Source organism: Undibacterium sp. Ji83W, from assembly GCF_049340385.1.
GTDB lineage: Bacteria > Pseudomonadota > Gammaproteobacteria > Burkholderiales > Burkholderiaceae_D > Undibacterium.
This window is the reverse complement of sequence record NZ_JBMPOZ010000009.1, coordinates 173,014-230,684: the sequence shown is the minus strand read 5'-3', so window position 1 is coordinate 230,684 and position 57,671 is coordinate 173,014. Positions and strand designations below refer to the sequence as shown.

Here is a 57,671-nt window from a genome sequence, read left to right as displayed (position 1 = left end):
AACCAGTGGCACGCTGGTTACAAGCTGGTCAGATTGCATGATCAACTGCAAGGAAAATACATCGCCAATTTTTACACTTCGCGGTCCTTGCCATTCCATTTGTGGCATGCCTACATTGGCAATGCCGCCTGTGCCTGCTATGCCGCCAATACCTCCGCTAATTCCACCATTAATGCCGCCAGCACCATTTGCGTTGTTATTTCCGTTACCAAGACTATTAGCCGGATTGGTGTCGGTTTTTACAGCATTCTTTGCTGCCTCATATGGGGCACCGCCAGGTGCTGCATTTGATCCAGGCATGGTGTCCGACATTTCCGGCCTGATCCTGAAGCTGCTATCGGTACCTGACTGGAATTCAGCATTGCGCAATTCTGGTTGCTGGATGTTGCGTATCAGATGCGGTGTAATCGAGAGTACGATTTCTGTTTTTTGATTATCATCAAGCTGGCTACCAAACAGACGGCCAACAACTGGCATTTCACCCAGGCCTGGCACTTTGGTGCCAGAATTACGCTCTTCATCATTGATCAAACCTGCCAGTATTTGCGTCTCACCATTTTTCAGGCGCAAGACTGTGCTGGCTGTCCTGGTGCCGATTTGGTAAGCGACCGAGCCAGATTGCGTCTTCAACTGATTAGTCAGACTGCTGACTTCGAGCGCAATCTTGATGCCAACATCATTATCAAGATAGATGGTTGGTTCAACTTCAAGCTTCAGGCCCACCTCAATGTAGTTGATATTTTCAGAGACAAAGCCAGTGGATGTGGCAGTGGTGGTGATATTGGGTACACGCTCACCTATCAGTATTTTGGCTTTTTCGCGATTCTTGGCACGTATGCGCGGATTGGCCAAAAGATTGGCATCACCCACTTCACGCCTGGCCTTGACGGACACTGGCCCAAGCGTGGCGCTGATGGTGGATGGATTGAGGTTGGTTTTCAAATCACGCAGGGTCAATGCGCCACCAGCCGCTGATGATATAGGGGAAAGGCTGAGTGAATTTGGCCACTGTATGCCTAGCTCCAACAAACGCGTGCGCTTGATTTCAAGTATTTCAACTTCAAGCATCACTTCTGGCTCAGGCAAGTCTTGCAGGGCGATGATTTTTTCTGCCAATTTGATGGCATCGGGGCTATCCCTGAGGATGAGCATATTGAGTTTTTCATCGACTACGATGTCGCGTGTCTTGACCAGTGTTTTGAGCGAATTCGATACGTTTTTGGCATCTGCATTGGTCAGGTAAAAACTTTTAACGACCATCTCCTGATATTCTTTTTGTTTGGCCGCAGTATTGGGATAGATCAGGATAGTGTTTCCATCCAGGACTTGTTTCTCCAGTTGATTAGTCAGCAGTGTGAAATGGATGGCCGATTCTATCGTGCTGTTCTTCAAGAACAACGAAGTACGCTGATCAGTTTTAACATCGCGGTCAAATAAAAAATTAATGCCTGATGTACGGGAAATCACTTCAAAAACCTGCTTGACCGGCGCATCACGGAATTCAATATTGATGGTTTTTCTGTAAGCCGCATTTAATCGGGTTTCTTGCGGCGCCTGCACGACGGACTCGGCCACCATTCTCGCCAATTTATTGGCTGCCACACTACCGGGGTTTTCTGCCAACACTTTTTTAGTCAAGGCCTGAGTACGGCTGTATTCTTTTTTATCGAACGAGGCCTGCGCCTCAGTAATCAATGCTGCATGCTGATCGAGTTGCTCCAGCTTGAATAGCCCTGCCCTGGCCTGTTCATTGGCCGGATCGATATTTAATATTCTTTGAAAATGCAATCTGGCAGCAACCAGCTTTTCCAGCTTGACGGACTGGTCTGCCTGCTCCTGCAAGCTATAGATGATTTGTTCACGCGTTTTCAGATAGGCTTTGCGATATTCAAGCTGGCCTGGTGCCTCTGCCATGGCGAATTTGAATTTCTCCAAACCATCTTCAAGTTTGTCCTGCGCGATGAGGTCTTTGCCATCACGGTAAGCCATCTGTGCAGCACAACCAAATAGCGATATGCAAACTATTATCAGGGACAGTAGCCGACGACCCAGCAAGTGTTGAAATGAATTCATAAATACTCAATTAGTTAATCTGCATTACCGATTTGCAAAGTCTGCACTTGGTTCAAAGGCAGGTAGGTGATACTCATCATGGTGGGTTTGATGGCATCAACACGATAGATATTTTCAATAATAGTTTTTTCCTGGACTATAAAAGTCCGGTCACCACTGGACAGGTAAACCTCCATTTGCCCATCGTCTGTCTTTTTACCGAGATAGCGAAATGGTAAAGGCGGTGCAGTTGGCGGCGGTGGCGGTGGCGGCTTGGCTGCAGGCGGTGGTGGTGGCGTCCAGCTTTGGGAGCCAAAGAAGCTTTCATTGCCTTTGTAATCTGCCGCGATTAATTGTTTTCTGTCGATGACAGTAGCAATCGTCTGCACTTGATTTGCAGCTTGTATCTTCGTTTTGGTATCTGGCAACTTGGCAGGCGTTGCAATTGCCTGTGATGTCACCTGCACCTTCTTTGCATTAGGTGCTGCAGCTTCAACAATATCACCGTCAGGTGTTTTATCTGCATAAAAGGCTATCCATACAGCCACGAGCAAACCGCCACCCAGTAAAATTTTGCGCATGCTCATTCAAAACCTCTGCCAGGCAATGTTGCAGTTGCACCAACATATAAGGTGAACACCATTTTCGACTCGATCACGGGACCATTGATGGTTTCACGCTTGAAGGAAGTTTCATCCAGAGATGCAAATGGGATGGTCAGCAAAACCTGTTCTGCAAATTTACGGATTTGCAGATAACTGCCCTTCACAGGCAATTGCACTTTGTAAGTGAAAAATTTGCCTGCACTGTTTTCTGCCAATTGATACTCGCCAGCTTTCAGGCTAACGCCTGCTTCATTGGCCAGATACAGTATGGTTTTCACTTGTTGTTCTACATGCTTCTTTTCACCTAGCAATTCATAAAATGCATTCAGGCGCTGCAAATTATCATCCAGTACCGGCGTCTGTTTAAGCACATTCAATTGCTGGCGTTTTATCTGCAGATCAGCTTGCTGCTCTTCCATCCTGTAAATCTGCTTTTGCATATAGGGTACGCCGTACCACCAGGCAGCACTGACCGCAAGCAAAAGGCACAACAACAGCAATTTAACCCAACCCAGTGCATGTACTGAAAACACTATGGCGAGACGAATTTTCCTTGGCAAGTTCGAAGCATGTTTTGCTTGGGATGTTGTCATTGCCTGACTCCATCGCGCCATTGCACTTCAAATTGAAACCTGTATGGCTTATTCTGATCTTGCTCATTGATTTCGTGTTTTTCAAGAATCACGGCTGTAAACAATTTTTGCTGTTTCAAGGCTTCGATATACGCAATCATGTCGTCGCTATTTTTTGTCTCTGCCATCGCTTTCAAGCTGGCTTTTTGACTATTCGGTGTCACCTGCAATAAGGCGACTTTGTCTGAACTGGCTTTTTCCAGCGCATCAAGCAAGTCTGTCCATGGCAGATTGAGTTTGGCAATTGCCTGATTGACCGCAATCACTTGCTCTTGCGGTAGCTTGGGCGGTGGCGTCTTCAGTTGTTTCTTTTCGATTTTCGCTATGTCAGCCTGCAAACTCTGCATTTTTTCTGCAGCATGCATGCGACTTTGAAGCAGTTGATTGCCGCGCCAGACCAAACCACCGAGTAAAACCAGTACCAGCACAGCCAGCAACAAGACCGGGAATGAAGTGTAATGCAAACGCCTCGCTATTGAATCTGGCGCGAATTCTATCCGTATCATTTTCATGAAGCGGCTCCCACCCTGCTCTTAAGCAATGCATTGGCATCAGTATTGCTGTCTGCAAGATCTTTTTTTGCGAGCTGATACTGGCTGGTCTGGCGCAACAGACTGTATTGCCAGGTAGTGGGAATACGACCTGCAAGCAACAATTGCGTCGGTGGATTCAACTGGTGCAGCATTGCTTCTCTTTGCAATTGGGTACGCAGCCATACGTCGTCACTGGCCTCAGGCAACAATATGGTTTTGACCAAGCGCAAAGATCCCTCCTGGAATGTACCCAGCGTCATCGCCTTTTCGCCAACAGATACAAACCAGGCGTCAGTTAAAAATCTTTGCTTGCATTGGTTCCACATCCATACAAAGCGAGGCTGCAAGCTCAATATGCGCTGACCAGATTTTTTACTTGCACCGCTGATTTTTGCCAAAAGCGTCTTGGGAATAGCGCAGATCAATGAAGGTTTATTGCTTTGCCAGTCAGCACTGATGAGCCAGTCATCGCTGCTCACATTAAACAAAGTTTCCAGCCGCATTTGGGCAGCAGCATGAAAATCCTTTAATGACTGCGCGTGGGATGGTGGTGCCAACACAAAAAATTTGACCAGTACATCGTCAAGGACGATTTCCAGCAAACCTTTCCTGTCTGGATAATTGGTAAATACCGACTGCCATTGCAGACCAAAATCAGTGGCATCGAGCTCTATATCCAGTGGAAATGAGGGTACTACTTCAAACTCAGGCGAGCGACGGAATTTTGCAACTTGCTGGCTGATACAAATCTGCCTGGCATTGATATCGACCAATAAGGAAGAACAAAAGAATTTAAGCATGCAACGTAATCCTTTTAATTTCTTCCAGCGTTGTGTCGCCACGCTTGACCATTGCCAGCGCTGCTTCGCGCAAGGTCGTTGTACCATTACGCCTTGCAGCATCTTTGATTTGTCTGATAGGACGTTTTTCGATAATCATTTCACGAATTTCATCCGTCAAAGTGAGTATCTCGGCGATGGCGCGCCTGCCTTTATAACCGGTTCCACGACAATCGCCACAGCCCTGCCCTTGCCGGAAATGGAAATCGTGAACGTCTTCCGCAGTCAGATTGACCCGCTTCAACATATGTTCATCAACGCTGATTTCTGTCGAACAATGCGGGCAATTGATACGTACCAGACGCTGTGCCCAGATGCCATTCAATGCAGAGACAAAGGCATAAGGATCAATACCCATATGCGCAAAGCGGCCAAATACATCGAACACATTATTGGCATGCACGGTGGTGAGCACCAAATGGCCTGTCAGTGCCGACTGCACGGCTATTTCTGCTGTTTCCTGATCGCGGATTTCGCCCACCATAATCTTGTCAGGGTCATGGCGCAAGATGGAACGCAAGCCCTTGGCAAAGGTAAGCCCTTTTTTTTCATTGACAGGAATTTGCAATATACCGGGCAATTGATATTCGACCGGATCTTCAATGGTGATGATTTTTTCGCGCCCGCTATTGATTTCTGAAAGCGCCGCATAGAGCGTGGTTGTTTTGCCGGAACCAGTCGGACCTGTCACCAGTAGCATGCCATACGGCTCTTCTGTCAACATGCGCAGGGTAACCAGCGACGCCTCATCAAAACCCAGTGCTTCCAGACTGAGTGCACCATAAGCTTCTACCATTGCGCGCTTATCGAGGATACGGATAACCGCATCTTCACCATGTATGCTGGGCATAATGGAAAGCCGCAAATCGATTTCCCTGTCATTGACCTCGATGCAGAAACTGCCATCTTGCGGCACCCGACGCTCTGAAATATCAAGTTCAGCCAATACCTTGAGTCGGGAAATCACTTGCTCAGCATCGGCAATGCCGGTTGTGGATGTGATGTGATCGAGCACACCATCAATGCGATACTTGACACTCAAACCCTGTGCCGTGCTTTCCAGATGGATATCTGAAGCACCGACCTTTAAAGCATCATACAAGGTGGTATTGACCAGCTTGACTGCAGGGCTGGCTGCTTCCGACACAGATTCAAAGGACAGCCTGGTCGCGGCTTTACTCTCGCGCTTACCTGCGGTGTCAAGCGAGGCGGTATTCGCCAGGCTATCAGTAGTACGGGTAGTATCCTCATGGCGCGACAAATATGCCTGTATGTCTGTATTCAATGCCAGCCGGAACTGTATGGGAGATTTGGCGATGGAACCAAGCCAGATCTGAACATCGGGATCGAAAGGATCAGATATGACTGCAAACAAACCGTTTTGCGCATCACGCAGTATCAGGCTTTGCTTTTGCATGGCACGGTTCAATGGCAGCAAATCAAAAGCCGGCACGTGCGCCTGCAATTCTACCGTCTCCATCACAGGCATATCGCAATAGTGGCCCAGTGTCTGCAGCAGCTTCCTGGCCTCAACCTGTGTCAGATTCAGCAGGGCAAGCCACATGCTGACATGATGTTGATTGGCATAGTCCCTGGCCTGCTGGAGCAATTCTGGCGTAACCAGTACGCTAGTCATATTATCGAAAGCACTATTCATGAAAGACCATCCGCCAAATCGAATATAGGCATATACAAAAGCACCACAATAGTGCCGACAATCAGGCCAATGACAGCCATCAGAATTGGCTCAAAACTACGAATGAAACGATCTATCCAGCGCGTGATTTCGCCTTCATAAAAATTGGCCGATTGCGTCAGCATCTTCCCTAATTCACCTGTGCGTTCGCCCACTCTTAACAGCCGCTGTGAAATTGGTGTAGTCAACTCATAGCGTTCAAAGGCTTCAGATAACATGACACCAGATTCAATCGAAGCAGTTGCCTGCTGTAAGGCCATCTGCATATTGGCACCGACCATGCTGGCAGCAGTATTCAAGGCAGCAACGATGGGGATACCACCATCGAGCAACATACCCAGGGTCATATACAGCCTGGATAAAGAATAAATACGAATAGATTCACTAAACACCGGGAATTTGGCGACCAGACCCAGGGCACCGTTTCTCTGCCAGATGCCTTTGATAGCGATGCCTAAGGACAAAATACCAGCCAGGCAAACCAGGGTAAATACAGAACCGTGTTCTGTGACAAAAGCCCCCCAGTTCAACAACAGTTGGGACGACCATGGCAGCGCGCGCCCAGTTCCGCGATAGACTTCTGCAAAACGTGGTACGACATACACCAGCAAAAAGAAAGTAACAGCGCCGCCAACCAAAAACAGGATGGCAGGATAAATGAGGGAACTGATAATTTTATTGCGGACAACATCAATACGCTGCTGATACTCTACAAATCGTGCCAATGATGGGGACAGGCTGCTGGTGCTTTCTGATGCTTGCACAATACCGACAAATAAACTTGGAAAATATTCTTCTTGCTCAGCCAATACCTTGGAAAAGCGCTTTCCCTCCTGCAAGCCAGTCAGAACGGTAGACAATACGGCACGAATTTCCTGGCTTTGCTCTTTTTCCAATAAAGCTTCCAGAGCTTCCACTATAGTCAGGCCAGCATTGAGTAAAGCCAGCAACTCCTGGGTGAACAGGAGCAGAGAAAATTTACCAGGCCTTACCCCGGAACGACCAGATCTTAATATTGAAAGGGTGCCGGTTTGCTGCAATGACGAAACCACCCAGCCACGGTTCTTTATCGCCAGACGTGCGTCGGCTTCAGTGCGCGCATCAATGATTTCTTCAACGATTTGCTGATCAGGTGTCAGTGCCCTTATTTTGAAGCGCATAGTTTGATTTAAAAAGTTTGCGCCAAAAGCACCTAGTTACTAATATCGGCATCATCACCTGTGCCGCCCGCCTGACCATCTTTGCCGTAAGAGACAATTTCAAAATCCTTGTCTTTTGCTGGTGACAGATAGCGATAAGGACGCCCCCAGGGGTCAAGTGGAATGGATTTCTTTAAATAAGGCCCATTCCATTTTGTATTTGCCGATGGATTTTCCAGCAAGCCAGTCAAACCCTCTTCGCTCGTTGGAAACCGCCCCACATCGATACGATAAGTATCCAGTGCTTTTTCAAACGCAGTAATTTGAGCCTTTGCAACCGCCGCCTCAGACTTGCCAATTTGTGCGAAATATTTTGGCCCCACATACGAAGCCAGCAAACCTATGATGACCACCACAACCAGCAATTCCAACAGAGTGAAACCGGCGTTTCTTTGCAGCGCATTCCTGCCCGATTTTGCTTTTGCTTGCGATTTTGCTTGATCTATTGCGTTCACTTGATACCTGATCGTCTAGCCTGAGAGATGTGCTTCTGCAAAAACTTTCACTGAACTCACAGGGAGACCAGCATCAGAGCAACAATTCGGGAATGTAAAAGAATGTGCCTAAATTTTAGACAGTCGCGGAGCTTAGCATAAATTTAATCAAAAAGGAAGGCCGGGGCGTTGTGTCCTAATGAGCAAAAGAATGGCCACTAGATGCAAAAAAGCCCTTGATTATCCATCAAGAGCTTTTCATGTTCTGGCGGAGAAGGAGGGATTCGAACCCCCGATAGTATTGCTACTACGCCTGATTTCGAGTCAGGTACATTCAACCACTCTGCCACTTCTCCGGCTTGGTTGTTCGTTATAAACGAAGCCTGTGATTATAGCAAAGAACTTGCTCAAATCAAAATTAGCGAAGCAACGTCGCCGTGCAAGTTAAAAACCTGACTACATATCGCGACATGAAGATGTCATAAAGCAAGACTATATTCTGATGCAATGCGGCAAGCTGTCGCCTGTAACTGTGGCTGCATTTGGCATATCAACATTGGGATTAGCTTCAATGGAAAGTTGTATAGCGGGAGATACTGTGGATTATCTGTCTCAGCAAAATCTGGTATCTGAGCAAAACATCAGTCAGTTCGGTGTGCAATCTGCTGCGCTGATGCTGGCGCATTTGCAACGCATCATTGAGCAGCGCCTCCTTACCGCACGTTTCCAGCCCATCGTACAGATGCAGAATGGCGACATCCTTGGCTATGAGGGTTTGATACGTGGCCCGTCGGACAGTCCGTTGCACTCCCCTGGCAATTTGTTTAAAGCTGCATGGGACAATAATCTGACGGTGACGGTAGAGCACCTGTGCCGTCGTATCGTGCTGGAACAATTCGCAGCGCAGAAATTGCCTGGCAAGTTGTTTTTGAATGTCAGCCCTGAGTGCCTGTTGCAAAGAGATGTGCGTTATGGTGAGACGCTGGATTATATCCATGAACTGGGCATAAACCCTGAGCGCGTCATCATAGAGCTGACTGAATACCAGCCCACGCATGACTATGCTTTGCTGTGTGAGGCAGTCATCCATTATCGCGAGATGGGTTTTGAGATTGCGATTGATGATCTGGGAGAAGGTTTTTCCAGCCTGCGTTTGTGGTCAGAATTAAAGCCTGATTATGTCAAGATCGACATGCATTTTATCCAGGGTATAGATCATGATCCGGTCAAGGCGCAGTTTGTGCGCTCCATACAAAGCATCGCTGAGAAATCTGGTACACGCGTCGTCGCTGAAGGCATAGAAACCCAGGCTGAGCTATTGGCTGTGCGTGATCTGGGTGTGGCCTGCGGCCAGGGTTATCATATCGCCCGCCCCCACCCTACCCCTGCACGTGCAGTGTCGGCTGAAGTGGCGCGGATTTTAACGCCGAATCAATATCAGGCAGCACGGCGTACATCAGGCAGCTTTGAGCAGGCGGCTACAGTAGAAAAGATTTTAAAGACACCGCCGACCATTTCTTCTCGCATGCTGAATAACCAGGTCGATGACATCTTCTTGCAACATCCGAAATTACAAATCATCCCTGTAGTGGATGACGGCATACCTGTAGGCCTGATCAACCGCTACCACATGATAGACCGCTTCGCCCGCCCTTATCAGCGTGAACTGTATGGTAAAAAGCCTTGCACGGTTTTCATGGAGGCGCATCCTGTTATTGTCGACAAAAATACCAGCATGCAGGATGTCAGCCACATTATCGTGGAAGCCAATCCCGAGCAGTTAATCAACGGCATTATCATTACTGATCAAGGGCGCTATATAGGTCTGGGTAGCGGGCCGGATTTGATGCGCGAGATCACGCAAATGCAAATCACTGCGGCGCGTTATGCCAATCCACTGACGCAATTGCCGGGCAATGTCCCTATCAATGAGCATATCGATGTATTGCTGCAGAAAGAGCAGTCTTTCTGTGCCTGCTATTGCGACCTTGATCATTTCAAACCCTTTAATGATGTCTATGGTTACCGCCGTGGCGACGACATCATACAAATGACCAGCGATGTATTAAAGCAGCATTGTGATCCGCAACTGGATTTTATTGGTCACATTGGTGGCGATGATTTCATCATCCTGTTCCGCAGCGAGGATTGGGAAGTACGCTGCCAGGACATACTGGCAAGTTTTTCTGCTGCCATTGATGATTTTTACAGCATTGAAGACCGAGAAAGAGGTGGTTATTTGAGTGAAGACAGACAGGGCAAGAAAGTCTTTTACCCACTGGTCAGCCTCTCCCTGGGTGTGGTCAGGTCAAGAGCAAACCGCTATTACTCACATCACCAGATTTCCATCGCCGCATCAGATGCCAAGAAGCAGGCCAAGAAAATTCATGGCAATAGCCTGTTTGTAGATCGTCGTTCTGAAATGGATTTGCTGGCAGGCTAAACGCAATCTGTAAACAAAAAACGCGCTTCACTTTATGTCATGAAGCGCGTTTTTCATTAAACCAGGGCCAATTAAGCCGCTGGTGTCAGTTTTTCCAGGCCACCCATGTATGGGCGCAAAGCTGTCGGGATAACGACAGAACCATCCGCCTGCTGATAATTTTCCAGCACAGCCACCAGGGTACGACCAACTGCCAGCGCAGAGCCATTCAGAGTGTGTACCAATTCTGGTTTACCCTGGGCATTGCGGAAGCGGGCTTGCATGCGGCGCGCCTGGAAGTCGAACATATTCGAAATCGAAGAAATCTCACGGTAAGTGTTTTGTGCTGGCAGCCATACTTCCAGATCGAAAGTCTTGCAGGCACCAAAGCCCATATCGCCAGTACACAGACTCATGACGCGGTAAGGCAGTTCCAGCTTGGTCAGAACGGCTTCAGCATGGCCGACCATTTCATCCAGGGCTTCCATGGATTTTTCTGGATGAACGATTTGCACCATTTCGACTTTGTCGAATTGATGCTGACGTATCATGCCGCGGGTATCACGGCCTGCGCTACCTGCTTCAGAACGGAAGCATGGTGTGTGTGCGGTCATTTTGATAGGCAATGCATCGGCAGCCAGAATCTCGTCGCGCACGGTATTGGTGAGTGTGACTTCGGAAGTAGGGATCAGGTAAAACGTCTCGCCTGTACCTTCTTGCCCACCTTTTTTCACTGCGAACAAGTCTTCTTCAAACTTGGGCAATTGACCCGTGCCGCGCATAGAATCAGCATTGACCATGTAAGGCGTATACATTTCAGTATAGCCATGGTCCACCGTTTGCATGTCAAGCATGAACTGGGCAAGTGCGCGGTGCAGACGTGCCACGCCACCTTTCATGACGGAGAAACGGGAGCCTGTGAGTTTCACTGCAGTTTCAAAATCCAGGCCCAGGGCTGAGCCGATATCGACATGGTCTTTGACGTCAAAATCAAACGCGCGTGGCGCACCGACCTTGCGCACTTCCACGTTGCCGGTTTCATCTTCACCGACAGCAACAGATTCATGTGGCAGATTGGGAATGGTTTGCAGGAATGCACTCATGCGAACTTGCACATCACTCAAATGCGTTTCTGATGCTTTCAACTCTTCTGGAATGCTTGCAACTTCTGCCATCAAGGCGGATGCATCCTCACCTTTGCTTTTCAGATTGCCGATCTGTTTGGACAAGGTATTGCGCTTGCCTTGCAGCTCTTCAGTACGGGACTGGATTTGCTTGCGCTCGGCTTCGAGTGCATTAAAGGTTTCTACATCCAGCTGGAACTTACGGGTAGCCAGGCGCGCTGCCGCACTGGCAATATCTTTGCGCAAAAGTTGAATATCTATCATGATTTTAAGTGCAGTGAACTAAGCTAATCGACTATTGTATCAAGGGATGGGCATTTCCCCTATTTTCAAACAAGGGGAAATGCTGTTTTTACATCAAAATCTACGTATCAATACTTCACAAGACTACGGTAAACCAGCTTGGTATTACCTTCTGCAGGTACGCTGATTTTCCATACTGCCGTATTGCTGGCGCTCTTGGTATAAGGATGGCTACTGCTCAAGACTTGCCAGTCACCAGGCATGGGTTCTTGCACGGTGACGATGACGGCTTCTTTTTTGGCATTTTTCAATACCAGCTCGTAGGCACTTTCAGAAACGTAATTGTATTTGCCGCTCGCTGCGAGTTTTTTGAAGTCAGTTTGCTTCTTGTCGGCAGTCACATCAAAGGCTTCGCCCAGTTTCAGGCGTACTTTTTCATTCTTTGGTGTGTGATCAACACTGTCTTCACCTATGAACTGGGCATTGCCTGCACCATCTTTTTTGTAAACCCGTACGACACCTTTGGGTAAAGGCATGCCCAGTTGAGAGGCCTCTTTATTGTCGAATTCAACAAAAACGCCTATCTTCATTTTTTGACCAAGATCACCGTAACTGCTTTGGTAGTAATAATCACTGCCTGCCAGCAGCAATTCTTTACGTGCAGGCACACCAGATGCAGACAGCAAAGCTACTTGCTTGGTCTGGTTTTCTGCAATAGTGGTTGGCCTGTCCAGCGTGTAGAGGTGATACTCAAACAGAGATTCTTCCGCCATGGCTTTTTTAGCCATCATGGGCTGAGGGGCATCCAGTCTTCTTACTGAACTACCGGTTATTTCTACTCTTTGCAACACTTGATGCACATCACCTGCGACCAGTTGCAGCTTGGCATTGCGGTAAGTTGTGCCACTGGTATTACCTAAAGTAACCCAGCCTGAAATATCCAGCTTGTCATCAGCCGCATTCAACTCGACAACATAGTCTGCCTTCCAGGACAAACCACCGGTCAGGTAACTGAGTTCTACATCCTGTTGCTGTGCACCGTTGTTATCAAGTGCCATGACCAGGGTAGGACGGTCACGCAGGTTTGCTGGCACATCAGGATAAATGATGCGACCAGGCAGGCCGGTTTCTATGCGGTCGCCTATCTTCAACACCACGCCATTATTTGCAGACAAGACTTGCGCAGACTCTGTCGTCTCCGCACCCGTCGCAGGATTGGTGCGGATGATATTGACATTGCGGCCTACATATTTTTCCAGCAGTTTTTGCGGTGTTAGCAAATCGAAATTAAAATTTTGCTCTACGACGGACAAGCTGCCTGGAGAAGACAAGCTGCGCAGCAATGCAGTTTCTGCACGCATCTTGGCGCTGACATCGCGGAAAGCCAGTGCGCTTGCGCCACGCTTCAAGGGTAGTTTGCGCTGGTCCTTGATCAGAGCCAGGTTTTCATTGTAGATCGTGACAGCAACTTCTTTTTGGTCAGCCAGGGTACTACGCTGCTCCTCTGTCTGGGCATAGGCACTTCCAACCAGGGACAATAACAACAGGCTTGCGGTCAAAGGTTTATGCATGATCATCCTTGATGAAAATGGTGGGTTTACTGTGGCATTACTGAGTTTGCTTACTTGGCTTACTCATCCAGACTGCGCAAATACGCGAGTTTTTCTGCTATCTTTATTTCCAGCCCGCGTGGTACGGGTGACGCGGTATCAAGATCTTTTGCAACAACTGCAACCGAGTAGCAATCTTGTGGAAGTTGTAGGTTTCCTTCTGTGGCGAATTCAAATCAAAATAAGTAACAGGCTTGAAATCCATACCCATACAAGGGTGACATTTTTGCTATTGATTCAACTTCAACAAGGCTTTTAGATCATCTCCTGAAGTGCCATCTGCATCCCACTCAACACCCCCTGCTCTCAAGAGTTTCAGGAGGTCATTGATAGATTGAATTTTGCACAGGAGCTCCTTCAACATTTCAATAATGAGCATCAAGTTCGGCCAGAAATTATCATAATGAATCGCAACCTCCATAGGATAGCCCTTTTCACAATTATTCAACTCACATGGCTTCTTCTCTTGCACTATGCGCAAAATGAAGTCACTACGAGATTCGCCCCCCCCACTCAATGCCATGTGCTGTTGAAAATCTGATGCGCTTTCAAAAGCCAGGTATTTGAGAAATGATTCAGAGTGGTTGTTCCCTCCTTTACCAACAATACTCACATACATCTCATGAATGAGTTTCTGCAAGAACTCACCATAAGCAGACAAGACAGTATCTTTCTTGAATGAATTAATCTCCACCGATGCTTTTGAATGAATATAAATCAATAATGCATCCATATACATTTCAGCATCAATCTTGAAGGCATCAACCATCTGGTGAGTTCCATGCATTTGATAGGGATTCAACTTCCAAGTTAAATCTCCATCACTCTGGGATTTTTGCAACTTCTGCTGAAGCTTATTGATTAAGTCACTTGCCTTGGTAGTCAGCACAGAAGAGCAGTACATCCTGTACTGTTTATCTTCATAGGTTTTCGCTTCTTGCCAATAGTTGAACATAGAGTTGTATTCATCTCTAGTTTCTTTCTCATTGTAAGATTTATGCAGATCATGAAGCTGCTCAATCAATGGCGAATAGTCAACTAGAACCTTGACCTCACCTTTTTCTTTGAAAAGCTCAATAAACTCCATAGGATCAATCCCCCGAGAAATCGAGCTTATCTGACCATTGGCCTTTCTGGTGCCTATGAAGAAGGTTTGTCCCGTCATTTTACTGAGTCCAATTCTTTGACTATTTGAATCATTGATTTTCATATCACCTAACTTAACATCTTGCATAGCGAGCTATACAGTCACCACACATCCATTCACCGTCATCAGCGACGAAGATGATGACCCGAAAGCTCTCTTCCAGAGGGGACAGGTCTACCTTGTGTTTACTCTCCAGATTAATCAACAACAGCTTCTGTTTCATGTCTCAAAGCTCATAGCAAGTGGTCATCAAACGCTGCTTCAAACTCAGGCATTCGTTCGGTGCTGTTGTAGAAAGGTAGCCCCCATACCGCATATTTTTTGTTGGAGAAAAGCTGCTCAACTTGGAAGGTATCTCTGATGCTCACTAAGAACTTCTCTTTCCACTCGTCGGCCTTCAGCAGATGACCGCCTTTAGGCTCAATGAAGACTTGATAATGCATCGTATCCGTCTTCTCTTTGCCTATCAGGTAAAGAATAAAATCGGGCTCAAGAGGTCTTCCGTCCTCAAAAGCATAGAGCTTGAAGTGCTTTTCATTCCGAATCAGGTAAGCCTCAGAGTAAACCTTCGCAAGTTCCGCATACCGCTTATCAATATACTGAATCAGCAGCTTTTCTTCCGAAGTCCCAAAGCAATCGTCAAAGGCAAACCAAGCCCTGGTACTGAGATCCAAGTGATAAGCAGTCTCTGCCGGGTCATTCATTGACCGGCCAAACTCCTTGTCCCCACCATCATCCACCATGAAGTTCAGAGTCTTATCACTGAACACATCTCGGACCATACGAGGCGAAAACTTCTTACTTCCCTTGTACTCAATCTTGTCCGAAGCAATCACCTCAGAAATAACCGCCAGTACCTGAATTGTCGCATCAAGTTTTTCATCAGGGCTCAGACTCTTGATCTGTTCAGGCAACCCAGAAACTTCCACCTTAACCAAACCAAGATATTTATTTGAAGCAATGAACTCCTGGACTGAATTCAGCTTTGGCAAATACATCTTTAGATTAGAGAATTCATAAAACTCTATCCTCTGAATAGCCTTGCGAACGATAGCTGCACCAAAATCCCTCAATGAATAATCTACGCTTAATTTGTCAGCACCTTTATCCCTGTCGGGAGCATCAAAGGCGACAAAACTCTTGGTGTAGCCAGTGCGAAGAGAAACCTTGTGGGTTTGATTGATGCTGCTACTATCCAGCCCCTCAATGTCTTCTCGACTGTATTTATCTCGTTCATTCAAGAAGATATGTCCTGCCTTATACAAGGAGGTATCCTTGAATGATTTTTTGAGATGAACTTTCCTCTCTCTCGTCTCCTTCGGCTTCAGACCAATTTCTTGCAGGGCTGTATTTAACTCTTGAATGTATTTTGGATTGTACGCACTGTGATAGAACAACTCTTCGCAGATACGAAGTTCGTTTTCCAAATCTGAATCATACTTCCGACCAAACAACGGTTGATCGCCGGTTAGCTGGAAGGGACAGTAACGAGCACCACGCCCAATCAATTGGGCTTCGCTCATGGTAGTCTTACCGATCTTTCCCCCTTTGCCATCTCGCGTGTCATACAGGCGAACAATGTCAAAGAGGTTGAGAACGTCCCAACCTTCATTCAATTTATCCACAGCAAAGACAGCCCTATACTCGTTAGTTTCCAACGAGTTGACTGCCATCTGCTTGACCTCGCTTTCTTCCTTGCTATTCACTGAAATAAGCTTTTCCTCTGAAAAGTCTTCTTTCAGTTCTGCAATCAAATTCTCAAGACTGATCTTGTTGGCAGCAAGATAGTCAAAGATTTTGAGGACCACCGGCTCACTGCTACGGCTCTTGATTGCCTCAAGGGATTCAGCTTTCAGCTTCTTCACCGCCTCCTTGAACTCTTCCAGGAAGGATTGGCTATCCTTAATGGTCTTCGATTTGAAGAGGATCACAGGCTTAATGTGCTGCCTGTTCTTCTCAAAAATCTTGCGACGATACTGATTCAGCAAGATAGCTTGGAGGGCTCTGTCAATGGGTGACAGGTCCGCCTGAAGAACCTTGACTTCCTTGGAGTAGCCGTCCTTGCGGAACTCCTTCAACGGGTAGTCAAAGATGAGCTTGGGTTGATACTTGGCATTCAGATTTTCATCGCTGAAATCCACTGTAGCCGTGAATTCAAGCAGCACATTGGAAGGATTGGCACGGAAAATCCGTTCGACTGTTCCTTCCCACGAGACTATCTCAAATAGTTCTTCCTGATCTACTTCCTTGCCCTTTTTCGTATCAGAATTTATATGGTGAGCCTCATCTGAAATCAGAACAATCTTCTGATCCTCAAAGTCATCATAGGTAAGACTGTTCTCCCTTGGAGTATTCAAAGCCATGTGCAAGCCCTGAATGGTAGAAAATACGATATTTATATCGTCACCATTCGCACCTTGGAAATTATCCACTTCCTTGATGGCCACTCGCGTGTCTCCAAAACTGATGGTGTCGGAGAACAAGTATTTCTTTGAAGTGGCATTAAGGAAATTATCCCTCGTCTTCTCAATGATGTTGCTATTATTGACGAAGAACAGGAAGTTACGATAACCCTTCTCATACAGATATGCAATAAGCCCAGCCATCATCAGAGTTTTACCGCTACCCGTTGCCATATGGAACAGTAGTTGATGATTTTGACGAGGCTTTCCATCAAAAGCTTCTTGCCAGTAGTTCAAAAAAAACTTGAAGGCTCGCTCTTGATAAGAGCGCGTTGGAAATTGAGGGTTCAGGTTGCCAGTAATGGACTCTGGCAACTTCGTTCCTTCAATTGTTCGTTTCCCAAGTTCTTCTATGAGGACTTGGGAGAGGGTTTTTATCTCAGCCATATTGTCCTCAATCGAAGAATTTTTTGTTCAATGCCTTTTCCGTTTCTGGGATGGCATATGCCTGATCATCAATCTCGGATATGGGAACATAGAGCATATTCTTGTCCATAATTTCTACAAGAAATCTCTTCTGATCAGCCAGGCTCAGGTTAGCAAAATCAGCCTTGGATTCATCAACATCCTTGGAATTGACACGATAGGACAAGAATGCATTCTCCTGCATGTCTACCCAGATCTTCGCAAGCTCTTCAGTTGTTGCTGCCGCTTCAATGGCTTCAACAAAGGCTTGGTTGGCTCGTGCAAGCTCACAATAGATGAACCCACTGCCGCCCTTCCACTCAACCTGCTTGGACACACCGCCTTGTTCACCTTGAATTACTTTTAAAAGACGAGCAATTGACACATCTTGGATATAGTCCATCTGCTCTACACCGATGAAACGACGTTTCATCTTCATGGCTACCGCACATGTAGTTGCCGCCCCCATGAAGAAATCCATAACCAAGTCTCCCTCTTGAGAGCCAATCTCAAGGACTCGTTTAAGCAGTCTCTCTGGCTTTGGTGTTTTGAACAAGTCCGCAGTTTCCGATTCGGGAAACAACTTCTTCAGTTCGTACTTCGCTTGGCGGTTATGGCCTGTTGTTTCATAGTCATCCCATATGCTGGACGGAGCAATCCCCTTCTGATTAACTAGATAGGTCTTCTTGAGAATACGTGTGTCATCAGGGAAGATGATTTCCCCAGTGCGGATGAATTCCTGGACCTTCTCTTTAGACCAACGCCAACCGTTGTTAGGAGGTGCGATCTTACTGCCGTTAGGAGCAATGATGTCGTATTTAAGATTCTCTCGTGGATTCGGAGACGATACATTACCTGAGAACCACGGACCTTTCGGATCGTTATCGGCATTAGAATAATGGCCGTTGTCTTCGTCTGTTCTTTCAAGCCTATAACTCAGCCAACCCGGCTTCTTTGAATAAACGAGAATCGTATTGTGATCAACTGAGAATTGCTTCGCATCATTGTTTGAAGAGTCAGCAGATCGCCATGCAATTGCAGAAACGAAACAGTCTCTGCCGAAAATTTGGTCACAGAGAACCTTTAGATAGTGACCTTCAATCTCATCAATAGTGATCCAAATAGTTCCACTTGGATGCAGCATTTTCCTTGCCACTTCTAAACGGCTCTTCATAAATGTTAGCCATGTGGAGTGACTAAAGCTATCGTTATACCTAAAGCTGTCGTTGTTTGTGTTGTACGGCGGATCAATGTAGATGAGGTTTACTTTTTCAGCGTATCGACTCTTGATACTGTGAAGCGCCAGCAGGTTGTTGCCCTTGAGGATTAAATTATCTTCATCCTTGATTTCCTTTGACAAACTCTCGCCGCCCTTGCCATAGACCTTGAACCTGGTGAATGCTTTGGGCGAAAGCAATCTATCAATCTGGTCAGGAGCCAGAACTTCATTCCAAAAGACTTCGTTACGCTTTGCATCTTCGTTGTCTTGTGAGCCTTCCAGCACACAGTCTTTGTAAGGCCAGGCAAGCACAACCTCTTTGGCTTCGCTCAAATATTCTTCATCAGCAACAAGACCAATCTTGTTCTTATATGCCGTAAAGCTATCAGGTAAAAACTTCTTGTTGCTAACAAATTTCTGAAATTTGATTTTGTCAAAAATCAGCACGCCTTCAATCTCACAAAAAAAGTGCTTCTTCAATGATTCACTTTTTAGAAGGTGTTTTAGCAATAATGAATCAAGGTTGAGGGCAAGCTCGACCACTTTGTTTTTCATGAGCCTGCCTTCGGATACCAAACGATCATCCGTTGAAAGCAAATCTGTCAATTCTTGAAGTAGATTTTGCATTTACATTTTCTTTCTAGTTTTTAGTTTTTCCTGCTTCCTCATCCCACTTCCGCAGGAGAGCAAGCTTTTCAGCAATCTTGATCTCTAAGCCTCTTGGCACTGGCTGATACCAACCAGGTTCTTCAATGCCGTCAGGTAGGTATGTCTCGCCAGCAGCGTAGGCATTGGGTTCGTCATGAGCATAACGGTACTCATGCCCATAGCCCAATTCCTTCATGAGCTTTGTTGGTGCATTTCGCAGATGTACAGGAACCTCCCGGCTATTGTCCTGCTTCACGAAGGCTTTGGCTTGGTTGTAGGCGTTGTAACCAGCATTGCTCTTCGCTGCCATTGCTAGATAGATCACCGCTTGCCCCAAGGCCAACTCACCTTCAGGGCTTCCAAGCCGCTCATAGGTCAAGGCCGCATCGTTGGCTATCTGCATGGCCCTTGGATCGGCCAAGCCAATGTCTTCCCAAGCCATGCGAACGATTCTTCTTGATAGATACCGAGCATCAGCACCACCGTCCAACATGCGTGTTAGCCAATAAAGTGCCGCATCAGGATGGGAACCACGAACAGACTTATGCAAGGCTGAAATCTGGTCATAGAAGTTGTCCCCGCCTTTATCAAAACGCCTTGCATTGAGAGTCAGAGCATTCTGTATAAAGTCTGCATCTATCTTTTGAACTCCAGCAGCTCCAGCAGCCGTCTTGCATTGTTCAAGCAGGTTCAGGAACCTTCTGGCGTCTCCATCTGCATATCCAACTATGTTGTCTATAGCCTTGTGTTCAAACTCAAGATTGCCAAGGGCATTTTCTTCTTTAGCTCTATTGAGCAGAAGTTTCAATTCGTCATCTGTAAGCAACTTCAGGACATAGACCTGAGCACGAGACAGCAGAGCAGAGTTAACTTCAAAAGAAGGATTCTCAGTAGTCGCACCAATAAAGGTAAAAAGCCCCGACTCAACATGAGGCAAAAGAGCATCTTGTTGGGACTTATTAAATCTGTGAATCTCGTCAACAAACAAGATGGTGTTCTTGCCTTGAGCAAGATATTGCCTTGCCTGTTCCATTGCTTCTCTGATGTCTTTAACACCAGACAACACGGCAGACAAGGCGATGAACTCACACTTGAAGGCCGAGGCCGTGAGCCGTGCCAATGTCGTTTTACCAACGCCGGGCGGCCCCCAGAAGATCATGGAATGGGGTTTACCCGACTGGAAAGCCAGTCTCAAAGGTTTTCCTTGACCCAGCAAGTGCAGCTGCCCAATGACCTCGTCCAAGGTCTTGGGGCGAAGTGCTTCTGCGAGCGGGGTGTTCTGAAAACTGGGGTCTTGTGCAAACAGATCAGGCATGGTTTGCCCCCAACGAACAATGGGGAAGCCCAAAAAACTGCACAACGACTCTCGTAATTATTTGATTTATATATGACTTGACAGCTTTATTGAAACGATGGACTTCATCAACAAACAATATGGTGCGGCGATGTGAAGTTGCCTGCAATATCTGGGCACGCTCTACCGCTTCGCGTATGTCCTTGATACCTGACAAGACTGCCGACAAGGCGATGAATTCACATAGAAAAGCATCTGCCATCAGGCGCGCCAGCGTAGTCTTGCCTACGCCAGGCGGGCCCCACAAGATCATCGAATGCGGTTCACCTGACTGGAAAGCCACGCGCAAAGGCTTGCCCTCACCCAGGATATGCTGTTGGCCGATGACATCATCCAGCGTAGCCGGACGCATGCGCTCTGCCAGTGGGGCAGGTTTTTTGCGCGAATTATTGTGCAACATATTCATTAGATACTACTGTCGAAATACATCGGCACCAGCAGGCACGACAAACTTGAATTGCTCAGGCTTCAAGACAGGATTTTTTTCCAGATTCTTCAGGGTCAGGGTAGAAAACTGGCCAAAATTGTCGTGCAATTCCAAAGCGACAGGCACGCCATCTTTCATGCCTATACCTATGGTTTCAAACTGTGAATCCTTGGCTTTGGGCGTAGCTTCCAGCCACTCCAGGCCCTGCTTGGTACCGACCTCTTTGAAATTGAAATTCTTGTCCAGGTCGGCCGAGCCAGCACTGCCAAATAAAATGGCTGCAGGACTGGAGCCCAGGGAATTGCCGAGAGGACGGATCGTGACCTGATTCAGGTCTTTGTCATAGATGTAGAGTTTGTCACCATCTGCCTGCAAGACTTGCTCATACGGTTTGACATATGACCAGATAAACTTGCCTGGGCGGGCAAACACGAAATTGCCTGTTGCTGTCTTGCTGATCTTGGGATTGCCATCGACTATTTTGACTTGCTGTTGGGTAAATTCACCTTTGGCACTTTTATTGTTCGTCACGAAGGATTTGAACTGATCAACCGCAGTAGCAGATGCCCATGCGGGTATCATGGCAAGTGCAAAGGCACCTGCCACCAGTTTTGCCATCATGTTAGATTGTTTCTTCACTGATTTATCCTATTCTGTCGCTGCTATTCTGTTGCTTTATTCAGCTGTATTCCCGGCAGGAACCAGTATCTCGCGGTTACCGTTGGACTGCATGGTAGATACGACACCACTTTGCTCCATTTGTTCCAGCAAACGGGCTGCACGGTTATAGCCTATGCGTAAATGCCTTTGTACCAGCGAGATAGAGGCACGACGATTCTTGAGAACGATGGCAACTGCCTGGTCATACAAAGCATCAGCCTCACCACCACCTGTGCCAGCACTCTCTCCACTTGCCTCGCCCCCTTCTTCCAGCGTACCGCCTTCAAGTATGCCTTCTATGTAATTTGGTTCGCCCTGCGATTTTAAATATTCAACTACGCGATGTACTTCTTCATCCGAGACAAAAGCACCATGCACACGGACAGGCAAGCCTGTGCCTGGCGGCATATAAAGCATGTCACCCATGCCCAGCAAGGCTTCTGCCCCCATCTGGTCAAGAATGGTACGTGAATCTATCTTGCTGCTGACCTGGAAGGCGATACGGGTAGGAATATTCGCCTTGATCAGGCCAGTGATCACGTCTACTGACGGCCTTTGTGTCGCCAGGATCAGATGCAAGCCTGCAGCGCGGGCTTTTTGCGCAATACGGGCAATCAGTTCTTCTACTTTTTTACCGACCACCATCATCAAATCAGCCAGCTCATCAATAATAATGACGATGGTTGGCAGTTTTTCAAGGGGTTCCGGCGCATCTGGCGTCAAACTGAAAGGGTTGGGGATATGAACTTCCTTGCGCGCTGCCTCGGCAATCTTGGCGTTATAGCCAGCCAGATTACGCACACCGAGCTTGGACATGAGCTTATAACGGCGCTCCATCTCTGCCACCGCCCAGTTCAGGGCATGGCCTGCCTGACGCATATCCGTCACCACTGGTGCCAGCAAATGCGGTATGCCTTCATACACAGACATTTCCAGCATTTTTGGGTCAATCAGTATCATGCGCACATCGTTAGGATCTGACTTGTACAGCAGCGACAGGATTGTGGCATTGATACCTACAGACTTACCAGAACCTGTAGTACCCGCCACCAGCAAATGCGGCATCTTGGCCAGATCAGCACAGATAGGCAGGCCGCCAATATCCTTGCCCAATGCAACAGTCAGGCTCGATGAGCTATCGTTATAGACCTTGGAACCCAAAATTTCGGTCAGGCGCACAATCTGACGCTTGGGATTCGGTAATTCCAGTCCCATAAAATTCTTGCCGGGTATGGTCTCGACCACGCGTATGGATGTCAGCGACAAGGAACGCGCCAGATCACGCGCCAGATTGACGATCTGGCTACCTTTGACGCCAGTAGCCGGTTCTATTTCATAGCGGGTTACCACAGGGCCTGGGTAAGCTGCCACCACCTTGGCATCGACGCCAAAGTCTGAGAGTTTCTTTTCTATCAGACGGCTGGTGAATTCCAGGGTTTGTACGCTGACAGTTTCTTGCACCGGCGGCGGTTCGTCCAACAAAGACAAGGGTGGCAAATTGGTATCTGGCAGTTCATTGAACAGGGAAACCTGCTTTTCTTTTTCTACCCGTTCTGAGCGCTGGACCGCAACTACTTGCGGCTCTATGCGTATTGGTGTGGCCTCAACAATCTTGGCTCTTTCCTGTACCACGACTTCTTCACGCTTGACGGCGGCAGTCTGGCCAGCGCGCCGGTCTTCTGCATCTGCATGTTTACTTTGCACGAAGACAAAGGCCCATTCTATGCCAGTGCCTATGCGTTCTGCGATCGTCAGCCAGGATACGTGGAAATAGAGGCTAATACCTAAAGCAATCATCAGCAACAAGGCCAGCGTCGCGCCAGTAAAGCCCAACGCCGCAAAACCGGCATTGCCGATCAATTCACCCAGCACCCCACCCGGCCCCAGCGGCAAGGCCACTTTAAGGCTGTGCATGCGCAAATATTCCAGACCCATGCTGCCAGCCAATAGCAAGCCAAATCCAACATTACGCACCAGGATTTCAGGGAAGCCGACTTCAGGCTCTGGCTCGGGATTGAGCTTCACCCTTTGCGACAAATTACTATAGGAAATCCACACCTGGCGGCAGGCAAATACACACCACCACCATGCTGAAATGCCAAATACATAAAACAGCACGTCAGATAGCCACGCACCAAATTTGCCAGCGATATTGTGTATGCGTGGAATATCCACCGACCGCGACCAGCCAGGGTCTTGCGTGGAATAACTTGCCATGATCAGTATCAGGCAAATGCAAAATGCGGCAAGGGCTATCCATTTCGCTTCCATCAAAAGAACCAGAAAGCGGTTTGGTGGCGCTGCAGGTGCTGCAGTTTTCTTGCTTCGAGTATAAGCTTCGTTACCAGTAGTCATAAAACAGAGAGCAACCTCATTCGGACAGCTATCAAAAGCTGACAAGATAGCATGAAGCCGTGTATGCGCCAAACAAGTGCACTGTAACAGTTGAAACAGATATGCCCGTCTGGCGCACCACGGCAGGAAGACGACCACTATGAGGATAGTCTATAATTCAGGCTTACCTCAGGATAGCGATGCAAAATCAGCAAAAAACTTGAAATTTGCATTAAAAACGCCATCTATTATCTGCAATTCAGCTAATCATCAACTTTTTTATCAGGTCTGCTATGTCCACACCCAAACATGCCCGCGTATTAATTCTTGGCTCTGGCCCCGCAGGTTATTCCGCCGCTGTGTATGCTGCCCGCGCCAATCTGAAACCTGTACTGATCACTGGTGTAGAACAAGGCGGCCAGTTGATGACCACGACTGACGTGGAAAACTGGCCAGCTGACCCTATGGGCGTACAAGGGCCAGAACTGATGCAGCGTTTTTTACAGCACGCAGAACGCTTTAATACAGAAATCATTTTTGATTACATCCACACCGCCAAGCTCGATGAAAAACCAATACGCCTGATTGGCGATCAGGCGCAGTACACTTGCGACTCCCTGATCATTGCTACTGGCGCATCCGCCCAATACCTGGGCCTGCCATCTGAGCAAGCCTTCATGGGCAAGGGCGTGTCTGCCTGTGCAACTTGCGATGGTTTCTTTTACCGTGGCAGGGAAGTCGCAGTGGTCGGTGGTGGCAATACGGCGGTGGAGGAAGCCCTGTATCTGTCAAACATCGCCAGCAAGGTTACTGTCATCCACCGTCGCGACAAGTTCCGCGCAGAAGCAATCTTGATTGACCGCCTGATGGCCAAGGTGGCTGAAGGCAAGATCGAAGTCAAATGGAACCATACGCTCGATGAAGTGATCGGTGATGAATCTGGCGTGACTGGTATCAATGTCAAAGATGCAGATGGAACAGTTAGCCCTATCACTGTGCACGGCGTTTTCATTGCGATTGGCCACAAGCCAAATACCAGCATTTTTGATGGCCAGCTGGACATGAAGAATGGCTATATCAAAACCCGTACCGGTACTGAAGGCATGGCAACGGCCACCAATGTACCTGGCGTGTTTGCGGCTGGTGACGTACAGGACCACATCTATCGCCAGGCCATTACCAGTGCTGGCACAGGTTGCATGGCAGCGCTGGATGCGCAGCGTTTCCTGGAAGAATAAGCCAAACGTCAAGGAAGTAAAGCATGTCGTCTTTTAAAAACCTTGCTGACCTGAAGTCACTCAGTCAGCAATTAAAGCAACAAGAAGAAAGCCGGCAACGCGCTGAAACCGAACGTCTGGAACGTGAAAAGAAAGCCAGAGAAGAGGCCAATATTTTTCGCTCCAGCGTAGGCAAGGTAGAGGTTTTAAAAACTGCGGTGAAACATCAGCCCCTGCCTGAGCGCCTTCAACCCCTGCCCTTTCAACACATTGCTGATGAGCAGGCAGCGCTCCAGGAATCTTTATCAGATGAGTTCGATGCTGACTCACTGCTGGAAACCGATGAAAACCTGAGTTACACCAGATCAGGTGTAGGCCAGGATGTGGTCAGGAAGCTGCGTAAAGGCCACTGGGTCATACAGGCACAACTTGACCTGCATGGCCTGCGCCGCGATGAAGCCAGGGATAGTCTGGGAGAATTCCTGCGCAAATGCATGCGCAATGGCACACGTTGCGTGCGCATCATTCATGGCAAAGGACTGGGATCAATCAACAAGGAACCGGTACTGAAGCAAAAAGTCAGGAACTGGCTGATACAGAAAGATGAAGTATTGGCATTCAGCCAGGCGACTGCGGCTGATGGCGGCTCTGGTGCCTTGATCGTACTGTTGAAATCTTGAAAGCAGCTTGCTGTCAACTAAGGTGACCTGAGCCCTGAAGGACTCAGGCCAGGGCTCAGGCACAACAAACTTAATTGCGGAACTTCTTATCCTTGGAAATAACGGTCATATCAACATATTTTGAACCATTATGATTGGAAGGAGAAAAGTTCACATCAAATCCACCAGCGTCATAACTGCTGCGGTTGATTGTTTCCAGCGCTGACACCAGCTTTTCTCTGGTCAACCCAGATCCGGCACGTTTCAGTCCTTCAACAAATACTTTGGCCGCCAGATATCCTTCCAGGCTGGAAAAGTTCAGATTCTTATTTCCAGCCTTCTCCATACTTTTCGTATACTCGGCAACTGCCGGGATGGACGGTGACCATGGAAATGGCACGACCTGAGAGATGACGACACCCACACCATCTTTATCCAGGGTATCTGCCAGCGCCTGGCTGCCGACAAAAGACACATTGTAGAACATGCCTGTGTATGAAGCCTTGCGCATCTCTTTGACCAGAGCACTACTGGCTGCATAGGTGCTGATCTGTATGATGGCATCTGGCCGTTTGGGCAATAATTTCCCTACCGCTGTTGCCACATCAAGACTGTTTCTTTCTACTGTCGCTGTCTCCGCAATACGCAAATTTCTTTTCTTCATCGCCAGCTCTACCCCAGCCAGACCCGCCTTGCCATAAGCATCATTCTGGTAAAAAACAGCGATATTTTTTGTACCCAGGTTAGCGAGACGATCGACCAGATATTCAGTCTCGTCGTTATAACTTGCCCGGATATTGAAGACCTGACGGTTGAGAGGCTCTCTCAGCGATTGAGCACCAGTGTATGGTGCGAAGAAAGGAACTTTCGCCTGTGTGAATATCGGTAAAGCTGCATTGCTGGTCGCCGTACCAACATAACCAAACAAGGCAAACACGGCTTCATTTTCTATCAAGGCCTTGGTATTGGCAGCTGCAAGGTCTGCTTCGTACTTATCGTCCTTTTGTATGATTTCAATCTTGCGACCATACACACCACCGGTAGCATTGACCTGATCAAAATAAACCTTGGCACCTGAATACAACTGCAGGCCAAGTTGTGCTGCAGGGCCAGAAAATGCAGCCGACTGCCCCAGTAAAATTTTTCTATCTGTGACACCGGTTTCGGCTTGGGCATTTGCCATCGCCATCAACACCAGTGCCACCCCTATTTTTGCTTTTGCTTTTGAAACACCAACAAATTCAATTACTGCCAACTGCTTTAACATCATCATATTTAAACCGCATCAGGTCCCGTCTCGCCAGTACGAATACGTATCACCTGCTCAACATTTTGTACAAAAATCTTCCCATCACCAATCTTGCCGGTATGGGCTGCCTTAATAATCGCGTCGACTACATTGTCGGCAATTTTGTCGTCCACGACGACTTCTACCTTTATCTTGGGCAAAAAATCGACCACGTATTCAGCGCCACGATACAACTCAGTGTGACCCTTTTGACGGCCAAAACCTTTTACCTCAACCACAGTCAAGCCGGTGACGCCAACGTCAGCCAGAGCTTCACGGACTTCGTCGAGTTTGAATGGTTTGATGATAGCGGTAATCTGTTTCATTTCCCTCTCCTTGAATAATTACAGTTATTACGGTTAATATAATTAATACGAACCAAACTAGTCTCTGAACTTCGAAGTAATAGGATAACGCCAGTCACGCCCAAAAGCGCGATGAGTAATCCTGATACCTATGGGCGCTTGACGCCGCTTGTACTCATTAATTTTGATCAGGCGCGTGATGCGCTCCACGTCTTCGGCCTTATAACCAGCTGCGACAATATCGGCACGCGCCTGATTTTCTTCCATATACATGGCCATGATGCCGTCCAGAATGTCATAGGGCGGCAAAGAATCCTGGTCTTTTTGATCAGGTCGCAATTCAGCTGATGGCGCCCTCGTCAGTATCCGCTCGGGTATTACGGCTGACAGGGTATTGCGATAGGCACACAGGCGGTACACCAGGGTTTTGGCAATGTCCTTGATGACGGCAAAACCACCTGCCATGTCACCATACAAAGTACAGTAACCAACCGCCATCTCACTCTTGTTACCCGTCGTCAAAACGATGGAACCATATTTGTTCGACAAGGCCATCAACAGTGTGCCACGTATCCTGGCCTGTATATTTTCTTCGGTGGTATCTTCCTTCAAGCCAGCAAATTCCTGGCTCAGGGTAGAACGGAATGCGCTGAAGCAATCGCTGATGGCGATTTCATCGTAGCGCACACCTATGCGTGCCACCATATCACGCGAATCCAGCCATGAAATATCGGCAGTATAGGGTGAGGGCATCATGATCGCCCTGACCTTGTCTGCACCGAGGGCATCCACTGCAATTGCCAGCACCAGGGCAGAATCAACACCACCTGACAAGCCCAGCAAAACACTGGGGAAACCGTTCTTGCCTACGTAATCACGCACGCCCATGACCAGCGCCTGATACACCTCTGCCTCCAGCGGCAAAGCTGATTCCACGCGGCCACTCAAAGGCTGCGCGCCGTCAAATTCCACCAATTGCAAATCAGCTTCGCAATGTTTTAACTGTGCACAGATCTGGCCTTGCGTATCCATGACAAAGGAATTACCGTCAAAAATCAATTCGTCCTGACCACCCACAAGATTGGCATACACCAGGGACAAGCCCTGGGAAATCACATTGGCGCGCATGACGTCATAGCGCTGATGCTGCTTACCCATATGATAGGGAGAGCCATTTGGCACCAGCAGCACTTCTGCCCCCGCTTGTCGGGCCTGTGCAGGCGCATCTGGCAGCCAGGTATCTTCACAGATGTTGATGCCGAAATTCACGCCCTTGATAGCGAATACACAAGCCTGATTACCCGATGAAAAATAGCGTTTTTCATCAAACACCATATCATTTGGCAAATCACGCTTAAAATAACTGGCTAATATTGCACCATCTTGCAACACGGAAACTGCATTATACCGTTTACCCTCTACCTCACCAGGGTGACCGACCAAAACCGCAAGGCCGGGAAATAGCGTAAGCTGTTTCTTTAAGGTATCAAGCGCGGTAGCGGTTTCCAGATAAAACGCCTGGCGCAGCAATAAGTCTTCTGGCGGATAACCCACCAGGGATAATTCCGGCGTGACAAGTATGTCTGCGCCCTGCTCTGCGGCGCGGCGGGCATATTCTGTGATCTGTGCAGCATTCCCGGCAAGATCACCGACAACACTATTCATCTGGGCAATGGCAACTTTTACGGTCATATTTGCAAATCTGTATTAAATCGAAAATGAAATCTGAATCTCCAGCCCCACATTATCGCATGCGTATCGTTACTTCACTGAGTGAGATAGCGCAATCATCATGGGATAGCCTGGTTGCAGACCAGGTACTTGCGAATCCATTTTTGTCTTATGCATTTTTGAGCGCAATGGAAGAGTCAGGTTCTGCCGCAGAAAAAACTGGCTGGCAAAGCTGTTTTATTACTATCTGGGATGGTGAACAACTCGAAGCCGCACTGCCACTGTATGAGAAAACACATTCTTACGGTGAATATGTGTTTGACTGGGCATGGGCCAGGGCTTTTGAGCGACATGGTCATGATTATTATCCCAAGCTATTGTCCGCCATTCCTTTTACTCCCATTACAGGCAGCCGCCTGCTGGCACGCAATACTGCAGCACAACGCGCCTTGATCGCTGCCCTGCAAGAGTTACAGCAGGCAGGTGAGTATTCTTCCAGCCATTTGCTGTTCTTGCCAGAAGATCAGGCACTACTGTTGAGTGAAGAAGGCTACCTTTTACGCAAAGGTGTGCAGTTTCACTGGGAAAATCAGGATTACCAGTGCTTTGATGATTTCCTGGACACTCTTGACAAGAAAAAACGCAAGAATATTCGTGCCGAGCGCAGGAAAGTGCAGGATGCCGGCATACAGTTCCAGCATGTGCGTGGCAAAGACATACAAGAAGACGATTGGCGTTTTTTCAAAAGCTGTTATGACCAGACTTATGAAGAACATCATTCAACGCCATACTTGAATCTGGATTTTTTCTTGCGCATAGGTCGCGCCATGCCAGAAAACATCCATCTTATTATTGCATTGCGAGACGACAATAAGATCGCCGCATCCCTGCTCATTCATGATGAGCAACGCGTGTATGGCCGCTACTGGGGTTGCCTGGAAACGCATCCCTGCCTGCATTTTGAAACAGCGTATTACCAATCCATCGATTTCTGCATACAGGAAAAGATTGCGATTTTCGAAGGTGGAGCACAAGGCGAGCACAAAATGGCACGCGGCTTTCTGCCAACCACAACTTGGTCGGCACATTACTTGAGTCATCCAGAATTTTTTGACGCAGTATCAAATTTCCTTGTACGTGAAACACAAGATATTGAACTATATTTAAATGACTTGCTCGAACATACACCTTACAAAACGCTGAAACACAATGAAGTAAGCCCTACTTGAAATTTTGCTTCGTTCAAGGCATCCTGTCGCCATGCAAAATAACTTTCTCTCGACACCAAATGCACCACCCGCTGCATTGCCAAGCAAACGCGTAGGGCGCTTTTATCTGAGCGAGCGTCTTGGCATGGGCTCCAATGGTGCCGTGTATCTGGGGCACGACCCTGTCATAGACCGCGATGTCGCCATTAAAATATTTAGTGCTGGCAACAATGCTGCCGACAAGAAACAGCGCGAACAGCAATTTATCAATGAAGCACGTGCCGCTGGCAGGTTATCCCATCCAAATATTGTGACCATATTTGATGCCTCCAGTGAAGGCGGCACGACATTTATCGCGATGGAATTCCTTCAGGGTAAGGATTTGCGGCATATATTGGCAGATGGCAAGCAATTCGACATCATTGAGACAGCTAACATCATACAAAAGATAGCTGATGCTCTCGCCTACGCCCATACCAATGGTGTGATACACCGTGACATCAAGCCTGCCAACATTTTTGTTTTACCCAACCAGCAGCCCAAGGTGGTGGATTTTGGTATCGCCCGCGCACCTAATCGCGTACTCGATGAAACCAGGGAGCAGGCGCATACCCTGTTCAACAATAATATTCTTGGCACGCCCAACTACATGTCGCCAGAGCAGGCCAATGGCAAACCAGTCAATGCCTTGACAGATGTGTATTCGCTTGGCACCGTCATGTATGAAATGCTGACTGGTCAAAAGCCATTTCAGTCGCAAGATGTAGACAAATTATTGCAACAGATTGTAAATAAAGTAGCGAAATATCCTTCAGAAATCAGCCCCAGCATACCGGATTCCCTTTCTAAAATTGTCATGAAGGCCATGCAGAAAGATCCGGCAGCACGTTATGAAAGCGCTGCTGAAATGTCGTCCGCACTGGAAAAATTCCTTGAACGCGACAGGAAACTCAAACGCAAACGTCAAAAGCAAGGCAGCGATACGAGTGACTACAAAAATGATGATAACTCGCACAAAGTATCATGGCTGAGCTGGGCAGCCTTGATCGCTGCTCTTGTTGGTGTAGCTGCATACCTGATGCACAGGATATAGGTACTGGAAACAGTTTGACTCCCTTAATCAGCCAGCAAAAACAAAAAAAGGTGCGATTTAAAATCGCACCTTTTTTGTTTTAAAAACCGTTCAGCTTTTATGCTTCAGCTTTTTTGAAATTCTCTACACCAGCCAAAATTTCCGCTTTGGCATCTTCAGGGCCGCCCCAGCCTTCAACTTTAACCCATTTGCCTTTTTCCAGATCTTTATAGTGTTCAAAGAAATGCTGGATCTGGCGCAGGCGCAATTCGTTCAGATCTTCAGGTTTTTGCCAGTGTGTATAGATAGGCAAAATCTTGTCTACTGGAACGGCCAATACTTTCGCATCGTTACCAGCTTCATCTGTCATTTTCAATATGCCGATAGGACGGCAACGCACCACCACGCCAGGGATCAGCGGGAAAGGCGTGATAACCAGAACGTCAACCGGGTCACCATCACCAGCCAGCGTTTGCGGCACATAACCATAGTTGCAAGGATAATGCATGGCAGTACCCATGAAACGGTCAACAAAAAGGGCGCCTGTGTCTTTGTCGACTTCATACTTGATCGGATCACCATTCATAGGGATTTCGATAATAACGTTGAAGTCATTTGGCAGATCACGACCTGCTGGTACTTTATTCAAGCTCATCTTGCACTTTCTGTATAAGTATCAATAGAAGAAATGGGTTGCACGGGATTATATAGTTTTTCAAGGCAAAATTGTGCGCCGCAACAGGGCATCATTACAATTAGCTTGCAGTCGCTCTATACAATCCGCTCCCTCATAACATGGTTGCCATGGCACATTGGCGATAATGGCTGGCAGCTTCTTCTGCCTGTCCAAGGGCCTCATGCAACTGCGCCAGCTTCAGGTTAGCTTCGCGCACAGTGCGCGGATCAACTGCATCTGACAGGGCTTGCTCCATATGTCTTTGTGCCTTGCCCCATAATTTCTGGCGCAGGCATAGTGTACCAAGCGTCAACGCCAGTTCAGGGTCAGTAGGATGCTGTTCTGACCATTTTTCACAATGTTCAATTTGTGACAACAAGGCAGCCGAACCCTCTGAAGCGGCCGCATCACGATAGGCGCGCATGAGACGCTCATCCCACTCTTCTGACAGTGCTTTTTCGACTATGCCGCGAGCATCATCAAATAAGCCGTGCGAATTGAAAGCCGTCGCCGCAGTAAACGCGATAAAGGCAGATTTGCGGTCAGCCTGAGGAATTTCATACCAGACCCGGCGTATGGATTCGGCATCATGCCCCTGATTAGTCAGCAAATCTTCATAAGCCAGTTCACGCAAACGCTGCGACAGTGCGGGATGCAGGGCACGGTGCTTGTCCAGCGTGCGCACCAGCTTCAATACTTCCTGCCATTTCTGCGCCTGCTGATTGGCCTTCAAAGCCCAGCGCAAGACCTGAATATGACGGGTACCATTGGCATTCAATTCACGCACAGCCTCCAGGGCCTTACCAGCCTGATGCTGATCGACCAGCAATTCTGTCATGCTGACCAGTCGCGCCACCTTATACACATTGTCTTGCTCAAGACCGGCAAACCAGGAGTCACGACGCTCATACTGACTCATATGATGCGCAGCGCGCGCGCCTATAAGAGAGGCAACACCGGCATTGTCCGGCAAATCGGTCGCACGCATGGCGGCTTTTTCAGCATGACCGAAGCGGCCTTCAAACAAGGCTTTCAAGGCTTCACGCAATGCCTTGTTGCTGTCTTTTTCGCGCTTGTTCTGGCGATACATGGCAACTTTGCGTGGCATTTTCCTGGTGGTGACGATGGCACGTATCACCAGGTAAATCAGCACAAAAACGACGAGCAACAGGAACAGGAAGAAGTTCAGGGACAAGTCTATCCGATACGGCGGAAAGAACAGAACCACATTTCCAGGGTTATAACGTGCGCCCACGGCAAGGCCAACTGCAAGCGCAAACAAAATCAAAAGCCGGATAAAGATACGCATACTCTTATGGCTTCACTTTATAGTTACGCACTGCATTCAGGCTCTCACCCAGCGTCGGCATTTCTATCGACAGATTACTGCCCTGCACCTGGCGCAACAAGGCTTGCACAGTCTGCGTTTGTTTGGCGCGGGTATCAAAATACTTGCCGATGGCATCTTGCGCGGCGATCATATCGCTTCTGAAGATACTTTCATTCCTCGACAACAATGCCAGTCTGGCATTCAACAGGCGCAGCTTGAGGTTTTCGCGGGCGAAATAAGATTGTGAGGGTGTCAGCAACAGCACATCCGGTGTTTCTACATTACGGACGCGTATCAACTGTTTGACTTCATTCCACATCTCACTCGAAAAACTCTGCCAGCCATCCTGCAGGCGCATGCTCCAGGTGATTTCTTCTACATCGTCTACAGTCTTCTTTTCTGTTTTTGCAGTGACTGAAGATTTTGGCAAGACGCGCAGCGGTGCCTTTGGTGGCGTCGCAGATACCACAGATTTTTCATCGGACCATAATGGGATATGGTCAATCTGGGCAATCACGCTATCCAGGCGCAGTGCCACACCTGGCAAATCCAGAGCTGGCAAAGACTTCAATCTCTCTATGTCCTTGGCAATCGCGCGGCGTATGGAAATAAATTGTGGCTTGTCTGATTTTGCCAGGCGACCATCGGCATTTTGCAGGGCAATCAAGGCACCTTGCACATTACCGGCAAGCTGTAATTGCTGGCTGGCGGTTGCCAGTACCTGTTCAATCTCGGCCAGTGCCCAGTCATCGCGATTCTTGGACAAGTCCTGGTACAACTGCTCCAGAGCCAGTTGTTGACTTTGCGCTTCAGATTGTTTGCCTTCCAGCAGAATAACCTTGGACTGGATTTCCTTGGCAGTCTCTTGCACATTGCGCGCCAACACCTTGGTTTCGCTGCTATTGGTATCCGCAGTCTGCAGCCTCTTGGCGACCTCTTCACGCAAACCACTGATCTGGTTTTGTGAAGACCACCAGTTAGCTGCAAGTAAAACTGCCAGCACACCGGAGACCAGATAGGCGGGATTAGCCCAGCCGGGTTCCTTTGCAGCTTCTGCAGGTATAGTTGGGGCTGGCTGTCGTGCCTGGGCATCGACAGGATTTGCCGTCACGACGGCATCGGGATTTGATTGCTGTTCACTCATAGACGAGATTGTAACGCGACAAGCAGTTGTTCGTCGCCAGAAGCTGTTAAGGTTATGTGCAGAAACCCCAGAGATTGTGCGGTTTCTTCGATACGGCTGTGTGGCACCAGCAAATGTTGTCGTTGCATTTTTGCCACGCCACTATTTAATTTCAGCGCCTCTACATAGTCACACAAATTGCGCAGTGCTTCTGAACTGGTGATGACCCAGTCATTCTCACTTTCCAGCAATTGTGTTAAATGCTTTTCATTTTCATCATTCAGTACAGGTTTGACTCTGCGGTAAGCTGCCACCTGCACCACTTCTACGCCATGCGCGCGCAAGGCTTCGGCCAATAATTCCCTGCCAGATTCGCCGCGCACGATCAATACTTTCTGGCTACGCAAGGCATCCAGATCCAATTCGGCAAGCAGGGTTTCAGAATCCGTCTTCAGCACATTACGCGGCCGTAAAATGGTCGCAGTCTGGTCATTCACGCCATATTCAGCCAGTTTTGCCCGACTACCTTCACCCATGACTGCAAAAGTCAGGTTTTCTGGCAAGCTCGTCAGATGCTGGAAAAAAGCATCTATCGCATTCGGACTGACGAAGGCAATCAGGGCATAGTCCTGCAATTGCCCTAATTGCTTGATCAGGGCGGTATTGTCTTCCAGTGCTGCTATTTCCAGCAAAGGGAAATGCGCTACATCGCGCCCCATGGCCTTTACTTGTCTGGCAAAATCCTGCGCCTGGGCGACAGGTCGGGTGAGTATGACCCTATTTGTGCCACTATTCGTGTCTCTATTAGCGAGCTTATTTTTTTGCATGCCGGTGTTATGTCACTCAGTGATCTCTGCTTTACACACCGCCAGAATGGCTTCTGCGTCCTGCGCTGACAAGGCCTGCGCCAATTTTAATCCCAGCTCTTGTGGCTTATCAGCATCACCGACCGCTTCTGCCCTGGCGATGCGCGTACCATCCGGTGTGGCAACCATAGCCCTGATCTGCATTTGTCCCTGGCTGACTGTGGCATATGCTGCCAGCGGGATTTGGCAACTGCCACCAAAGGCCTTGGATACTGTACGCTCAGCCGTCACTGCCTGCGCAGTCTCGGTATGATTCAAAGCCGCCAGCATAGCTCGCAGCTCCGGGCGGTTATCCGGTATTTCTATTGCCATCGCACCTTGTCCTGCGGCTGGCAGGCTTTCCTCTGGGTCCAGGCAGGCTCGTATGCGTTCAGGCACGCCCAGACGCTTAAGGCCAGCTGCGGCCAGGATGATGGCTGCATATTCGCCATTATCGAGTTTGCGCAAACGGGTATCCAGATTACCGCGCAAAGGCCGTATCACCAGATGCGGGTAACGAGCAGAAATCAGGGCCTGACGGCGCAAACTGCTGGTACCTACCACGGCACCGGCAGGCAAACTATCCAGGCCAGCATAGTCATTGGAAACAAAGGCATCACGCGGGTCTTCACGCTCCAGTATTGCTGCCAGGGCAAAGCCCTCAGGCAAATCCATGGGCACGTCCTTGAGAGAATGTACAGCCAGATCAGCACGGCCTTCTGCCATGGCGACTTCGAGCTCCTTGACGAACAGGCCCTTGCCGCCGACTTTGGAGAGTGCGCGGTCCAGTATCTGGTCACCACGGGTAGTCATACCCAGAATCTCTATCTGCCAGTCAGGATACAACGCTGCCAGGCGGTCACGCACATGTTCTGCCTGCCACATTGCCAAACGGCTTTCGCGTGAGGCAATAATCAATTTTTTAGAACTTGAAGATGTCAAAATAAGGGCTACTTTCAACTGTAAAAGCTGGATACAAAAACCAGGCACGATTTTATCATTGCAGGAAATGACTTTATAAGTAATTCACATGACAAGATGATAGTTTTGAGTGAATTAAATTAAATGCAGGGGCAGAATGGGGATAGAAGCACTGCAAATCTGGTCAAACTTGACATAGTCAGCCTGAAAACGGCATCATAGCCTTAGAACACGCCTTGATATACGTCATGCCGCTCATGATTCAGCGGCTTTTTTACGTATACTAGCTATTTTTCACCGCATCACCCAATTGGATTTAGCATGCTCCCTGGTACCGAAGATAAAAAACACCTGATACTGACAGGCGACCGCCCTACCGGCCCTCTCCACCTTGGCCATTTTGTGGGTAGCCTGCGCAACCGCGTCAAATTCCAGAACCAGTATGAGCAATACATCATGCTGGCAGATGCCCAGGCTTTGACCGATAATATGGAAAATCCAGCCAAGGTCCATGACAATGTCATGGAAGTGGCGCTTGATTACCTGGCCGTTGGCATAGACCCAGCCAAATCAACCATCTTGATACAGTCGCAAATTCCTGAATTGACGGAATTGACTTTCTACTACCTCAATCTGGTCACGGTAGCGCGCCTGGAACGCAACCCGACGATCAAACAAGAGATCACCCTGCGCAACTTTGAGCGCGACATCCCTGCCGGCTTTCTGACTTACCCTGTCAGCCAGGCAGCAGATATCAGCGCCTTCAAGGCCAGCCTGGTACCGGTCGGCGAAGACCAGATACCGATGATAGAACAGACCAATGAAATCGTCCGTCGCTTCAACCGTCTGGCAAATAAAGAGATATTGGTGGAATGCCAGGCGCTGGTACCTGAAATTGGCCGCCTGCCTGGTGTTGATGGTAAGGCCAAAATGAGCAAGTCACTGGGCAATGTTATCAACCTGAATTTTTCACCCGCCGAAATCAAGGCAGCAGTGCGTAATGTCTACACAGACCCATTGCATCTGCGGGTGGCTGACCCTGGCCACCTGGAAGGCAATGTTGCCTTTATGTACCTCGATGCCTTCGATGAAGATAAAGCTGGCCTGCAAGAAATGAAAGACCATTATGTCCGAGGTGGCCTCGGTGACAGCATCGTCAAAGCCCGTCTGGAAGGTATCTTGCAGGACATGCTGAAACCGATACGTGAACGCCGTGAAGAATTTGCCAAAGACCGTGGTCAAGTTTTGCAAATACTCAAGGAAGGCACACGTAAGGCTCGTGAAATCGCTGCACAAACGACTGATGAAGTCAGGGCAGCAATCGGCTTGAAACACTTCTGATCTACGGGGGGGATTCCCCCGTCTCCCCCAGTTATTTTTACGGCGAAGACTCTATGAGCGCAACTGATTTCCATCTGACACTCAGTTCCGCTCGTGCCCTGCATCTGGCAGCACAGGGCTTGTTGAATCCTCCGCCACGCAAAACTGGCAAACAGGATGTACTGGCCTGCATACGCAATATGTCGGCACTGCAAATTGACACCATCAGCGTGGTGGCGCGCAGTCCTTACCTGGTGCTGTGGAGCCGTCTTGGCAATTATCCGCATGCATGGCTGCATGAATTGCTGGAAGAAGGTCATCTGTTTGAATACTGGTCACATGAAGCCTGCTTCCTGCCTATAGAAGACTATGGCCTGTACCGTCATCAAATGGTGTCACCACAGGGACTGGGCTGGAAATATAATCACAAGTGGCTCAAGGAAAATGCTGCGCAGGTAGAAACCGTTCGTCAGCATATCCATGCAAATGGCGCCAGCCGTTCGGCAGACTTTGAACGCACTGATGGCAAAAGCGGTGGCTGGTGGGAATGGAAGCCGGAAAAACGCTCACTGGAAGTGCTGTTCACGACCGGTGAAGTGATGGTTGCCAAGCGCCATAATTTCCAGCGCATTTATGACTTGCGTGAACGCGTACATCCCAAATGGAATGACAAAAAACATCTGAAACCTATCCTGCATTGCGAGCGCACACAAATCTTGCAATCTGTCCGTGCGCTGGGTATTTGCAAGGCAAACTGGATCGGTGATTATTTCCGCATGGGCAAACCCGATATCAGTAACCAGACAGCGCAACTGGTCAAAGAAGGCTTATTGATACCCGTCACGGTTGATCAACACGACACCCTGTTTTATGTGCATCCAGATCGCCGCGACTTACTGGAACAGGCAGGCGAGAACAAGCTGAAAGCTACCGCAACCCGTATCCTTTCACCTTTTGACCCGGTGGTGTGGGACAGGAAACGTGCGATAGACCTGTTTGATTTCGACTATAAACTTGAATGCTATACGCCAGCGCCAAAACGGCGTTATGGCTATTTCACCCTGCCTATCTTGCGCAAAGGTGCTCTGATTGGGCGTATGGACGCCAAAGCCCATCGCAAGGAAGGCATACTGGAAATCAAGGCTCTGCATCTGGAACCGGGTGTGCGCGTTTCTCAAGCCCTGGCGACGGACCTGGCAAAAACCTTGCGTGAATTCGCCGCGTGGCATGAATGCAATGATCTGCAACTGACATGGAGTAGTTCAGCAGAACTGACACCATTACTAGAGGCCCTGATTTAAATGTCTCCACGATACGCATTATTAATCAGCCTGCTGCTTGCCTGTCGCGTGGCAATGGCCGGTGACGCTCCCGAGAAGATCAGCTTTCCCAGCCTGGACCTGCAAAACGACCAGGCGGTCCAGCTTGACGCCTTCTGGTTCCGTGCCAGTGGCAATGCTGCCAACGCTCCGACCGTCATTGCCCTGCATGGTTGCGGCGGTTTGTACAGCACCCGCAAGGGACATGAACAGGAACTGAATGCCAGGCATCATAATATGGCCAGACTATTGCAGGAAAATGGCTATAACGTGCTGATGCCTGACAGTTTTCGCCCGCGCGGCACAAATAGCATCTGCAGCAGCGCCTACAAAAACCGTGATATCAGCACCAACAACCGCCGCCTGGATGTGCAGGCTGCCTTGCAATGGCTGGGCAGGCAAACTACCGTTGATGCAAAAAATATTGCTCTTTTGGGCTGGTCGAATGGTGGTTCTACCACGCTGAATGCCTTGAATACTGCCCATAAAGCAGCAGGCAAGGACGATCTTTACCCCAAGGCAGCCGTGGCTTTTTATCCCGGCTGCCAGGGCTATCTGAAAGCGCGCCCTGCTTATCGTCTGGCTTCACCCCTGTTGATACTGATCGGTGCAGAAGATGACTGGACACCTGCTGCTCCTTGCGTAAGTTTTGAAAAAATGCTCGCACCATCGCCTGTCAAGGTCAGTGTCTTTGCCGATAGTTATCATGATTTTGATGCCCCAGACCTGCCGGTGCGCAAACGCATGGATGTGCCGAATGGCGTGCATCCGGGACAAGGTGTGACGACAGGCAGCAACCCTGCCGCCAAAGAACTTGCCTACAAGGAAATGCTGCTGTTTCTTAAACAGCACTTGAGTGCGCAATGAGTGTGCAATGAATGCACAATAAGTACACGATGATCGCTGAATAATTCATCAAATCCCTTGTTTGAAGTCAAAGCTGGTGCAACAATCAAGATGCATACTAGAACAGTTTCAAGTTCAACGATGAAAGGCACAGGATATGTACTCCAGGATATTGTTACCCACTGACGGTTCCGAACTGTCACATGCATGTGTCACAGCCGGACTCGAATTTGCGCTGCAATTGAAGGCCGAAGTCGTCGCTGTATTCGTTGCCGGCAATTATCAGTATCCGCTGTATGTCGACATCCTGCCACCCAATGGCCCGACTGAAGATGAATACAGGGCAGCCATGCAGGTCATGGCTGAAAACTATCTGCAACCCGTCAGGGAAGCCGCAGCGGCTGCCGGACTCGCCTATCAGGAAGTCATACAGTTCAATGACTCCACCGCCAAGGAAATCGTCCACACCGCGCAGGAATATGCTTGCGACCTGATCTTCATGGGCTCACATGGCAGGAGCGGACTGGGCCAGTTCCTGCTGGGCAGTGTCACCACCAAAGTATTGTCACTGTGTCTGATACCAGTACTGGTGCACAGGATCAAGCATCACTGAACCATACATAAGTCGGTCATAAGCCCGACATAGTCCACATCGCGCATCAGGCTACAGTACAATAGTGAAAATCCTTGCTCTGACACAAGTATGTGCCAGATGCACCAATGAACATCTATTGCAGCCCCACCGCCCCTATGACCCGCATCTTGATCGCCGACGACCATACCATCATGCGTGAAGGACTGAAACGCATACTTGAAGGTATAGAAGATATACAGGTAGTTGGCGAGGCGATAGATGGTTTCGATACTCTCGAAAAAGTACGTAATACTGAATTTGATGTCTTGCTGATGGACTTGTCCATGCCTGGCCGCAGTGGTGTCGACCTGATACGCCAGATCAAGGATGAGTTCCCCAAACTGCCAATACTGATACTCACCATGCATGAAGAAGAACAGTATGCCGTGCGTGCCATACGCGCCGGTGCACGTGGCTATCTGACCAAGGAAAGCGCTGGCACACAACTGGTCACTGCCCTGCGCAAGGTCGCCTCTGGTCGTCCTTATATCAGCATAGAAGTGGCAGAACAACTGGCCATGAGCGCCATGCCTGCAGATGATAGTCAACCGCACACCAGCTTGTCTGACCGCGAATTTGAAGTATTCACCCATCTGGTCAAAGGGAAGTCCATCACTGAAATCGGTGAACTCTTGCATTTGAGCGTGAAGACAGTCAGCACGCACAAGACCCGTATCATGCAAAAGATGAATATGAGTACCCTCTCTGATCTGGTGCAATACGCCGTTGCCCACCATCTCTTGCAGCCTCAGGCTTAAGCCCTGCCACTCTCCCACCATTCCCCTTCCCCCTCCTTCAGCACCCATTAATAAATACCTGATGTAGCGCAGCCAGTCCAGGCAGGATGGCTCGCGCCTTTTCAGCGCCCCCAATTTGCCTGCTAGGAATATTCCTACAAGAGCAGCGCCAAATCTGACAGTTCAAATCAGCATCTCCTGATTTAAATCAAAGCCCATGCTCACGATAATAGAGCCTGAGCAAACGCACATAGCAAGCCACAACATGAACCTCTACATCCTTGAAGATTCAGTCCTGATTCAAAACCGCCTGATACGGTTCGTTGAAGAAATGCCTGGCATGCAGGTACTAGGTGTGGCAGGCGATATGGGGAGTGCCTATCAAGCCCTGCTTGGCAATGATGCCGACGCGCTGATACTGGACATCCAGCTCGCTGACGGCAATGGCTTGCAGTTTTTAAAAAATATCAAGCAAAGCAAGCCAGGAATCAAAGTGGTAGTGCTGACAAATCACGCGACCGAAGGCAACCGCATCCATGCCTTGCGCGCAGGTGCAGACGGTTTTCTCGACAAATCCACCGATTTTGGCCAGTTACAAGATTATCTGCTGCGTTGGCAGCAACCAGATTCGAATCATCAAATCAATTAATAAACTAATTAATGTCGCTTACCTTTCAAGGGAATATCATGACTACAGCAGCCTTCACAACCAGCACCGGCAATCAATCTTCCATTGCCAGCAAAAATGTCTTTCCAGTCATTTCCAATGAAGCTGGCTGGCGTTGTCACGGCAATCTCTGGTCGAATCTGCAGGAAGTCTGTGAACTCTTGCGTATTCCCACCCCTGCCGCTTCTGCAGATGAAGAGGCGCTGTTCCAGCATGTGCGTTTTAAAGCTGGCCAAAGAGTGCATACCATAGGCCAGGACTTTGACACCTTGTATATCGTCAATTCCGGTTTCTTAAAAACCGTGCTGCTCGACGAATATGGCAATGAACAAGTATTGAGCTTCCCTATGAAAGGCGATTTGCTTGGCATCGATGGTATCCATAGCCAGCACCATGCCTCTGAGGCAGTTGCCTTGTCTGACTGCGACATCATATTGCTGCCTTATAAAACCTTCTCTGCATTGGGGCGCATTTATGCTGAACTGGAACAAGCCATGTTCAGCGTCATGAGCCGGGAACTGGTGCGTGAACAGATCATGATAGGCATGCTCAGTGCCCTCAGTGCAGAGGCCAAGGTCGCCCGTTTCCTGACCACCCTGGGCGAACGTTTCAGTCAGCTCGGTTACTCTGGCAAGACTTTCAATTTGCGCATGACCCGCCATGAGATAGGCAGCTACCTGGGCCTGACCCTGGAAACAGTCAGCCGCACCCTGTCTGCCTTTAATGAAATGGGTCTGATCAGCGTTGATCAACGCCAGATCGCCTTGAATGATGTACCTGCGCTGAAAACCCTGCGTCGCCTGCCGCCTGCCAAATCACGCATCAAGGTCAGTGAAAAAGTATCGGCTTTAGTTGCCAAGAATTTATTGCCACAATGGGGTAAAGAAGTTGCTGTTACCTTAAATTAGTGTAAGCTTTAACAAGTAGCCGTATCTTTTTGTCGTGCTTGACATGGCAAAAAGATAGCTGAACTTGTATTTGTTTTTTTTCCAGGATTCCACATCAAGGAGTAAAACATGCCATACAAAACCATACTGGTTCATGTTGATGAATCTGAACGCTCGAACTTCCGCGTGCGTGTCGCAGCAGAAATTGCCAAAAGCGACGAAGCCCACCTGATAGGAACCGCCGTTACCGGCGTCTCACGTTTTATCTATCAGGATGGCAATATCAGTGCGAATGATCCCAACCTGACCATACACCTGAATTATTTGCGTGAACGCGCAGAAAAAGCAGCCAGCAATTTCAATGAGCAAGCGCAATCGCTGGGAGTAAACTCCTATGACAGCATGATTGCCAATGATGAAGCTGGCGGTGGCATAGGCCTCCAAGCCAGGTATAGCGATCTGGTGGTTATAGGCCAGACCAATCGCGATGAGCCTTCACCGTCAGTGTTGCCAGACTTCCCCGAATACCTGATCATGAATTCTGGCCGCCCGATATTGATCATCCCATATGTCGGAGATGTCACTACCGTGGCAAAACGGCCATTGATCGCCTGGGATACCAGTCGCGAATCCACCCGTGCCATCACAGATGCCATTCCCCTGCTACGTCGTGCAGACCTGGTGCATGTGGCGATTTTCAATCCCAAGGCTGTCCCTGACAGCCACGGCGAACAACCAGGTGCCGATATTGCGCTTTACCTGGCAAGACATGGCATCAAGGTTGAAGTTGGCGTGCATAAAACGTCGACTGATATCGGCAATGCCCTGCTGTCGCTGGCACATGATCTGGACAATGATTTGCTGGTCATGGGTGGCTATGGTCATTCACGCTTCCGCGAAATGATCATGGGTGGCGTTACCAAGACCATCTTGCAGAGTATGACTCTCCCGGTACTGATGTCACATTAACAGGACTTGCGCAAAATTGTCCCAGCAAGGCGTAGCGACGAAGACAGTACTTTAGTACGACTAGGAGCTAACAACGCAGCTGGGGCGGTTTTGCGAAAGTCCTAATTAAACTGTTTTACTTTTAGCTTTAGCAAATGACACTCCTTCTACAGGAGTGTCATTTTCATTTGTAGCGAGCAGGATAGCGAAAGCAATCTGACATTTCCGAACTAAAATAAGCATCTCTTCTCAGAACAACAAAAATATATGGCGCATGATTATCCAAGACTGGTAAAAGCACGCTGGACAGCAGGCTTGCTTGCCCTGCTATCCAGCGTTTTATGGCTGAATCACGCCTCCCTGTCGGCGATACGGATGCCTGCCCCTTTACCTGTTCATACGGTACTGGAAACCATCACCATCGTAATATTTACTTCGGTATTTATCGTGTGCTGGAATGCCTATGGTGGTGCACGAAAGAAGAGTAGCGTCATCCTGGCAGTCGCGTTTTTGTGTACCGCCATCCTGGGCTTCATGCATGCGATAAGCTTTCAGGGCATGCCTGGCTTTCCTGATGCCGAAGACATGCATAAATCCCTGCTGTTCTGGCTGCTGTCGCGTTCATTCATCGCCACTACCCTGCTGGGTCTGGCGCTGGCACCGGAGGATTCAGAAGTCAGTCCAGCTCAAGCCTATTTTGTGTTGATTGCAGGATTGATAGCCACCGCAGGCTGGATGATGATGGTGTTTGTGCTGCCGCATCTGTTACCGCTTACTTATATTCAAGGCGAGGGACAGACTTCGTTCAAGATGGCTTGTGAAGTTGGCCTGATCGCTATCAATCTGTTCACCGCCTATCAATTGAACAAGCGGGAAGAAGCCATTTCCGAACCCGGCGGACAAGAAGGACGCCTGCAGATAGAACGCACGCCATTGTTTCTTGCGGCCACTCTGCTAGCCATATCTGAAGTGTACTTTGCCATTTATGCAGATGGTAATGATGTCTTCGTCGCCATTGGCCATGTGTTTCAGTTGCTGGCTGCGATTGCGATTTATCGCGGCATGGTGGCAGTGAATATTCATACCCCCTATGCCAGCCTGGCAGAAACCAGCCAGAATCTGGCCAACTCGGCAAAGGAACTCAGCATAGAGCGTGAACGCCTGAGCCGCATGATCGATACTGCCATAGACGGCATCATCACTATCGATGAATCCCAGTCCATCATCCTCGTCAATCCGGCCGCCGCTGCCACGTTCGGTTATGACGTGCAGGATTTAATGGGCGCTTCACTTAACCTCGTATTACCAGAACGCCATCGCAAAGTGCATGGCAAGCATGTGCAGCAATTTGGTGAGACAGGGGAAACGCGCAGAAAGATGGGGGGTAATTTTGATGATTTTTATGTCACCGGCGTGAAAGCCAATGGCGAAGAATTTCCTATAGAAGCTTCGATTTCCAGCCAGATAGAAAACGGCAAGCGTTTTTATACCGTCATCTTCCGCGACATCACAGAACGTAAAGTCGCCAAGGAAAAAATGGCGCTTTACCACGATGAACTGACACAGTTGTCTGCCGCCCTGCAAAGCATACGTGAAGAAGAACGCAAACATATAGCACGTGAACTGCATGACGATCTCGGTCAATTGCTGGCCGCCCTGCGCATGGACTTATCGTTGCTGCAAAGAGATAGCGTATTGACTGGCAAAACCCAGCAAACCCTGAATAGCATGGACCAGCTGATACTGACCTCCATCACCACGCTGCGACGCATAGCAACCGACCTCAGGCCGCGTGCTCTGGATGAAGGTGGCCTGTACTTTGCCCTGCAAACACTGCAAAAAGACTTTTCTCAACGACATGGCATAGCTTGTGACCTGGAAGCCAATGAAGAACAGCTAGCGCTTGACGATGCGCGCAGCACGGCCATCTTCCGCATCATCCAGGAATCGCTGACCAATGTGGTCAGGCACGCAGATGCCACCGAAGTGCAAATTGCATTCGAGCGCAACCCGACTACGCTCAGTTTCAGTGTAACTGACAATGGCAAAGGAATAGAGGCCGATGAAATGCGCAAATCACGTTCTTTTGGCCTGGTGGGCATGCGTGAACGCGTCAAGGCCATGCAGGGTGAGTTCCAGGTTACCAGTCAGCCTGGCGAGGGAACCAGGCTGAAAATTAATTTGCCACTAAGTTAAGTAGAACTCATTTCATAAATAGGGTGAGATGCGTTTGTCTCATAACGTGGGCTGGCCAATGGTAAAACTATGGACGAGGCAGTCAATAGCTTTGCCTGTTGATAACGAGTCCAACGCAGTCCAGCGCGCGTTATGAGGCAAACCCTCCGGGAACTGACGATTTGGGCGCATTGCAGCGTGCAGTTTGTTACCCCGCTCTCGCTAAGGCACCAGCCTTAGCTTCGCAGGGTACACACCTTAGGCCTTGCACTGCATCCCAAATCGTCTTGTTCGCACTCATCCTATTTATGAAATGAGTTCTAAATAAATCAAGCAAATAAGCTAAGCAAATTGAATAGCCGTGCAAACTTATCCGTTCCGGTATAAGCTTTCATTAAATCACCTTGTAATCACATTGTACCTGGAGTATTTCATGTCAGTTTCAGCGCTTAACAGTGGCCTGTCAGGACTCAAGGCTTACACCCGTGCGCTGGACAGTTCTGGTCACAATGTGGCGAATGCCAGCACCTCAGGTTTCGTTCCGCAGCAAGTCAGTTTTCAAGAGCAGCCTGCAGGTGGTGTGATTGCCAATATCAGCCGGGAAGGTAGCAGCCTGGCTTCGCAAGAACTGAGCGGTACTGACCTGACCAGCGAAATCGTGCAATCCTTACAATTTAAAACAGGTTTTGATTTGTCTGCAAAAATTATCAAGACTGCAGATGAATTACTGGGTACGCTGATCGATATCAAGGCTTGATGCCGAACTTGATACTAGTTTTATTAGCTTTGACCTGCTTAGGCAGTTGGCACCAGACATAAGAAGGATGGCATATCCTTCATATCAAAATACCAAAGCCCCAAAGCACCTACCCCTATCAGGATTGCTGCTCCCAGATAGCGCAGGCCACGCATGAGTTTTATATTCTGCGCCTGTTGCATGACTGCCTGAGTCAGTAATAAATGCGGTAATGCAAACACGCCAAACACCAGCATCAGCAAAGCGCCTGACCAGGCATCGCCCGACAATAAGGCAAATGGTGCAACACCATACAAAAGGCCGCAAGGCAGACAACCCCAGCTCATACCCAATAAAAATGGATATCTTGCTGCCTGTTGCAGCGATGGCAGTCTCCTGGTCAATCCCGCATGTAATTTCGCCAGAAAATTTTGCAAAAAAGGAAGTTGCGGCGACAGACCCAATACGCGCAAACCAAGAAGTATCAACATCAAATTGCCGATGACGAACAGAATTTGCTGAACTGGAAAATAAGGTTTGAACAACATGCCCGCCGTTCCAAGACCGCCAAGAATAGCGCCAGCAATTACATAGGTAAAGATGCGGCCGCTTTGCAATAAGCTTTGATATAGCAATCTGGTGTGCAAGTTAACTGCAGTTTGCTCAGTCCTTCCCTGAGCTGTCATGGCAATCGGAATGATTTTGCTGACAGCTGTGTCACGCTTCTGCCCTGCCTGCGTCAGCAACATGGAAATACCGCCACACATGCCAGCACAATGGACACCACCTATGGCACCAGCAGTCATCGCGGCAAATACCAAAGGAAGGGTCAGCATATCAAATCAATTTGGAATACCGGGCACCTGATTGCTGCGACAGATAGCGATCAAATACCATAGCCAATGCGCGTACAAACAAACGCCCTTTGGCAGGAATGCTGATACTGGCATCATCAATGCAGACTATGCCTTCTTTTGCATAGTCTTGTAGTTTCAACAGTTCAGCAGCAAAATAATCGGGGAAAGAAATGCCATATTGCATTTCAAGAAATTTGAAATTCAGGGTATTACTGCACATCAGGCTCATGATGACCTGTCTGCGCAAGATATCATCGACATCCAGATGGTAACCTTTCTCGACAGGCAATATCCCTTTGTCCAGACTGGCATAGTATTCATCCAGGGTACGCAGGTTCTGGCCATAAGAAGCGCCGACCTTGCCTATCGCCGACAAGCCCAGAGCAATAAGGTCACAATCTGCACGCGTGGTATAACCCTGAAAATTCCTGTGCAGGCTGCCATCCAGCGTAGCCTGTGCCAGACTGTCATCCGGTTTGGCAAAATGATCCAGGCCTATATAGACATAACCCTCAGCCAGCAGACGTTTGATCGACATCAAAAAAATCTGCAGGCGTTGTTCAGCAGATGGTAAATCTGCTTCGGCAATACGGCGCTGCGGTTTGAACCGTGTCGGCAAATGGGCATAGTTGTATAAGGCAATGCGGGCTGGCGACAAGGTGATGACCTGATCCAGGGTTTGCGAAAAACTGTCCAGATTCTGTTTGGGTAAACCATAGATCAAATCAAAATTGATGGACTGAAAACCGCAGGCGCGGCTATCAGCCACAGTTTGTGCCACCATTTCATAAGGCTGGATACGGTGCACTGCCTTTTGCACATCGGCATTGAAATCCTGCACACCCAGACTGGTGCGATTGAAGCCCAGTTCTGCCAGCAATTGCAAAGTCTCCGTCGTGACCGTACGAGGATCTATTTCGATGGAAATTTCAGCGTCATCAGAAAAATCAAAGTGCTCGCGCAATAAATGCATCAACTGACGCAATTCAGCATGACTGAGAAAGGTAGGTGTACCACCACCCAGATGCAACTGACTCAAGGTTTCCCTGTCATGCAAATGCCCTGTGACCAGTTTCAATTCCTTGGCCAGATATTCCAGGTATTTGGCTGAGCGTCCATGATCTTTGGTGATCACTTTATTACATGCGCAGTAATAACAAAGTGAAGCACAAAACGGGATGTGTATGTACAGGGATAATGGCGGCTTGTTTAATAAGCGGCTACGCTCTTCCAGGTAGAGTATGTAAGACTCTGCAGTAAAACCTTCAAGGAACCTGTCCGCTGTAGGGTAAGACGTGTACCTAGGTCCCAGACTGTCGAAACGACGTATCAAGCCTTCTGGAATTTCTATTGCTGGAAATGCAGCCGGTTCGTTCATTTTCATAATAATGTCTCAGTGCGCTTTTTGCGCAAGCAAGGCCGTCAAACCGCTAGACAGAATCCCCAGCAACCAGAAGGTAAAAAAACCTACTGTATAAACACCGGTTTCATGCATTTGCAGGCGCTGATCCAGCACAATCAACTCCATAGGGTCAACCAGGCTGAAAAACAAGCCTGTTGCCGCACAAGCCATCAAAAATGCAGGCCACAAGACAATCATTAACATGGAGCGCAACTGTGGTTTGCGTGCTGTGATAGTGTTATGTTCCAAATCCTGTCCCCTTCTAGTGGTTATCCAGCCTCAGGTCAGCAAGCTTTCAGGGATTGCCTTCATTTTGCTGCATTCAGTTGCAGCGGTTTTTGTCCTGGATCAAACCAGTCGCCTGTCAAACGCCAGTCCGTGGTCTCAAGTTTGATATGGAACAGTTTTACTGCTGCTTCACCTGCCTTGGGCATCAATTTCAAATCACCTTCATATTGTCCCGGTGACATCTGTTTCATAGGCAGCCTGCGGATGACTTCACTGACAGAATTAGTCCCGACCGCCGCATTGGCCATGCTGAGTTGTATGCTTTCTGGTAAATTGCCCTTGCCACTCAATTGCAGTCTGATCTTGCCATTGGCAAAATCAGCATTGATGTAGGCATTCAGTTGCAATTCCCTGGCCCTGGCATCGCGCTGTATATCTTTGTTGATCATCAAACCCTGCTTGTAATAATCTTCGGCGACGACCTTGTCAGCACCACGCATGGCAATGTAGCCGGTGTAAAGGCTGGCGCATACCACAAAGGCCGGACCGCCTGCGACCAGCAGCAACCATGGTTCTTTGTACCAGGTATCACGCCTGGATTTTGGGGGCATCAAACTGGCTTCCATTTTCTTCTCCTATCGTGGAACGATGAACACGGCTTTTTCAGTCACCGTCACTTCTGGTGAGTCCAGATCCTTGACAATAAAGCGTATGCGGTTGGAACCTTTGGCCAACACATTTGCTGGCACCCTGACCCTGATCGGGAAGGCTTTTGCTGTTGCAGATCCAACTTCAAGATTAGCTGAATTCACGATAACTGCACCACTTGCACCCTGCACTTCCACACTGTAATGCCGGGCTGACTCCTGGGTGTTCATCACTTGCAGGCGGTAGACATTCTCTATTGCGCCAGTCTCAGTGACTTTAGGCATGCCACGGTCTTTGATGACATCAACCTTTAATGGCGTATGCAAGGCCAGAGAAACTGCTGCCAGTAAAATAATCAAACCCAGCAAACCACCATAGATCAGGGTGCGCATGCGGAACACGCGCTTCCACATGGCTTTGTCATCCAGCTTTGTTGTCAGTGCATGTTCGGTGGTGTAACGTATCAGGCCACGCTCATAGCCCATCTTGTCCATCACCTGATCACAACCATCAATGCAGGCACCGCAGGCGATACATTCATATTGCAAGCCATCACGGATGTCGATACCGGTTGGACACACCTGTACGCAAATCCCGCAATCAACACAGTCGCCCAAGCCCTGAGACTTGTAATCGACTTTCTTGTTTCTGGAACCACGTGGATCACCGCGCGCTGTATCGTAAGTAACGATCAGCGTGTCCTTGTCAAACATGGCACTCTGGAAGCGCGCATAAGGGCACATGTATTTACAGACTTGTTCACGCATCCAGCCCGCATTGCCGTAGGTAGCAAAACCGTAGAACAGGAACCAGAATGTTTCCCATGGGCCTAGCGTAAAACTACCCATTTCTATCGCCAGCTCCCGTATAGGCGTGAAATAACCGACGAAAGTAAAACCAGTCCACAACGCCAATACTATCCAGATGAAATGCTTGATGAATTTGAGAGAAAATTTGTGTACCGACATCGGCGAAGCATCAAGCTTGACTCTCGCATTACGCTCGCCTTCTATCTTTGCTTCTATCCATAAAAAGATTTCCGTGTACACGGTTTGCGGACAGGCATAACCACAAAAAACTCTGCCAGCAATGGCGGTAAACAAAAACAGACTCAAGGCTGAAATGACCAGCAAGACCGCCAGATAAATAAAATCCTGGGGCCATAAAACCAGACCAAAAATATAAAATTTACGTGCTACCAGATCAAACAATACAGCCTGTCTGTCGTTCCAGTTCAGCCAGGCGGTGCCATAAAACAAAGCCTGGGTAAAAAATACCAGCACCCAGCGCCAGGAAGAAAACCAGCCTGTTTGTGTACGTGGATAGATCTTCCTGCGCTCTTCAAAAAGCGCCATTTCGGCTTCTTCTATCGGCACCTGGATGATGGGTATGTGCTTCATCGTGATTCTGTTTTTCTTAATAAGACAAGGTGGCGAAGCCAATCAATGCAGGCGGAGCATGCTGTATGATCATTTCCCCTCCCAGCATATAATTGGCGCAATCATGGTTTTCAAAGACTACTTGCTGGCTGCTGTTTCTGATGCGCTAGCGGCAATTTTCTTCACCGCACTGACATCCGCATCAGTAATCTGACCTGCAGCAGAATTGTTGGACAAACCCCAGACGTAAGCCGCCAGCAAATGCAGCTTGCCATCAGTCAAAATGGTTTTGTGGGCTGGCATTTGATTGTTTCGACCCTTGTTGATGGTTTCCATCACGTTTTCAATGCCACCTCCATACAGCCACACCTTATCTGTCAGATTCGGTGCACCCAGCGCCTGATTACCCTTGCCATCACCGCCATGGCAGGCTGCACAGGCAGCAAACTTGGATTTACCTATTGCGGCCTTAATCGGATCATGTGCAGAATCCGACAGACTCAGGACATAATTGGCAACGTTACGGACATCATCATCGGTACCCAAAGCAGCACCCATAGGCGGCATCTGGCCATGGCGACCTTCACGTATGGTCGTCAGGATAGTCTGGGGATCACCGCCATACAGCCAGTCATTGTCGGTCAGATTAGGGTAACCCTTGCCGCCTTGCGCGTCAGAGCCATGGCATTGTGCGCAAGTGTTCAGGAACAGCCGCTGCCCAATTTCATGAGCTTGCGCATCTTTGGCAACAGCCTTGATATCCATGACCAGAAATTTGTTAAAGATAGGGCCGTATTGCGCCTCGCCATCTTTCATTTCTTTTTCATATTCACCTTTTTGACTCCAGCCAAACGTGCCCTGCCATTTGCCAAAACCGGGGTACACAATCAAGTAACCGACGCTGTACACCACAGTCAGATAAAACAACCACATCCACCATTTAGGCAGGGGATTGTTTTGCTCCATCAAGTCGCCATCCCAGACATGGCCTGTGGTTTCTGCAGGCAAGGGTTTGCCGTCGCTGCCGACTTTGATCTTGACCTTGGATTGCGACCACAACAGTAAAACGCAAGCCAGCATGGACAAGGCCGTGGCGATGGCGATGCCGATACTCCACCATTCGTTAAAAAAATCTGCCATGGCTATTTTCCATCCTCATTATCAATTGGCAAGCGCGCCATCTTTTCGAATTTTTCTTTATTACCGGCACTGAATGCCCAGTAAATAATGCCAAGGAATACGATGAGGCTGATGACCGTCACGATGCTGCTTATTATTGTGAAATTCATTTCATTTCTCCCCTGAGGGCTGGGTCACTCAAGACCCGGCTATTTCCTCTATCAGTTCTTGTTCTTGATCGCTGTACCCAACACTTGCAAGTAGGCGATCACCGCATCCAGTTCAGTCTTGTTAGCCAGCTCAGAAGCGCCCGCCTTGATCTGCTCGTCGGTATAAGGCACGCCCAGGGTTTTCATGGCTTTCAGCTTGGGAGTGATTTCCTCAGGGACGAGCTGGGTTTTGGCCAGCCATGGATAAGCAGGCATATTCGATTCCACCACGACCGAACGCGGGTCATTCAGATGGTCTTTATGCCAGCTATCGCTATAACGTCCACCGACACGCGCCAGATCAGGGCCGGTACGCTTGCTGCCCCATTGGAAGGGATGGTCATATACAGACTCACCCGCAACGGAATAATGACCATAGCGCTCAGTCTCGGCGCGGAAGGGCCGTATCATTTGTGAGTGGCAGCCATAGCAACCCTCCCTCAGATAAATATCGCGGCCAGCCAGTTGCAATGCCGAATAAGGCAGCATGCCCTGCACTGGCTGGGTCGTCGATTTTTGAAAGAACAAAGGAACGATCTCAACCAGGCCCCCGACACTGATGGTCAGGATCACCAGTACCAGCAACAGGCCCACATTCCGCTCAATCAAGTCATGAGTAAAATTACGCATTCAATTTCTCCTTTGATTCAAGCATGTGCTGCAGTTGCAGGCAAAGCCGGGATCGCATTATTGACAGGCTTGGCAGCCATGATGGTTTTTGTGACGTTGTACGCCATCACCAGCATGCCGCTCAAATACAGGAGACCACCCAGCATGCGTATCACGTAGTAGGGATAGGTCGCCTTGACGCTCTCGACAAAGGAATACGTCAGCGTGCCATCCTCATTCACCGCACGCCACATCAGACCTTGCATGACGCCAGCTATCCACATGGATGCGATGTACAAGACCACGCCTATCGTCGCCACCCAGAAATGCACTTCGATGAGACTCTTGCTATACATTTGTGTCTGGCCAAACAGGCGCGGGATCAGGTAATACAAGCTACCTATGGTGATGAAGCCAACCCAGCCCAAGGCACCGGAGTGAACGTGACCAACAGTCCAGTCTGTGTAGTGCGACAAGGCATTCACGGTTTTGATCGCCATCATCGGGCCTTCAAAGGTCGACATGCCATAGAAAGACAGCGAGACAATGAGGAAACGCAGAATAGGATCAGAACGCAGCTTGCTCCAGGCACCGGACAAGGTCATGATGCCGTTGACCATCCCCCCCCAGGAAGGAGCCAGCAAAATCAGCGAGAACACCATGCCTATGGATTGTGCCCAGTCAGGCAAGGCGGTGTAATGCAAATGATGCGGACCTGCCCACATGTAGGTGAAGATCAATGCCCAGAAGTGGACGATGGACAAGCGATAAGAGTAAACCGGACGCTCGATTTGCTTGGGGATGAAGTAATACATCATGCCCAAAAAGCCAGCCGTCAGAAAGAAACCGACGGCATTATGGCCATACCACCACTGCACCATCGCATCCTGCACGCCAGAATAGGCAGAATAGGATTTCATGAACGACACCGGGATGGCGGCGCTATTAACGATATGCAAAACTGCTACAGCGATAATGAAGGCACCATAAAACCAGTTGGCCACATAAATGTGCTCCACCTTGCGCTTCACCAGCGTGCCAAAAAACACCACCGCATAGGATACCCAAACCACTGCGATCAACAGGTCGATAGGCCATTCCAGCTCTGCATATTCTTTACCCTGGGTAAAGCCCATGGGCAAGCTGATGGCGGCAGCGACGATCACCAGTTGCCAGCCCCAGAATGTGAATTCAGCAAGACCTTCTGCAAACAACCTGACATTGGACGTGCGCTGGACGACATAATAGGAAGTGCCAAACAAGGCACAGCCACCAAAGGCAAAGATCACAGCATTGGTATGCAAGGGGCGCAAACGGCCATAACTCAGCCACGGTATGCCCCCCAGGAATTCCGGCCAGGCAAGCTGAGTTGCAATCACCACGCCCACGAGCATGCCAACGATTCCCCAAACCACTGCCATGACAGAAAATTGCCGTACAACCCGATAGTTGTATGTGTTTTCTTTAGTTATTGTCATGATCTCACTCTGTTGTAAAAGTACACCGCCAGAATAACAATCACCTTGCCCAGCTACATTGATGCAAATCAAATGCAGCCAGATTCAATTCAATTATTGGCGAAAGACAACATGCACAAAAATCTAAATAATCAATTTTTCAAAAACAAAAAAAAAAGACATCCGGAGGATGTCTTTTTTAACAGCAAGATATAGCTAAATTATGGTGCGGCAGTTACCGGTGCTGTCACTGCTGCTTTATTGACAGTCACTTTGGCTTTATGCTTCAGCAACTCAATATAAGAATACAGATTTTGAGCAGACTGCATACTCGTCAATTGCTGCGCTTCTGAAGCACGACGCGCTGCGTCAGGTGTACCGGCAGTGACTTTGCCTATGCGGAAAATAACATAGCCAGCATTGCCCAGATGCGTGCCCACAAAGGCAGGCAACTTCTGGGTATCAGCACGCATTACATCAACCAGAGCGGCACTAGGGATATCCTGATTCTTCAAACGGGAAATCATTTTAGGCTCAGTAAATCCAGTCGTTGAATCAGCTGCTTTCAATGCAGTCAGTTTGGCTATACCTTCTTTTTCTGCCAGGGCTGCAGCTTCAGTAGCAGTTACCTGCGCCTGAATTGATGCCTTCACCTCTTCAAATGGACGCTTGGACGCAGGCTTGTATTCAACGATACGGCCAGCAATCAAAGTATTCGGGGCAATTTCAATTGCTTCTGTATTGTGTTTTTTCTTGACCACATCATCAGAGAAAATCGCCTTCAGGAATTTAGGATTATTGGTTTCTACCGTTGCTGGCAAACCTGGTTTGCTATTACGCGACAAACCATTCACTGTTTGTATTTTCAACTTCAGCTTTTCTGCTGCAGGCTTGAGACTATCACCTTGCTCGTACAAGACATTGGTCAAAGATTCAGCGGCTTCGGTATAAGCTTTACCCGCTTTTTGCTTTTTGATATCAGCAGCAATTTGCGCTTTGACTTCATCCAGTGTTTTGACGCCAGCAGGCTTGATCCCTGTCACAGTGATGATGTGAAAGCCATATTCAGACTGCACCAGTTCACTGATGTCGCCTTGTTTAAGCTTGAATACACTTTCATCAAACTGTGGAACCATCGCACCTTTAACAAAGAAATCCAGATCGCCACCCTTTTCCTTGGAACCTGGGTCATCAGAATTTTCTTTCGCCAGCCTGGCGAAATCTTCTGGTTTCTTGCGCAGTTGCGCGAGGATGTCTGCAGCCTTGGCTTTTGCCTTGGCCTTGTCAGCATCACTGCTGTCTTTGCCTGCTGCAATCAGGATATGGCTGGCACGACGCTGCTCTTCTGTCGTGTAAGCTTTTTCATTAGCCTTGTAATAGGTCTGGACGTCGGCATCAGACACAGTCGTTTGCTCAGCCAGTACTTCATTATTCAAGACTACGTACTCAGCATTAATTTGCTCAGGAATTTCAAACTGCGCCGTATTTTTTTCGTAATAGGCTTTCAGCATTTCATCCGTAACTTTGACACGTGAGGCAAAATCACCAGGTTTGTACATCAGCATCTGTACTTCACGTTCTTGCTCATTGATGGCAGAAAGACGCTCAGCCACAGTTTTTGGAACAAAGGCACTTGCCTGGACTGGGCCCAGTAATTGTTGCAGCACCATATCCTGGCGCAGACGCTGTTCAAACATCGGTGGCGTCATGCCTTGCTGTGCCAGCAGGCGGGTATATTCGGCATTGTCGAAATGACCGTCAGCCTTCACCAGGCCTGGCGTCTTGGTAATACTGTCTTGCAATGTTGCATCTGCAATTGCCAATTTTTTGACGGCAATCTCACCAGCCATTGCCTTGCGGGCAATCAGCTCGTCCAGGATGCCCTGTCTTGCCTCAGCAGTATTGAGCATTTTTGCATCAAACTGCGGGCCATACATCTGGCGCATACGATCCAGCTGATCACGCAAGGCTTGATCAAACTCACCTTGAGTAATGGGGGCTCCCGCAACAGTTGCGATACCTGCTTCTTTGCCGATGGAACGCAAAGCGTCAGTATTACCGAACAAAACAAATGACGGCAAGATAAGAACAGCTAACAAAATTTGCATTAAGCGCTGATGGGTACGAATAAATTCAAACATGTTCAACCAATCACGTGGCTAAGTATCACAATAACAATTTGACGAATACAAAAAAAGGCGAACTTTCGTTCGCCTTTTCGATTTTCTGGCGGAGCGGACGGGGCTCGAACCCGCGACCCCCGGCGTGACAGGCCGGTATTCTAACCAACTGAACTACCACTCCTTTTGTTTCTTTTGTACTTCCTGGTACTACAGTTTGCTTGCTACTGGTGGGCGCTGAGAGGCTCGAACTCCCGACCTAAGCCTTGTAAGGGCTCCGCTCTACCAACTGAGCTAAGCGCCCCACGCATACAAACAAACTTCGCGGCCCATGTCCCGAGCCACGAAAGTGCATTAGTTTACCGCATCTTTCAATGCTTTGCCAGGTTTAAATTTAGGGACCTTGGCAGATTTGATCTTGATAGGCTCACCAGTCTTAGGATTACGACCTGCCCTGGCAGCACGTTTGGCAACAGAGAAGGTACCAAAACCAACCAGTGTTACCGTGCCATTTTTCTTCAATGTGGTTTTTACGGCGCCGATCACAGCATCCAGCGCACGCGACGAAGCCGCTTTGGAAATATCCGCTGTTTTCGCAATATGATCGATCAACTCAGTCTTATTCACTTATAGCCCCCTCACAAAAATTTGAATTTCGCGATGATGTATTCGATTATTTTATTGGTCGTGCATCTATCACGGCAAGCAGGAAATCTGCATCCGGTATTAGAGCAAGCCGCAAAGCCTTATGTCAAGCGGTTTGCAAGCTTTATGGCCAAGTTTGCTGATTTGTGATTTGCTTATTCGTTTTTTACGCCTGCTGAGGCTAAAGCTACTGTGCAAAAAATCAGGTAGCTGAGTGTTTTTGCTATATGGAAAAGCCACCCTCTTCTGCATCCTGAATTAGAATGTGACAAGCCCCCATTAAAAACCAAGGCAGCATGAAACCCGGCGGCAACTCTGGCACGGGCATGTTTCATATGATGACTCACACAGCACGGCCATTCCTGATTT

51 protein-coding genes, 3 tRNA genes and 1 pseudogene (1 of these 55 running past the window's edge) are annotated in these 57,671 nt (G+C 48.6%); 15 read left to right on the top strand and 40 right to left on the bottom strand.

Annotated elements, in window-relative coordinates; genetic code table 11:
- The 9 genes from ACO0LD_RS16865 to ACO0LD_RS16825 form a co-directional block, all read right to left on the bottom strand.
- Positions 1-2,073: the 5' portion of a secretin N-terminal domain-containing protein gene (locus ACO0LD_RS16865; protein ID WP_423008805.1), read on the bottom strand. It extends 303 nt beyond the left edge of the window; 2,073 of the gene's 2,376 nt are visible here — the first part of the coding sequence; the start codon lies at positions 2,071-2,073; the stop codon falls past the left edge of the window.
- A 14-nt stretch (positions 2,074-2,087) separates the two neighbouring features.
- The gene (locus tag ACO0LD_RS16860) at positions 2,088-2,633 is read right to left on the bottom strand and encodes a hypothetical protein (protein ID WP_423008803.1); all 546 of its coding nucleotides are present in this window, start codon (positions 2,631-2,633) and stop codon (positions 2,088-2,090) included.
- A 2-nt stretch (positions 2,634-2,635) separates the two neighbouring features.
- Positions 2,636-3,250, bottom strand: a complete 615-nt coding sequence (locus ACO0LD_RS16855) for a hypothetical protein (protein WP_423008801.1) — start codon at positions 3,248-3,250, stop codon at positions 2,636-2,638.
- Positions 3,247-3,801 carry a PilN domain-containing protein gene (locus tag ACO0LD_RS16850; protein WP_423008799.1) on the bottom strand — a complete coding sequence of 185 codons (555 nt, stop codon included), beginning with the start codon at positions 3,799-3,801 and terminating at the stop codon, positions 3,247-3,249. Before ACO0LD_RS16850 ends, ACO0LD_RS16855 begins: the two co-directional genes overlap by 4 nt.
- A complete protein-coding gene (locus ACO0LD_RS16845; protein WP_423008797.1) occupies positions 3,798-4,622 on the bottom strand; it encodes a hypothetical protein in 825 nt (274 codons plus the stop codon). The genes ACO0LD_RS16850 and ACO0LD_RS16845 overlap by 4 nt, the downstream gene beginning before the upstream one ends.
- Positions 4,615-6,318 carry a GspE/PulE family protein gene (locus ACO0LD_RS16840; protein ID WP_423008795.1) on the bottom strand — a complete coding sequence of 568 codons (1,704 nt, stop codon included), beginning with the start codon at positions 6,316-6,318 and terminating at the stop codon, positions 4,615-4,617. Before ACO0LD_RS16840 ends, ACO0LD_RS16845 begins: the two co-directional genes overlap by 8 nt.
- A complete protein-coding gene (locus ACO0LD_RS16835; RefSeq protein ID WP_423008793.1) occupies positions 6,315-7,517 on the bottom strand; it encodes a type II secretion system F family protein in 1,203 nt (400 codons plus the stop codon). Before ACO0LD_RS16835 ends, ACO0LD_RS16840 begins: the two co-directional genes overlap by 4 nt.
- Positions 7,518-7,549: 32 nt before the next feature.
- The gene (gene gspG / locus ACO0LD_RS16830; RefSeq protein WP_423008857.1) at positions 7,550-7,954 is read right to left on the bottom strand and encodes a type II secretion system major pseudopilin GspG; all 405 of its coding nucleotides are present in this window, start codon (positions 7,952-7,954) and stop codon (positions 7,550-7,552) included.
- A 302-nt stretch (positions 7,955-8,256) separates the two neighbouring features.
- A tRNA-Ser gene (locus ACO0LD_RS16825) sits at positions 8,257-8,346 on the bottom strand.
- A gap of 317 nt (positions 8,347-8,663) precedes the next feature.
- Here ACO0LD_RS16825 and ACO0LD_RS16820 point away from each other — a divergent pair.
- A complete protein-coding gene (locus tag ACO0LD_RS16820; RefSeq protein ID WP_423008855.1) occupies positions 8,664-10,433 on the top strand; it encodes a GGDEF domain-containing protein in 1,770 nt (589 codons plus the stop codon).
- Between the two features lie 71 nt (positions 10,434-10,504).
- Here the strand turns inward: ACO0LD_RS16820 and serS are convergent, their stop codons facing one another.
- From serS to ACO0LD_RS16770, 10 genes and pseudogenes are all read right to left on the bottom strand, one after another.
- On the bottom strand, positions 10,505-11,800 hold the full coding sequence (gene serS, locus ACO0LD_RS16815; RefSeq protein ID WP_423008791.1) for a serine--tRNA ligase: 1,296 nt from the start codon (positions 11,798-11,800) through the stop codon (positions 10,505-10,507).
- 107 nt (positions 11,801-11,907) lie between these two features.
- Positions 11,908-13,350, bottom strand: a complete 1,443-nt coding sequence (locus ACO0LD_RS16810; RefSeq protein WP_423008789.1) for a DUF4139 domain-containing protein — start codon at positions 13,348-13,350, stop codon at positions 11,908-11,910.
- A 268-nt stretch (positions 13,351-13,618) separates the two neighbouring features.
- A complete protein-coding gene (locus tag ACO0LD_RS16805; protein ID WP_423008787.1) occupies positions 13,619-14,599 on the bottom strand; it encodes a hypothetical protein in 981 nt (326 codons plus the stop codon).
- A 10-nt stretch (positions 14,600-14,609) separates the two neighbouring features.
- Complete coding sequence (locus tag ACO0LD_RS16800; protein WP_423008785.1) at positions 14,610-14,759, bottom strand: hypothetical protein; 150 nt, start codon at positions 14,757-14,759, stop codon at positions 14,610-14,612.
- A 10-nt stretch (positions 14,760-14,769) separates the two neighbouring features.
- Positions 14,770-17,385, bottom strand: a complete 2,616-nt coding sequence (locus ACO0LD_RS16795) for a DEAD/DEAH box helicase family protein (protein WP_423008783.1) — start codon at positions 17,383-17,385, stop codon at positions 14,770-14,772.
- A 7-nt stretch (positions 17,386-17,392) separates the two neighbouring features.
- The gene (locus ACO0LD_RS16790; RefSeq protein WP_423008781.1) at positions 17,393-19,249 is read right to left on the bottom strand and encodes a DNA methyltransferase; all 1,857 of its coding nucleotides are present in this window, start codon (positions 19,247-19,249) and stop codon (positions 17,393-17,395) included.
- A gap of 13 nt (positions 19,250-19,262) precedes the next feature.
- On the bottom strand, positions 19,263-20,585 hold the full coding sequence (locus ACO0LD_RS16785) for a replication-associated recombination protein A (protein WP_423008779.1): 1,323 nt from the start codon (positions 20,583-20,585) through the stop codon (positions 19,263-19,265).
- A 28-nt stretch (positions 20,586-20,613) separates the two neighbouring features.
- Positions 20,614-21,024: pseudogene (locus ACO0LD_RS16780) on the bottom strand (AAA family ATPase); the annotation flags it as partial.
- A gap of 12 nt (positions 21,025-21,036) precedes the next feature.
- On the bottom strand, positions 21,037-21,672 hold the full coding sequence (lolA, locus tag ACO0LD_RS16775; protein WP_423008853.1) for an outer membrane lipoprotein chaperone LolA: 636 nt from the start codon (positions 21,670-21,672) through the stop codon (positions 21,037-21,039).
- Between the two features lie 54 nt (positions 21,673-21,726).
- Positions 21,727-24,066 carry a DNA translocase FtsK gene (locus ACO0LD_RS16770; RefSeq protein WP_423008777.1) on the bottom strand — a complete coding sequence of 780 codons (2,340 nt, stop codon included), beginning with the start codon at positions 24,064-24,066 and terminating at the stop codon, positions 21,727-21,729.
- A gap of 272 nt (positions 24,067-24,338) precedes the next feature.
- Between ACO0LD_RS16770 and trxB the strand changes: the two genes are divergently transcribed.
- Positions 24,339-25,283: a thioredoxin-disulfide reductase gene (gene trxB, locus ACO0LD_RS16765; RefSeq protein ID WP_423008775.1), complete on the top strand. Its 945-nt coding sequence runs from the start codon at positions 24,339-24,341 to the stop codon at positions 25,281-25,283.
- A 23-nt stretch (positions 25,284-25,306) separates the two neighbouring features.
- A complete protein-coding gene (locus tag ACO0LD_RS16760; protein ID WP_423008773.1) occupies positions 25,307-25,942 on the top strand; it encodes a Smr/MutS family protein in 636 nt (211 codons plus the stop codon).
- Positions 25,943-26,012: 70 nt separating this feature from the next.
- On the opposite strand, the gene ACO0LD_RS16755 is transcribed toward ACO0LD_RS16760, so the two are convergent.
- Genes ACO0LD_RS16755 through ACO0LD_RS16745 form a run of 3 tightly spaced genes read right to left on the bottom strand, consistent with a single transcriptional unit; the run spans position 26,013 to position 29,206 of the window.
- Positions 26,013-27,188 (bottom strand): ABC transporter substrate-binding protein, encoded by a 1,176-nt coding sequence (locus ACO0LD_RS16755; RefSeq protein WP_423008851.1) that lies wholly within the window; start codon positions 27,186-27,188, stop codon positions 26,013-26,015.
- An 8-nt stretch (positions 27,189-27,196) separates the two neighbouring features.
- Positions 27,197-27,535 carry a P-II family nitrogen regulator gene (locus tag ACO0LD_RS16750; protein WP_110253085.1) on the bottom strand — a complete coding sequence of 113 codons (339 nt, stop codon included), beginning with the start codon at positions 27,533-27,535 and terminating at the stop codon, positions 27,197-27,199.
- Between the two features lie 57 nt (positions 27,536-27,592).
- Complete coding sequence (locus ACO0LD_RS16745) at positions 27,593-29,206, bottom strand: NAD+ synthase (RefSeq protein WP_423008771.1); 1,614 nt, start codon at positions 29,204-29,206, stop codon at positions 27,593-27,595.
- Between the two features lie 26 nt (positions 29,207-29,232).
- Between ACO0LD_RS16745 and ACO0LD_RS16740 the strand changes: the two genes are divergently transcribed.
- Together ACO0LD_RS16740 and ACO0LD_RS16735 are read left to right on the top strand one after the other, a co-directional pair.
- Positions 29,233-30,414, top strand: coding sequence for a GNAT family N-acetyltransferase (locus tag ACO0LD_RS16740; RefSeq protein WP_423008769.1), 1,182 nt, complete (start codon positions 29,233-29,235; stop codon positions 30,412-30,414).
- Between the two features lie 31 nt (positions 30,415-30,445).
- Positions 30,446-31,486, top strand: coding sequence for a serine/threonine protein kinase (locus ACO0LD_RS16735; RefSeq protein WP_423008767.1), 1,041 nt, complete (start codon positions 30,446-30,448; stop codon positions 31,484-31,486).
- Between the two features lie 97 nt (positions 31,487-31,583).
- Here ACO0LD_RS16735 and ppa read toward each other — a convergent pair whose 3' ends face one another.
- The 5 genes from ppa to hemC form a co-directional block, all read right to left on the bottom strand.
- A complete protein-coding gene (ppa, locus tag ACO0LD_RS16730) occupies positions 31,584-32,120 on the bottom strand; it encodes an inorganic diphosphatase (RefSeq protein WP_423008765.1) in 537 nt (178 codons plus the stop codon).
- A 133-nt stretch (positions 32,121-32,253) separates the two neighbouring features.
- A complete protein-coding gene (locus tag ACO0LD_RS16725; protein ID WP_423008764.1) occupies positions 32,254-33,450 on the bottom strand; it encodes a heme biosynthesis HemY N-terminal domain-containing protein in 1,197 nt (398 codons plus the stop codon).
- A gap of 4 nt (positions 33,451-33,454) precedes the next feature.
- The gene (locus ACO0LD_RS16720) at positions 33,455-34,615 is read right to left on the bottom strand and encodes a uroporphyrinogen-III C-methyltransferase (RefSeq protein ID WP_423008762.1); all 1,161 of its coding nucleotides are present in this window, start codon (positions 34,613-34,615) and stop codon (positions 33,455-33,457) included.
- Positions 34,612-35,421, bottom strand: coding sequence for a uroporphyrinogen-III synthase (locus ACO0LD_RS16715; RefSeq protein WP_423008760.1), 810 nt, complete (start codon positions 35,419-35,421; stop codon positions 34,612-34,614). The genes ACO0LD_RS16720 and ACO0LD_RS16715 overlap by 4 nt, the downstream gene beginning before the upstream one ends.
- A gap of 12 nt (positions 35,422-35,433) precedes the next feature.
- Positions 35,434-36,381: a hydroxymethylbilane synthase gene (hemC, locus tag ACO0LD_RS16710; RefSeq protein ID WP_423008758.1), complete on the bottom strand. Its 948-nt coding sequence runs from the start codon at positions 36,379-36,381 to the stop codon at positions 35,434-35,436.
- Between the two features lie 300 nt (positions 36,382-36,681).
- On the opposite strand from hemC, the gene trpS reads away from it, so the two are divergent.
- The 10 genes from trpS (at position 36,682) to ACO0LD_RS16660 (ending at position 46,650) form a co-directional block, all read left to right on the top strand.
- Positions 36,682-37,701, top strand: a complete 1,020-nt coding sequence (gene trpS / locus ACO0LD_RS16705) for a tryptophan--tRNA ligase (protein WP_423008756.1) — start codon at positions 36,682-36,684, stop codon at positions 37,699-37,701.
- Between the two features lie 53 nt (positions 37,702-37,754).
- On the top strand, positions 37,755-38,981 hold the full coding sequence (locus ACO0LD_RS16700) for a winged helix-turn-helix domain-containing protein (protein WP_423008754.1): 1,227 nt from the start codon (positions 37,755-37,757) through the stop codon (positions 38,979-38,981).
- Complete coding sequence (locus ACO0LD_RS16695) at positions 38,982-39,866, top strand: dienelactone hydrolase family protein (RefSeq protein ID WP_423008752.1); 885 nt, start codon at positions 38,982-38,984, stop codon at positions 39,864-39,866.
- A 136-nt stretch (positions 39,867-40,002) separates the two neighbouring features.
- Positions 40,003-40,458 carry a universal stress protein gene (locus tag ACO0LD_RS16690; protein WP_423008750.1) on the top strand — a complete coding sequence of 152 codons (456 nt, stop codon included), beginning with the start codon at positions 40,003-40,005 and terminating at the stop codon, positions 40,456-40,458.
- A 137-nt stretch (positions 40,459-40,595) separates the two neighbouring features.
- Positions 40,596-41,237 carry a response regulator gene (locus tag ACO0LD_RS16685; protein WP_423008849.1) on the top strand — a complete coding sequence of 214 codons (642 nt, stop codon included), beginning with the start codon at positions 40,596-40,598 and terminating at the stop codon, positions 41,235-41,237.
- Positions 41,238-41,481: 244 nt separating this feature from the next.
- A complete protein-coding gene (locus ACO0LD_RS16680; RefSeq protein ID WP_423008748.1) occupies positions 41,482-41,865 on the top strand; it encodes a response regulator in 384 nt (127 codons plus the stop codon).
- Between the two features lie 38 nt (positions 41,866-41,903).
- Positions 41,904-42,791, top strand: coding sequence for a Crp/Fnr family transcriptional regulator (locus ACO0LD_RS16675; RefSeq protein WP_423008746.1), 888 nt, complete (start codon positions 41,904-41,906; stop codon positions 42,789-42,791).
- 108 nt (positions 42,792-42,899) lie between these two features.
- Positions 42,900-43,739, top strand: a complete 840-nt coding sequence (locus tag ACO0LD_RS16670) for a universal stress protein (protein WP_423008744.1) — start codon at positions 42,900-42,902, stop codon at positions 43,737-43,739.
- 246 nt (positions 43,740-43,985) lie between these two features.
- Positions 43,986-45,914 (top strand): MASE3 domain-containing protein, encoded by a 1,929-nt coding sequence (locus tag ACO0LD_RS16665; protein ID WP_423008742.1) that lies wholly within the window; start codon positions 43,986-43,988, stop codon positions 45,912-45,914.
- A gap of 412 nt (positions 45,915-46,326) precedes the next feature.
- The gene (locus ACO0LD_RS16660; RefSeq protein ID WP_423008740.1) at positions 46,327-46,650 is read left to right on the top strand and encodes a flagellar basal body rod C-terminal domain-containing protein; all 324 of its coding nucleotides are present in this window, start codon (positions 46,327-46,329) and stop codon (positions 46,648-46,650) included.
- Between the two features lie 38 nt (positions 46,651-46,688).
- Here ACO0LD_RS16660 and ACO0LD_RS16655 read toward each other — a convergent pair whose 3' ends face one another.
- The 13 genes from ACO0LD_RS16655 to ACO0LD_RS16595 form a co-directional block, all read right to left on the bottom strand.
- Complete coding sequence (locus tag ACO0LD_RS16655; RefSeq protein ID WP_423008738.1) at positions 46,689-47,465, bottom strand: sulfite exporter TauE/SafE family protein; 777 nt, start codon at positions 47,463-47,465, stop codon at positions 46,689-46,691.
- A gap of 1 nt (position 47,466) precedes the next feature.
- On the bottom strand, positions 47,467-48,870 hold the full coding sequence (gene hemN / locus ACO0LD_RS16650) for an oxygen-independent coproporphyrinogen III oxidase (RefSeq protein ID WP_423008736.1): 1,404 nt from the start codon (positions 48,868-48,870) through the stop codon (positions 47,467-47,469).
- 9 nt (positions 48,871-48,879) lie between these two features.
- Positions 48,880-49,137: a hypothetical protein gene (locus tag ACO0LD_RS16645; RefSeq protein ID WP_423008734.1), complete on the bottom strand. Its 258-nt coding sequence runs from the start codon at positions 49,135-49,137 to the stop codon at positions 48,880-48,882.
- A 59-nt stretch (positions 49,138-49,196) separates the two neighbouring features.
- Positions 49,197-49,742 (bottom strand): FixH family protein, encoded by a 546-nt coding sequence (locus ACO0LD_RS16640; RefSeq protein ID WP_423008732.1) that lies wholly within the window; start codon positions 49,740-49,742, stop codon positions 49,197-49,199.
- A gap of 9 nt (positions 49,743-49,751) precedes the next feature.
- Positions 49,752-51,164, bottom strand: coding sequence for a cytochrome c oxidase accessory protein CcoG (gene ccoG, locus ACO0LD_RS16635; protein ID WP_423008730.1), 1,413 nt, complete (start codon positions 51,162-51,164; stop codon positions 49,752-49,754).
- 117 nt (positions 51,165-51,281) lie between these two features.
- Positions 51,282-52,283 carry a cytochrome-c oxidase, cbb3-type subunit III gene (ccoP, locus tag ACO0LD_RS16630; protein WP_423008728.1) on the bottom strand — a complete coding sequence of 334 codons (1,002 nt, stop codon included), beginning with the start codon at positions 52,281-52,283 and terminating at the stop codon, positions 51,282-51,284.
- Positions 52,284-52,285: 2 nt separating this feature from the next.
- Complete coding sequence (locus ACO0LD_RS16625) at positions 52,286-52,432, bottom strand: cbb3-type cytochrome oxidase subunit 3 (RefSeq protein WP_423008726.1); 147 nt, start codon at positions 52,430-52,432, stop codon at positions 52,286-52,288.
- 51 nt (positions 52,433-52,483) lie between these two features.
- Positions 52,484-53,101 (bottom strand): cytochrome-c oxidase, cbb3-type subunit II, encoded by a 618-nt coding sequence (gene ccoO, locus ACO0LD_RS16620; RefSeq protein WP_423008724.1) that lies wholly within the window; start codon positions 53,099-53,101, stop codon positions 52,484-52,486.
- Positions 53,102-53,118: 17 nt separating this feature from the next.
- Positions 53,119-54,558 carry a cytochrome-c oxidase, cbb3-type subunit I gene (gene ccoN, locus ACO0LD_RS16615; RefSeq protein ID WP_423008722.1) on the bottom strand — a complete coding sequence of 480 codons (1,440 nt, stop codon included), beginning with the start codon at positions 54,556-54,558 and terminating at the stop codon, positions 53,119-53,121.
- Positions 54,559-54,758: 200 nt separating this feature from the next.
- Complete coding sequence (locus ACO0LD_RS16610; RefSeq protein WP_423008720.1) at positions 54,759-56,678, bottom strand: SurA N-terminal domain-containing protein; 1,920 nt, start codon at positions 56,676-56,678, stop codon at positions 54,759-54,761.
- Between the two features lie 86 nt (positions 56,679-56,764).
- Positions 56,765-56,841: transfer RNA gene (locus ACO0LD_RS16605), tRNA-Asp, on the bottom strand.
- A 44-nt stretch (positions 56,842-56,885) separates the two neighbouring features.
- Positions 56,886-56,961: transfer RNA gene (locus ACO0LD_RS16600), tRNA-Val, on the bottom strand.
- Positions 56,962-57,011: 50 nt separating this feature from the next.
- Entirely contained in the window at positions 57,012-57,284 is a 273-nt protein-coding gene (locus ACO0LD_RS16595) for an HU family DNA-binding protein (RefSeq protein WP_162040973.1), read from the bottom strand.
- Between the last annotated feature and the right edge of the window lie 387 nt (positions 57,285-57,671).

Excerpts from the sequence above, each read along its gene's own strand:
- ACO0LD_RS16860 (WP_423008803.1), bottom strand. The coding sequence starts at position 2,633 with ATGCGCAAAATTTTACTGGGTGGCGGTTTGCTCGTGGCTGTATGGATA.
- ACO0LD_RS16855 (WP_423008801.1), bottom strand. The coding sequence starts at position 3,250 with ATGACAACATCCCAAGCAAAACATGCTTCGAACTTGCCAAGGAAAATT.
- ACO0LD_RS16850 (WP_423008799.1), bottom strand. The coding sequence starts at position 3,801 with ATGAAAATGATACGGATAGAATTCGCGCCAGATTCAATAGCGAGGCGT.
- ACO0LD_RS16845 (WP_423008797.1), bottom strand. The coding sequence starts at position 4,622 with ATGCTTAAATTCTTTTGTTCTTCCTTATTGGTCGATATCAATGCCAGG.
- ACO0LD_RS16840 (WP_423008795.1), bottom strand. The coding sequence starts at position 6,318 with ATGAATAGTGCTTTCGATAATATGACTAGCGTACTGGTTACGCCAGAA.
- ACO0LD_RS16835 (WP_423008793.1), bottom strand. The coding sequence starts at position 7,517 with ATGCGCTTCAAAATAAGGGCACTGACACCTGATCAGCAAATCGTTGAA.
- ACO0LD_RS16820 (WP_423008855.1), top strand. The coding sequence starts at position 8,664 with ATGCTGGCGCATTTGCAACGCATCATTGAGCAGCGCCTCCTTACCGCA.
- serS (WP_423008791.1), bottom strand. The coding sequence starts at position 11,800 with ATGATAGATATTCAACTTTTGCGCAAAGATATTGCCAGTGCGGCAGCG.
- ACO0LD_RS16810 (WP_423008789.1), bottom strand. The coding sequence starts at position 13,350 with ATGCATAAACCTTTGACCGCAAGCCTGTTGTTATTGTCCCTGGTTGGA.
- ACO0LD_RS16805 (WP_423008787.1), bottom strand. The coding sequence starts at position 14,599 with ATGAAAATCAATGATTCAAATAGTCAAAGAATTGGACTCAGTAAAATG.
- ACO0LD_RS16800 (WP_423008785.1), bottom strand. The coding sequence starts at position 14,759 with ATGAAACAGAAGCTGTTGTTGATTAATCTGGAGAGTAAACACAAGGTA.
- ACO0LD_RS16795 (WP_423008783.1), bottom strand. The coding sequence starts at position 17,385 with ATGGCTGAGATAAAAACCCTCTCCCAAGTCCTCATAGAAGAACTTGGG.
- ACO0LD_RS16790 (WP_423008781.1), bottom strand. The coding sequence starts at position 19,249 with ATGCAAAATCTACTTCAAGAATTGACAGATTTGCTTTCAACGGATGAT.
- ACO0LD_RS16785 (WP_423008779.1), bottom strand. The coding sequence starts at position 20,585 with ATGCCTGATCTGTTTGCACAAGACCCCAGTTTTCAGAACACCCCGCTC.
- lolA (WP_423008853.1), bottom strand. The coding sequence starts at position 21,672 with ATGATGGCAAAACTGGTGGCAGGTGCCTTTGCACTTGCCATGATACCC.
- ACO0LD_RS16770 (WP_423008777.1), bottom strand. The coding sequence starts at position 24,066 with ATGACTACTGGTAACGAAGCTTATACTCGAAGCAAGAAAACTGCAGCA.
- trxB (WP_423008775.1), top strand. The coding sequence starts at position 24,339 with ATGTCCACACCCAAACATGCCCGCGTATTAATTCTTGGCTCTGGCCCC.
- ACO0LD_RS16760 (WP_423008773.1), top strand. The coding sequence starts at position 25,307 with ATGTCGTCTTTTAAAAACCTTGCTGACCTGAAGTCACTCAGTCAGCAA.
- ACO0LD_RS16755 (WP_423008851.1), bottom strand. The coding sequence starts at position 27,188 with ATGTTAAAGCAGTTGGCAGTAATTGAATTTGTTGGTGTTTCAAAAGCA.
- ACO0LD_RS16750 (WP_110253085.1), bottom strand. The coding sequence starts at position 27,535 with ATGAAACAGATTACCGCTATCATCAAACCATTCAAACTCGACGAAGTC.
- ACO0LD_RS16745 (WP_423008771.1), bottom strand. The coding sequence starts at position 29,206 with ATGACCGTAAAAGTTGCCATTGCCCAGATGAATAGTGTTGTCGGTGAT.
- ACO0LD_RS16740 (WP_423008769.1), top strand. The coding sequence starts at position 29,233 with ATGAAATCTGAATCTCCAGCCCCACATTATCGCATGCGTATCGTTACT.
- ACO0LD_RS16735 (WP_423008767.1), top strand. The coding sequence starts at position 30,446 with ATGCAAAATAACTTTCTCTCGACACCAAATGCACCACCCGCTGCATTG.
- ppa (WP_423008765.1), bottom strand. The coding sequence starts at position 32,120 with ATGAGCTTGAATAAAGTACCAGCAGGTCGTGATCTGCCAAATGACTTC.
- ACO0LD_RS16725 (WP_423008764.1), bottom strand. The coding sequence starts at position 33,450 with ATGCGTATCTTTATCCGGCTTTTGATTTTGTTTGCGCTTGCAGTTGGC.
- ACO0LD_RS16720 (WP_423008762.1), bottom strand. The coding sequence starts at position 34,615 with ATGAGTGAACAGCAATCAAATCCCGATGCCGTCGTGACGGCAAATCCT.
- ACO0LD_RS16715 (WP_423008760.1), bottom strand. The coding sequence starts at position 35,421 with ATGCAAAAAAATAAGCTCGCTAATAGAGACACGAATAGTGGCACAAAT.
- trpS (WP_423008756.1), top strand. The coding sequence starts at position 36,682 with ATGCTCCCTGGTACCGAAGATAAAAAACACCTGATACTGACAGGCGAC.
- ACO0LD_RS16700 (WP_423008754.1), top strand. The coding sequence starts at position 37,755 with ATGAGCGCAACTGATTTCCATCTGACACTCAGTTCCGCTCGTGCCCTG.
- ACO0LD_RS16695 (WP_423008752.1), top strand. The coding sequence starts at position 38,982 with ATGTCTCCACGATACGCATTATTAATCAGCCTGCTGCTTGCCTGTCGC.
- ACO0LD_RS16690 (WP_423008750.1), top strand. The coding sequence starts at position 40,003 with ATGTACTCCAGGATATTGTTACCCACTGACGGTTCCGAACTGTCACAT.
- ACO0LD_RS16685 (WP_423008849.1), top strand. The coding sequence starts at position 40,596 with ATGACCCGCATCTTGATCGCCGACGACCATACCATCATGCGTGAAGGA.
- ACO0LD_RS16680 (WP_423008748.1), top strand. The coding sequence starts at position 41,482 with ATGAACCTCTACATCCTTGAAGATTCAGTCCTGATTCAAAACCGCCTG.
- ACO0LD_RS16675 (WP_423008746.1), top strand. The coding sequence starts at position 41,904 with ATGACTACAGCAGCCTTCACAACCAGCACCGGCAATCAATCTTCCATT.
- ACO0LD_RS16670 (WP_423008744.1), top strand. The coding sequence starts at position 42,900 with ATGCCATACAAAACCATACTGGTTCATGTTGATGAATCTGAACGCTCG.
- ACO0LD_RS16665 (WP_423008742.1), top strand. The coding sequence starts at position 43,986 with ATGGCGCATGATTATCCAAGACTGGTAAAAGCACGCTGGACAGCAGGC.
- ACO0LD_RS16660 (WP_423008740.1), top strand. The coding sequence starts at position 46,327 with ATGTCAGTTTCAGCGCTTAACAGTGGCCTGTCAGGACTCAAGGCTTAC.
- ACO0LD_RS16655 (WP_423008738.1), bottom strand. The coding sequence starts at position 47,465 with ATGCTGACCCTTCCTTTGGTATTTGCCGCGATGACTGCTGGTGCCATA.
- hemN (WP_423008736.1), bottom strand. The coding sequence starts at position 48,870 with ATGAAAATGAACGAACCGGCTGCATTTCCAGCAATAGAAATTCCAGAA.
- ACO0LD_RS16640 (WP_423008732.1), bottom strand. The coding sequence starts at position 49,742 with ATGGAAGCCAGTTTGATGCCCCCAAAATCCAGGCGTGATACCTGGTAC.
- ccoG (WP_423008730.1), bottom strand. The coding sequence starts at position 51,164 with ATGAAGCACATACCCATCATCCAGGTGCCGATAGAAGAAGCCGAAATG.
- ccoP (WP_423008728.1), bottom strand. The coding sequence starts at position 52,283 with ATGGCAGATTTTTTTAACGAATGGTGGAGTATCGGCATCGCCATCGCC.
- ACO0LD_RS16625 (WP_423008726.1), bottom strand. The coding sequence starts at position 52,432 with ATGAATTTCACAATAATAAGCAGCATCGTGACGGTCATCAGCCTCATC.
- ccoO (WP_423008724.1), bottom strand. The coding sequence starts at position 53,101 with ATGCGTAATTTTACTCATGACTTGATTGAGCGGAATGTGGGCCTGTTG.
- ccoN (WP_423008722.1), bottom strand. The coding sequence starts at position 54,558 with ATGACAATAACTAAAGAAAACACATACAACTATCGGGTTGTACGGCAA.
- ACO0LD_RS16610 (WP_423008720.1), bottom strand. The coding sequence starts at position 56,678 with ATGTTTGAATTTATTCGTACCCATCAGCGCTTAATGCAAATTTTGTTA.